Annotated in this window: 56 protein-coding genes and 1 pseudogene (1 of these 57 cut by a window edge); 50 read left to right on the top strand and 7 right to left on the bottom strand. The window is 43.8% G+C overall.

The features are described from left to right. The 6 genes and pseudogenes from DWV34_RS15020 to DWV34_RS18220 all read left to right on the top strand — a co-directional run. Positions 1–902, top strand: partial view of a response regulator gene (locus tag DWV34_RS15020; RefSeq protein WP_118476591.1) — the end only. It extends 1,498 nt beyond the left edge of the window; 902 of the gene's 2,400 nt are visible here — the last part of the coding sequence; its start codon lies beyond the left edge, outside the window; the stop codon is at positions 900–902. 90 nt (positions 903–992) lie between these two features. Then, positions 993–1,790 carry a Cof-type HAD-IIB family hydrolase gene (locus DWV34_RS15015; protein ID WP_022261352.1) on the top strand — a complete coding sequence of 266 codons (798 nt, stop codon included), beginning with the start codon at positions 993–995 and terminating at the stop codon, positions 1,788–1,790. Positions 1,791–1,795: 5 nt separating this feature from the next. Then, positions 1,796–2,536 (top strand): YczE/YyaS/YitT family protein, encoded by a 741-nt coding sequence (locus tag DWV34_RS15010; RefSeq protein ID WP_118476590.1) that lies wholly within the window; start codon positions 1,796–1,798, stop codon positions 2,534–2,536. 92 nt (positions 2,537–2,628) lie between these two features. After that, positions 2,629–3,534: a C1 family peptidase gene (locus DWV34_RS15005; RefSeq protein ID WP_118476589.1), complete on the top strand. Its 906-nt coding sequence runs from the start codon at positions 2,629–2,631 to the stop codon at positions 3,532–3,534. A gap of 60 nt (positions 3,535–3,594) precedes the next feature. Further along, positions 3,595–4,337, top strand: a pseudogene (locus tag DWV34_RS14995) (lectin like domain-containing protein). Between the two features lie 17 nt (positions 4,338–4,354). Then, positions 4,355–4,561, top strand: a complete 207-nt coding sequence (locus tag DWV34_RS18220) for a fibronectin type III domain-containing protein (RefSeq protein WP_009289755.1) — start codon at positions 4,355–4,357, stop codon at positions 4,559–4,561. A gap of 122 nt (positions 4,562–4,683) precedes the next feature. On the opposite strand, the gene trpB is transcribed toward DWV34_RS18220, so the two are convergent. Together trpB and DWV34_RS14980 are read right to left on the bottom strand one after the other, a co-directional pair. Beyond that, on the bottom strand, positions 4,684–5,898 hold the full coding sequence (gene trpB, locus DWV34_RS14985) for a tryptophan synthase subunit beta (RefSeq protein ID WP_118476587.1): 1,215 nt from the start codon (positions 5,896–5,898) through the stop codon (positions 4,684–4,686). 9 nt (positions 5,899–5,907) lie between these two features. Continuing rightward, positions 5,908–7,827 (bottom strand): PfkB family carbohydrate kinase, encoded by a 1,920-nt coding sequence (locus DWV34_RS14980; protein WP_009289754.1) that lies wholly within the window; start codon positions 7,825–7,827, stop codon positions 5,908–5,910. Between the two features lie 281 nt (positions 7,828–8,108). Between DWV34_RS14980 and DWV34_RS14975 the strand changes: the two genes are divergently transcribed. From DWV34_RS14975 to DWV34_RS14920, 12 genes are read left to right on the top strand one after another with little or no spacing between them, the layout of a single operon-like run. Next, positions 8,109–8,735, top strand: a complete 627-nt coding sequence (locus DWV34_RS14975) for an ECF transporter S component (RefSeq protein ID WP_009289753.1) — start codon at positions 8,109–8,111, stop codon at positions 8,733–8,735. Positions 8,736–8,764: 29 nt separating this feature from the next. Then, on the top strand, positions 8,765–9,556 hold the full coding sequence (locus DWV34_RS14970; RefSeq protein WP_009289752.1) for an energy-coupling factor transporter transmembrane component T: 792 nt from the start codon (positions 8,765–8,767) through the stop codon (positions 9,554–9,556). Positions 9,557–9,572: 16 nt separating this feature from the next. Next, on the top strand, positions 9,573–10,427 hold the full coding sequence (locus DWV34_RS14965) for an energy-coupling factor ABC transporter ATP-binding protein (protein WP_118476586.1): 855 nt from the start codon (positions 9,573–9,575) through the stop codon (positions 10,425–10,427). Then, a complete protein-coding gene (locus DWV34_RS14960; protein WP_118476585.1) occupies positions 10,424–11,230 on the top strand; it encodes an energy-coupling factor ABC transporter ATP-binding protein in 807 nt (268 codons plus the stop codon). The genes DWV34_RS14965 and DWV34_RS14960 overlap by 4 nt, the downstream gene beginning before the upstream one ends. Positions 11,231–11,233: 3 nt before the next feature. Further along, positions 11,234–11,935: a phosphoribosylanthranilate isomerase gene (locus DWV34_RS14955; RefSeq protein ID WP_006567114.1), complete on the top strand. Its 702-nt coding sequence runs from the start codon at positions 11,234–11,236 to the stop codon at positions 11,933–11,935. Continuing rightward, complete coding sequence (locus DWV34_RS14950) at positions 11,928–12,890, top strand: carbohydrate kinase family protein (protein ID WP_009289747.1); 963 nt, start codon at positions 11,928–11,930, stop codon at positions 12,888–12,890. Before DWV34_RS14955 ends, DWV34_RS14950 begins: the two co-directional genes overlap by 8 nt. Positions 12,891–12,903: 13 nt before the next feature. Further along, a complete protein-coding gene (locus tag DWV34_RS14945) occupies positions 12,904–13,875 on the top strand; it encodes a nucleoside hydrolase (protein ID WP_006567112.1) in 972 nt (323 codons plus the stop codon). A gap of 11 nt (positions 13,876–13,886) precedes the next feature. Beyond that, a complete protein-coding gene (locus tag DWV34_RS14940; protein ID WP_225103675.1) occupies positions 13,887–14,540 on the top strand; it encodes an HAD family hydrolase in 654 nt (217 codons plus the stop codon). Between the two features lie 3 nt (positions 14,541–14,543). Beyond that, complete coding sequence (locus tag DWV34_RS14935; RefSeq protein WP_009289745.1) at positions 14,544–15,746, top strand: iron-containing alcohol dehydrogenase; 1,203 nt, start codon at positions 14,544–14,546, stop codon at positions 15,744–15,746. An 11-nt stretch (positions 15,747–15,757) separates the two neighbouring features. Continuing rightward, positions 15,758–16,651: a ribokinase gene (locus DWV34_RS14930; protein ID WP_009289744.1), complete on the top strand. Its 894-nt coding sequence runs from the start codon at positions 15,758–15,760 to the stop codon at positions 16,649–16,651. Positions 16,652–16,698: 47 nt separating this feature from the next. Further along, positions 16,699–17,625 carry a ribonucleoside hydrolase RihC gene (gene rihC, locus DWV34_RS14925; RefSeq protein WP_009289743.1) on the top strand — a complete coding sequence of 309 codons (927 nt, stop codon included), beginning with the start codon at positions 16,699–16,701 and terminating at the stop codon, positions 17,623–17,625. 39 nt (positions 17,626–17,664) lie between these two features. Beyond that, a complete protein-coding gene (locus DWV34_RS14920) occupies positions 17,665–19,101 on the top strand; it encodes an MFS transporter (protein ID WP_006567107.1) in 1,437 nt (478 codons plus the stop codon). 104 nt (positions 19,102–19,205) lie between these two features. Here DWV34_RS14920 and DWV34_RS14915 read toward each other — a convergent pair whose 3' ends face one another. Both DWV34_RS14915 and DWV34_RS14910 read right to left on the bottom strand, forming a co-directional pair. After that, a complete protein-coding gene (locus DWV34_RS14915) occupies positions 19,206–19,949 on the bottom strand; it encodes a DeoR/GlpR family DNA-binding transcription regulator (protein ID WP_022261356.1) in 744 nt (247 codons plus the stop codon). Positions 19,950–20,062: 113 nt separating this feature from the next. Then, entirely contained in the window at positions 20,063–20,977 is a 915-nt protein-coding gene (locus tag DWV34_RS14910; RefSeq protein WP_009289741.1) for a glycyl-radical enzyme activating protein, read from the bottom strand. Between the two features lie 181 nt (positions 20,978–21,158). On the opposite strand from DWV34_RS14910, the gene DWV34_RS14905 reads away from it, so the two are divergent. The 10 genes from DWV34_RS14905 (at position 21,159) to DWV34_RS14865 (ending at position 31,940) form a co-directional block, all read left to right on the top strand. Continuing rightward, entirely contained in the window at positions 21,159–23,573 is a 2,415-nt protein-coding gene (locus DWV34_RS14905) for a glycyl radical protein (RefSeq protein WP_009289740.1), read from the top strand. Between the two features lie 18 nt (positions 23,574–23,591). Next, entirely contained in the window at positions 23,592–24,269 is a 678-nt protein-coding gene (locus DWV34_RS14900) for a transaldolase family protein (RefSeq protein ID WP_009289739.1), read from the top strand. 208 nt (positions 24,270–24,477) lie between these two features. Further along, positions 24,478–25,455, top strand: coding sequence for a Gfo/Idh/MocA family protein (locus tag DWV34_RS14895; protein ID WP_022261357.1), 978 nt, complete (start codon positions 24,478–24,480; stop codon positions 25,453–25,455). 10 nt (positions 25,456–25,465) lie between these two features. Continuing rightward, positions 25,466–25,930, top strand: coding sequence for a heme-degrading domain-containing protein (locus DWV34_RS14890; RefSeq protein WP_006567101.1), 465 nt, complete (start codon positions 25,466–25,468; stop codon positions 25,928–25,930). A gap of 209 nt (positions 25,931–26,139) precedes the next feature. Then, entirely contained in the window at positions 26,140–26,811 is a 672-nt protein-coding gene (locus DWV34_RS14885; protein ID WP_006567100.1) for a response regulator transcription factor, read from the top strand. Continuing rightward, positions 26,796–27,722 carry a sensor histidine kinase gene (locus tag DWV34_RS14880; RefSeq protein WP_118476584.1) on the top strand — a complete coding sequence of 309 codons (927 nt, stop codon included), beginning with the start codon at positions 26,796–26,798 and terminating at the stop codon, positions 27,720–27,722. The genes DWV34_RS14885 and DWV34_RS14880 overlap by 16 nt, the downstream gene beginning before the upstream one ends. Positions 27,723–27,820: 98 nt before the next feature. Continuing rightward, positions 27,821–28,516, top strand: a complete 696-nt coding sequence (locus DWV34_RS14875; RefSeq protein ID WP_009289734.1) for an ABC transporter ATP-binding protein — start codon at positions 27,821–27,823, stop codon at positions 28,514–28,516. Further along, complete coding sequence (locus DWV34_RS14870) at positions 28,503–30,989, top strand: ABC transporter permease (RefSeq protein ID WP_009289733.1); 2,487 nt, start codon at positions 28,503–28,505, stop codon at positions 30,987–30,989. The genes DWV34_RS14875 and DWV34_RS14870 overlap by 14 nt, the downstream gene beginning before the upstream one ends. After that, entirely contained in the window at positions 30,982–31,125 is a 144-nt protein-coding gene (locus DWV34_RS17235) for a hypothetical protein (protein ID WP_158565693.1), read from the top strand. The genes DWV34_RS14870 and DWV34_RS17235 overlap by 8 nt, the downstream gene beginning before the upstream one ends. A gap of 98 nt (positions 31,126–31,223) precedes the next feature. Beyond that, positions 31,224–31,940, top strand: a complete 717-nt coding sequence (locus tag DWV34_RS14865; protein WP_039930423.1) for an N-acetylmannosamine-6-phosphate 2-epimerase — start codon at positions 31,224–31,226, stop codon at positions 31,938–31,940. A gap of 79 nt (positions 31,941–32,019) precedes the next feature. Here DWV34_RS14865 and DWV34_RS14860 read toward each other — a convergent pair whose 3' ends face one another. Together DWV34_RS14860 and DWV34_RS14855 are read right to left on the bottom strand one after the other, a co-directional pair. After that, positions 32,020–32,991 (bottom strand): serine hydrolase domain-containing protein, encoded by a 972-nt coding sequence (locus DWV34_RS14860; protein WP_118476583.1) that lies wholly within the window; start codon positions 32,989–32,991, stop codon positions 32,020–32,022. A gap of 113 nt (positions 32,992–33,104) precedes the next feature. Then, positions 33,105–33,737, bottom strand: coding sequence for an HAD family hydrolase (locus tag DWV34_RS14855; protein ID WP_118476582.1), 633 nt, complete (start codon positions 33,735–33,737; stop codon positions 33,105–33,107). A 170-nt stretch (positions 33,738–33,907) separates the two neighbouring features. Between DWV34_RS14855 and DWV34_RS14850 the strand changes: the two genes are divergently transcribed. From DWV34_RS14850 to DWV34_RS14760, 19 genes are all read left to right on the top strand, one after another. Then, positions 33,908–34,669, top strand: a complete 762-nt coding sequence (locus DWV34_RS14850) for a DeoR/GlpR family DNA-binding transcription regulator (protein ID WP_006567092.1) — start codon at positions 33,908–33,910, stop codon at positions 34,667–34,669. Between the two features lie 31 nt (positions 34,670–34,700). Further along, on the top strand, positions 34,701–36,752 hold the full coding sequence (locus DWV34_RS14845) for a BglG family transcription antiterminator (protein WP_006567091.1): 2,052 nt from the start codon (positions 34,701–34,703) through the stop codon (positions 36,750–36,752). A gap of 190 nt (positions 36,753–36,942) precedes the next feature. Next, positions 36,943–38,106: a 3-hydroxyacyl-CoA dehydrogenase NAD-binding domain-containing protein gene (locus tag DWV34_RS14840; RefSeq protein WP_009289730.1), complete on the top strand. Its 1,164-nt coding sequence runs from the start codon at positions 36,943–36,945 to the stop codon at positions 38,104–38,106. A 19-nt stretch (positions 38,107–38,125) separates the two neighbouring features. Further along, positions 38,126–38,752 (top strand): 3-hexulose-6-phosphate synthase, encoded by a 627-nt coding sequence (gene hxlA, locus DWV34_RS14835; protein ID WP_006567089.1) that lies wholly within the window; start codon positions 38,126–38,128, stop codon positions 38,750–38,752. 19 nt (positions 38,753–38,771) lie between these two features. Continuing rightward, positions 38,772–39,329, top strand: coding sequence for a 6-phospho-3-hexuloisomerase (hxlB, locus tag DWV34_RS14830; protein ID WP_009289729.1), 558 nt, complete (start codon positions 38,772–38,774; stop codon positions 39,327–39,329). 27 nt (positions 39,330–39,356) lie between these two features. Then, the gene (locus DWV34_RS14825) at positions 39,357–40,565 is read left to right on the top strand and encodes an iron-containing alcohol dehydrogenase (protein WP_006567087.1); all 1,209 of its coding nucleotides are present in this window, start codon (positions 39,357–39,359) and stop codon (positions 40,563–40,565) included. Positions 40,566–40,744: 179 nt separating this feature from the next. After that, positions 40,745–41,218: a complex I 24 kDa subunit family protein gene (locus DWV34_RS14820; protein WP_009289728.1), complete on the top strand. Its 474-nt coding sequence runs from the start codon at positions 40,745–40,747 to the stop codon at positions 41,216–41,218. Beyond that, on the top strand, positions 41,219–43,108 hold the full coding sequence (gene nuoF / locus DWV34_RS14815) for an NADH-quinone oxidoreductase subunit NuoF (protein WP_009289727.1): 1,890 nt from the start codon (positions 41,219–41,221) through the stop codon (positions 43,106–43,108). A gap of 12 nt (positions 43,109–43,120) precedes the next feature. Next, a complete protein-coding gene (locus DWV34_RS14810) occupies positions 43,121–44,806 on the top strand; it encodes a [FeFe] hydrogenase, group A (RefSeq protein WP_118476581.1) in 1,686 nt (561 codons plus the stop codon). 227 nt (positions 44,807–45,033) lie between these two features. Next, on the top strand, positions 45,034–46,323 hold the full coding sequence (locus DWV34_RS14805) for a sn-glycerol-1-phosphate dehydrogenase (protein ID WP_118476580.1): 1,290 nt from the start codon (positions 45,034–45,036) through the stop codon (positions 46,321–46,323). Between the two features lie 483 nt (positions 46,324–46,806). Then, on the top strand, positions 46,807–47,466 hold the full coding sequence (locus DWV34_RS14795; RefSeq protein WP_009289724.1) for a class II aldolase/adducin family protein: 660 nt from the start codon (positions 46,807–46,809) through the stop codon (positions 47,464–47,466). A 21-nt stretch (positions 47,467–47,487) separates the two neighbouring features. Continuing rightward, on the top strand, positions 47,488–48,528 hold the full coding sequence (locus tag DWV34_RS14790) for a zinc-binding dehydrogenase (RefSeq protein ID WP_009289723.1): 1,041 nt from the start codon (positions 47,488–47,490) through the stop codon (positions 48,526–48,528). Between the two features lie 13 nt (positions 48,529–48,541). Continuing rightward, positions 48,542–48,844 (top strand): PTS sugar transporter subunit IIB, encoded by a 303-nt coding sequence (locus DWV34_RS14785; protein WP_006567078.1) that lies wholly within the window; start codon positions 48,542–48,544, stop codon positions 48,842–48,844. A gap of 33 nt (positions 48,845–48,877) precedes the next feature. Further along, a complete protein-coding gene (locus tag DWV34_RS14780) occupies positions 48,878–50,137 on the top strand; it encodes a PTS transporter subunit IIC (RefSeq protein WP_009289722.1) in 1,260 nt (419 codons plus the stop codon). 30 nt (positions 50,138–50,167) lie between these two features. After that, entirely contained in the window at positions 50,168–50,614 is a 447-nt protein-coding gene (locus DWV34_RS14775) for a PTS sugar transporter subunit IIA (RefSeq protein WP_009289721.1), read from the top strand. 83 nt (positions 50,615–50,697) lie between these two features. Continuing rightward, complete coding sequence (locus DWV34_RS17760; protein ID WP_243000893.1) at positions 50,698–50,922, top strand: HTH domain-containing protein; 225 nt, start codon at positions 50,698–50,700, stop codon at positions 50,920–50,922. A 29-nt stretch (positions 50,923–50,951) separates the two neighbouring features. Beyond that, on the top strand, positions 50,952–52,775 hold the full coding sequence (locus tag DWV34_RS14770) for a BglG family transcription antiterminator (RefSeq protein WP_243000890.1): 1,824 nt from the start codon (positions 50,952–50,954) through the stop codon (positions 52,773–52,775). Positions 52,776–52,824: 49 nt separating this feature from the next. Further along, on the top strand, positions 52,825–53,409 hold the full coding sequence (locus DWV34_RS14765; protein ID WP_006567074.1) for a helix-turn-helix domain-containing protein: 585 nt from the start codon (positions 52,825–52,827) through the stop codon (positions 53,407–53,409). 203 nt (positions 53,410–53,612) lie between these two features. Then, positions 53,613–53,990, top strand: a complete 378-nt coding sequence (locus tag DWV34_RS14760; RefSeq protein ID WP_006567073.1) for a BlaI/MecI/CopY family transcriptional regulator — start codon at positions 53,613–53,615, stop codon at positions 53,988–53,990. Positions 53,991–54,180: 190 nt separating this feature from the next. Here DWV34_RS14760 and DWV34_RS14755 read toward each other — a convergent pair whose 3' ends face one another. After that, a complete protein-coding gene (locus DWV34_RS14755; protein ID WP_006567072.1) occupies positions 54,181–54,399 on the bottom strand; it encodes a DUF6465 family protein in 219 nt (72 codons plus the stop codon). 156 nt (positions 54,400–54,555) lie between these two features. Between DWV34_RS14755 and DWV34_RS14750 the strand changes: the two genes are divergently transcribed. The 3 genes from DWV34_RS14750 (at position 54,556) to DWV34_RS14740 (ending at position 57,146) form a co-directional block, all read left to right on the top strand. Continuing rightward, complete coding sequence (locus DWV34_RS14750; RefSeq protein WP_039930420.1) at positions 54,556–54,951, top strand: ArsR/SmtB family transcription factor; 396 nt, start codon at positions 54,556–54,558, stop codon at positions 54,949–54,951. A gap of 24 nt (positions 54,952–54,975) precedes the next feature. Beyond that, on the top strand, positions 54,976–55,194 hold the full coding sequence (locus DWV34_RS14745; RefSeq protein ID WP_006567070.1) for a heavy-metal-associated domain-containing protein: 219 nt from the start codon (positions 54,976–54,978) through the stop codon (positions 55,192–55,194). 74 nt (positions 55,195–55,268) lie between these two features. Then, complete coding sequence (locus tag DWV34_RS14740) at positions 55,269–57,146, top strand: heavy metal translocating P-type ATPase (protein ID WP_009289718.1); 1,878 nt, start codon at positions 55,269–55,271, stop codon at positions 57,144–57,146. Positions 57,147–57,671: the final 525 nt, after the last annotated feature.

The raw sequence follows: 57,671 nt of genomic DNA, 5'->3' as shown, positions 1-57,671 counted from the left end.
GTGTGGAGAGCAAGATTGGTACAGGAAGTAAGTTTACGGTATCTGTCCCGCTTGAAATCTGCGGCGAAGAAGAGGTATGCACAGAAGAACTATCCGGCCGGCCGGTACTGGTAGTGGATGATGACCGGATGACATGCGAGAGCGCTGCTGCACTTTTAGTTGAATTAGGCATGCGGGGAGAATGGGTGCTGTCCGGGAAAGAGGCGGTCAGCAGAGTTGTAGAGGCACATAACGCGGCGGAGGACTTCTTTGCAGTGATACTGGACTGGAAAATGCCGGAGATGGACGGGCTGGAGGTCACAAAAGCGATACGGGAAAATTTAGGCGGGCATGTGCCGATTATTGTGATATCTGCTTATGATTATTCCGAAATTGAAGAACAGTTTTTAGAGGCGGGCGCCGACGCATTTATAACGAAACCTCTGTTTAAGTCGAAGATTCTTCAGGTACTTCAATTGTTTGTCTCTGTGGACAAAGAAGACGATACAGGAGACAATGAGGAGGAAAAACAGACAGGAATAGAAGGGAAGAGGGTGCTTCTGGTTGAGGACAATGATATTAACAGAGAAATTGTCATAGAACTCCTGGAAATGAATCATGTGCATGTAGACTCAGCCGGAAACGGACAGCTCGGTAAAGAAGCTTTTGAGGCATCTGCACCGGGTGATTACAGTGCTATTCTAATGGATATTCAAATGCCGGTTATGAACGGGTATGATGCAACAGCTGCCATACGAAGCATGGAGAGAGACGATGCCCGCAAAATCCCGATCATAGCGTTGACGGCAAATGCGTTCACTGCTGATGCGGCAATGGGCTATAGTGCAGGGATGAATGATTACCTTGCAAAACCTGTAGATATTGAGCGCTTATTAGACGTGCTGCAAAAGTGGATTGATTAGGATTCGGGTCAGAACTTCGTATTGAATTTATTTTTAAACATAGTACAATAAAAGAGTAATACATCATGTTTTGTTTAGAAAAGAGGATTTATGAAAAAGTACAAAGGGATCGTTTTCTTTGATTATGACGGAACGACCGTGGACGATACAGATAATATTAGAAAAGCAACCCAAAAGACAATAGAATCTCTTGGAAGACTAAAGGAAAACGGGTATCTGACGATGCTGTGTTCGGGGCGCAGCAAACGTTTTCTGGAAGCGGATATCGATAAATTTGAGGGAGCTATCACCTGCAACGGGTCCTATACGGAAGTCGGCGGACAGGTTGTCAGTGATATTCACATTTCTGAAGAGGCGATGCAGAAGGTCATTTTCGGATATTTTTCAGAAGATACGGCTCTGCATATGGAGACACAGGATGTTACATATTATATGCACTATGATCAGCCGTTTTACCATGATTTCCGGAACTTTCTTGGATTTCCGGAACGCTGGTTCGCACCGTGGGAGACAAGAAAGGGAGAGAATATTACGAAAATCGTGATAAATTACAACAGGGAAGAGCTGATGGATGAAATACAGACGGAATTTGAAGGGGAGCTGCAGTGTGTGAAACCTTTTGAAGATATGAATATTTTAGATATTATGTCAAGAGGGATCACCAAGGGAAATGCTATTATAAATCTCATGGACCGGTATGGAATCAGCAAAAAAGACTGTTATGCCTTTGGCGATTCCGATAACGACATCGAGATGCTTGAGGCTGTAGGAACCGGCATTGTGATGGGGCGGCACAGCAGGGCAGCAGGAAAAGCGGCTGACATGCTGACGGGCACCGTAAGAGAAGAAGGCATCACAATGGCGCTGGAATCAATAGGACTGATATAAGCCTTATGAAGAAATCATATTTGTTCAGGGGAATTTTTTATGCGGCGGGACTTTTTATATTGGCTCTGGGGATTACTTTAAATACAAAAACAGGCCTGGGTGTATCGCCGATCATATCAGTTTCATACAGTATTTCAGCTGTATGGAACCTCAATTTCGGAAATATGACGCTGGTTCTCTATGGAATCTTCGTGGCTGCTGAAATGCTTCTTCATACCATCAGAAATAAACGGAGCATGAAGAGGGAAAGCACCATACTTGTACACGCAAATAAGGTCGATTTAAAGCTGGTGCTTCTTATGGACTTGCTGCAGTTTCCGCTGAGTCTGGTTTTTACACGATTTTTAAATGTTTTTTCAGCATGGATACCTGATCTTTCCTCGCTTAGTCCGGACAGCTTTGCCGGAAGTTCTTTAGGGAGGTTTACATTCCTGGCCATTGCGGTGGTTTTGACCGGGATCGGTGCGGCCATGTCTTTAAACATGCGGGTAATTCCAAATCCTGGAGATGGAATTGTACAGGCAATTGCGGACTGTGTCGGGAAGGAAACCGGACTTGTGAAGAACTGCTTTGACATATTAAACATCTCCGTTACGGCCATGACAGGCATGATTTTTGCGGGGAAAATCGTCGGGATTGGCATTGGAACGGTGGCCGCAGTGATCGGAGTCGGACGAACGATTTCAATATTCAACCATTTTGTCAGGGAGAAAATGGACACGCTGGCGGGGATGCAGGCAAGATAACAAAAGTTTAAGGGGTAAATTATAAGTTGTATCCCTGCAGGGAGCAGGGGAGGCAGTAGAAAAAGCTGTTTATTTTTTTAGTGTCACTTTGTATGTTTCTTGGTCAAGTGACGTTGTCGGAAGCAAAGGAAAAAGAACCTTCTGAGGAGAGGGGAAATCATTATCACACGATTGATTATAAAGTATCGGAATCAAAGACAAAAAATGCTCAATTCCGTTCACGAGACGTCCTTCCAGAGTCCTATGATGCTAGGGCAGAAAACTATGTAACCGATGTGAAAGACCAGAATCCATTTGGATCTTGCTGGACGTTTTCTGCCATGTCGACAGCTGAAACGAGTGTTTTAAAAAATGATTTAACATCAGATAAAAAAGGGGTTGATCTGTCAGAACTGCAGTTGGCATATTTCTTTTATCATCGGGAGAATGATCCTTTGGAGAATACAGAGGGAGATCAAGATAGAGTAGTAGGACAGTATGAAGGAAAGTCAGATGATTATCTTGAAAACGGCGGAAATAACTGGATGACGGCAATGTCGCTGTCCCAATGGCCGGGACCCGTCGACGAAAACAAAGCCACCTATGTCAATGATCTTGTAAATTATCCAAAATCTTTAAATGCAGAACTTAATTATTTGCATACGGAATATGCAATGAAAGATGCAGTTTTTCTTCCGGAAAGAGATATAAAAGGGATAAAACAAGCGATTATCAAAAATGGATCTGTCAGTGCTTCTTATGAAGCGACGAGTGACAGTTATAATAAACAATACTTTTATACCGGAAGCGATAAAAGCAATCATTCGATTACGATTGTCGGATATGATGATCGTATATCAAGGGAGTTGTTTGGAGAAAAGAAGCCGGAAAGTGATGGTGCGTGGATTTTAAAAAATAGCTGGGGCACTGGATCTGGTAATGGGGGATATTTTTATCTTTCCTATGAACAGCCTTTAAACTCTGCTGTGGCTTATGACTATATGGCAGCAGACACATAAGATCATAATTATTTTTATGATGGGTCCGCTTGTGTAAGTGAAGTTGGAATAACAGGAGGAATGCTGACTGCAGCCAATGTTTTTGAGGCAAAGAGCGGAAGTGCAAAAAGATCTGAATATTTAGAAGCAGTTTCTGTGGGAATCGCTGATGCAGACACTAATTACAGTGTCCAGATTTATACGGGCTTGAAAGATGTTTCTAATCCATACAGTGGAACCAAAGCTTTGTCACAGCCGGTTACTGGTTTTAAGGCCTATAAGGGATTTATACAATTGAATTGTCAGATAGAATAAAATTAAATCAAGGAAAATATTTTTCTGTTGTTGTAACATTGGAAAAGAAATCCGAGAACTCTGGCAGTATCTTTATAGCCAAAGACAAGAGGAACAGTTGGATAGCTAATGAGGAAAAAACTGCGCCGCAGCAAAGCTTTTTACTGTTGAATGGCAAATGGCTTGATACGCATGATTCTGTATCTACATCTATTGATCTGTTTTGTAACCGGATTAAAGCGTTTACTACTCAGATTGATACCCTTACGAATGAAAATATTGGCGATATACCTTCCTTGACTTATAATGGAAAAGCACAAAATCCGGATATCACAGTGACAAATGCCGGAATTGTTTTAAAGAAAGGAACGGATTATACCTTATCCTACAACAATGATACCAACGCGGGTACGGCAGCTGTAACAATTACGGGAAAGGCAATTATACCGGAACCGTTACAAAATCATTTTATATTGTTCCGAAGAAGACAAAGATCACCTGTGCTAGATCCAAAAAGTCAAAGAAGCTGACTTTAAAATATAAGAAAATGACAGGAGCAAGCGGATATCAGATCGCATACCGGAAAAAAGGAACAAAATCTTATAAGTATAAAAGAACTTCCAAGCGTTCTTATACATTGTCTAAGCTTTCCGGGAAAAAATCTTATCAGGTTAAAGTGCGCGCTTATAAAACGGTCGGGAAAACAAAATATTACGGGAGTTACAGTCCGCAGAAGACAGTTCGTATCCGCTGAGAAATGCAGGCAGAAGAACTCGCAAAACCAGAGACGGGAAACCGCCCTGTGACCAAAGATGGTCACAGGGCGGTTTCCTGATTTATGATTGCAGCAAACAGATTGTAGCTGAGCGGAAAAACTTATAAATACTTTTCTCCGTACCCATAGTTTTCTACGACATAGTCAATATCCTTGTCTCCCCGGCCGCTCAGACAAACGAGGATAGAACCTTTCTTCATTTCCTGTGCTTTCTTCTTTGCATAGGCAACCGCATGGGAACTCTCAATGGCCGGAATGATCCCCTCATAGCGGGAAAGTTCAAAAAATGCTTTCATGGCGGCTTCATCGTCTGCCGTCTCATAGGAAACCCGTCCTAAATCATTTAGGAATGCGTGCTCCGGGCCGACAGAGGGATAGTCAAGTCCGCTGGCGATAGAGTAGACCGGAGCGGGCTCTCCATCTCTGTCTTTCAGCATGATGCTTTCAAATCCGTGCATGACTCCTTTTTCTCCATAAGTCATAGATGCGGCGTGATCACCTAAGGCTGAGCCCCGGCCCAGCGGTTCCACGCCCACGATGTCTACCGGCTCATCGACAAAGGGAATGAACATGCCGATGGAATTGCTGCCTCCTCCGACGCAGGCGCAGACTACATCGGGCAGCAGCCCTGTCATCTCTATAAACTGCTCTTTCGCCTCATATCCTACAACAGACTGAAAGTCACGGACCATCAGCGGGAATGGGTGAGGACCCAGGGCAGATCCGATACAGTAAATAGAATCCTTATAGTTTTTTGCGTAAGAATCAAATGCAGAATCAACGGCTTCTTTTAAAGTTTTTAATCCGTGTGTAACGGGAACGACGTTTGCACCGAGAATTTTCATGCGGGTCACATTTGGAGCCTGTTTTGCAATATCCACTTCTCCCATATGTATTTCACATTCCAGTCCGAAAAATGCCGCCGCCGTTGCGAGAGCCACGCCGTGCTGACCGGCTCCGGTCTCGGCGATCAGACGTTTCTTTCCCATGAATTTTGCCAGAAGGCCTTCTCCCATGCAGTGATTCAGCTTGTGGGCGCCGGTATGATTTAAATCTTCCCGTTTCAGATAGATTTGGCAGTTTCCGTACATATTCGAGAGCCGTTCACAGTGATAGACCGGTGTGGGTCTTCCCTGAAATTCTCTGCGGATTCTCCGGAGTTCATTGATAAACTGGGATGAGTGGCAGATCGTCTGGTAAGCCTCTGAAATTTCTTCAAAGGCGGGTTTTAACTCATCCGAAAGATAAGCGCCGCCGTAAGGGCCGAAACGTCCTTCCTGATCAGGGTAGTTTCTTAAATAAGTTCTGTAATCCATAATTTCCTCCTATCGGTATGATGATTTACGTTCTTTGATCAAAGATTTTTCTTTCTGAATAATATAAGTTTCCAGGCTGCGTTTATCAATAAGGGACGGAACAACACCTTCCCGGGAGATACAAAAACCTGCGGCATAGGTGGCAATCCGGACGGCTTCTTCCAGTGAATATCCATACAGGAGATAAGCGGCCAGAGCGCTGATAAAGGCATCGCTGGCACCGGTATTATCAACAGACGGAAATGGAACTGCCGGAAAATGTTTTTCCAGATCCGCAGTCCGGACATAACAGCCGTTTTCACCAAGGGTGACAATGATGGTTTCTATACCATATTCCAATAAGGCACCAGTCTTTTCCTGAAGGGTTGACTGGGCCGGGCATATTTCGTTCAGTTCCTCCTCATTTGGGACTAAAATATCGACTCCAGAAAGTACTTCTGACGGAATAAATCCGCAGACAGAGGGCTTCAGGATTGTTTTGGCTCCGCATTCATGTGCAATACGGCATGCTTCTGCCACGGTATCCAGCGGGATTTCTGACTGGATCAAACAGTAACCGGTATTTTTAAAGAAACGTTTTCGTTTCCGGATATCCTCCGGGGTCAGAATGTTGTTTGCGCCGGAGAGGATAGAGATCATGGAGTGTCCGCTGGACTCTACAAAAATAAATGCTTGTCCTGTCTTTTCCTGATTACACCGCTTCACTCCAAAAGATTCTACACCATATTCTTTAAGAGCGTTGTATACAGAGGCAGAATCAATATCAGAACCGACATTGCCGATCAGTGTCACGCGGTGTCCCAGCTTTGCCGCTCCGATGGATTGATTGATGCCTTTTCCGCCGGGATAAACAAAGGAAGTGGAGCTGCTGACAGTTTTTCCGCTGTGAGGCAGCTGCGGTACATTCAGGTAGGTATCAATGTTGATACTGCCGACCACTGTGATCTTGGGAACGTTTAAGTTAAATGGGACACTGACTGTGATCTCGTTATCCAGATGAAAATCCTGGACAAAAGAATGTGGCTTGTCCGTGCGTTTTTCAATCTCTGTGATGATTTTATTGCATAAATAAGAACCAAAATCAGCATTCAGCATGGTATAAGTGGAAATCTCGGATATATTGGGAAAAGCCAGGTTCTCCATCGTGTCATTTTTTAAGGAAATAAGGGAGATGTCTTCGGGGATCCTATAGCTTAATGTATTCATAAGCTGATAAAATTCCAGTGATTTCCGGTAATGAGAAGAGATGATCCCGCTGATACTGTGAGTATTTACTTTATGTATCAGAGATTCATCCAGATCATAAAAAATCAAATCTTTATCCAGTTTCATATGATTGTCGAACAAACATTTTTTATATCCGTTTAAAAAGGCAGAAGTACGGCGTCCTTCTTTTAAGATACAGGCAATACTGCGGTGCTTTCTGCTGATCAATTCCTGAGTGATCCGGTAAGCAGCTTCTTCATAAGGAATCATATGCGAATTATCACCGCCGTTGGGCCCAATGGTCATGAGCGGGATGTTCATGTCCTGAAAGTGAGAGGTACGGGAGAGGCTTTCTTTGCTTACAGGCTCCCAGATAATCCCGTCAACGTTGTTTTTGCACAATGAAGTAATGTTTTTAAGCTCCTGTTCCATGTCGGAGTAACTGTTATATACAAGGGCGCTGTACCCATTTTGCTGGGCGGTCTGTATGATCCCGTCCAGCGTAGAATCCAGAGAAACAGAAGACCGGAGCAGGATGCCGAGGATCCATGTCTTTGCAGGGGAAGCGGTGGCAGCTGCATAGGGAGTGTAATTATACTCCCTTACGATCTTCAGCACCCGTTCCCTTGTTTCGCTGCTGATGCTTTCATCTTTTTGATTGACTATTTTTGAAACGGTTGAGGCAGAGACACCTGCCAGCTGTGCGATTTCCTTTATGTTCATAAAATTCCTCCAACTTTATACTACATTCCATAATAGACAAAGAAATAATATATGTCAATATAGCCAAATGTGCAAAATAGACAATGAACGGATCGAAAAAACAAAAAAAGTAACATTATATGATAAAAATGTTGACAAATGAATAGAGCAGTGATAAATTTTAAATAAAGAAAATGATTTCGGAAAATAGTTTCTTAGAATTATTATTGAGTTTTCTCTTGCTATTTCCGTCACGCTTTAAAATGCGTTCCAACTTATTTATGAAAAAGGAGGATGAAGTTATGAGAAAGAAAAAAATGACATTTGCAGAAGGGATCAGAGCTCAGTTTTCCACAAAGTCGCTGGTATTGATCCCAATCGCAGTCGGAATCAACCTGATTGGCGGGACCCTGTGTTCTGCATTAAAGCTGCCGCTGTTTCTGGATATGATCGGGACGATCGTTGTTGCGTGTTTATCAGGAATATGGGTATCTGCCCTCTGCGGACTGCTGACCAATGTATTCCTGGCACTGGTGGCAAATCCTGTTTATCTGCCCTATTCCATCGTCAGTGTTTTGTGTGCGGCAGTCACCGGATATATGGTGAAAAAAGGTTTTTTCAAGAATGTTTGGGGAGCTGTTCTGACATGGCTTGCATGTACGCTGACCAACACCATTTCCGCCTCAGTGATCACAATTTTCGTTTACGGAGGGTCAGCCGGCGTGACAGGAACTTCAGTACTGACCGTAACGCTGATCGCAGCTACGAAAAACATTATAACTTCGGTATTATCCACCTCCATGCTTGAAAATCTGATCGATAAAGGGATTACATTCTTCATTGCGTTTATCCTTATACAGAAGATCCCGAAGAGATTCCTGAGTCAGTATGCGGCGGATACAGACGATGAGGAAGACGATGAAGATTAAAATGCAAGTCCGCTTAAGGGAGGTTTAGCATGGCAAAGACATCAAATACATTTATTTCAAAACATACGGTGATCGAAGAGCTGAATCCCATGACAAAGATCTTTGCAGTCTTTTCTCTGGGGCTTGGGTCGCTGATCTTTCCGGGATCATGGCTTGGTCTGGCCGTCATCATAGGATTATTTGTGACAGCCTGTCTTGCCGGGATACTGAAGGAATTTGCAAAGATCATGTTTGGGTTCGGAGTGCCGGTTACAGTTATGCTTTTGTTTATCCAGGGATGTTATCATCCAGGAAACGTGACAGTGATTGCGGATCTGGGGTTTGCGAAAGTTGGATTGGAGGGCGTTCTCTATGCATTGAAGATCATAAGCACACTTCTGGTCTTTCTGGGAGCATTTTATATTATGAACAAGACAACCTATCCCGGGAAACTGGTAGCAGCGCTTACAAAGAGCGGTCTGCCGCCGAAAGCCGGATATTTAGTATTGGCAAGTCTTAATGTGGTTCCCCAGATGCAGAGAAGAATGGCAGTGATCCAGGAGGCGCAGGAAGCAAGAGGGGTAGAAACCGGAGGAACTATATTTGCCAGGGTAAAAGCTTACATACCGCTGTTGGGACCAGTTGTCATGTCCTCTCTGACCGATGCTCAGGAAAGGGGTATGACGCTGGAGACCAGAGGGTTTGGAATGAAAGGCGTAAAGCAGACGAGTTACGTGGAAGTCAGAACAACGAAGAGAGATAAAGGTGTAAATATTTTCCTGGCCTTATTTTTTATTATCACAGTAGCAGTTACAGTTTTGATGAAGATGAACCTGATATAAAAGAAGAGGAGAACAAATGGGCAGGATAGTATTAGAGGTCAAAGATTTTTCTTTTAAGTACAGGCAGACAAAAAGGAAAGCGCTGAAAAAGATCAGCTTTCAGGTGGAAGAAGGAAGTTTTTTGTGCATCATAGGCTCCAACGGATCAGGGAAATCTACGCTCTGTAACGCGCTGGTCGGTTTGATTCCTCATTATTTTGCTGGGAAAATGTCTGGTCAGGTGATCGTGGACGGAGTGAGTACCGAGGAATGTACGATTGCAGAGCTTTCACCGAAGATCGGACTGGTATTCCAGAATCCATTTAACCAGCTTTCCTATACCGCCGGGACAGTGGCGGAGGAGCTGGCATACGGACTTGGCAACAGGGGAATACCGAGGGAACAGATGGCTGAGAAAGTTGATTATGTATCAAAACTCATGAGGATTGACCATATTCTCTCTAAAAATCCTCTGGAATTGTCCGGAGGGCAAGTACAGAGGGTGGCATTCGGTTCTGCATTTATCATGGAACCTGAAATTTTGGTTTTAGATGAATGTACCACCCAGCTGGACCCGTCAGGAAGTGAGGAGATCTTTGATATTGTAAAAGATCTGAATAAGAAAGGAATCACGGTCATTATGGTGGATCATGATATGGAGAGGGTTGCAAGATGTGCGGACAAGATTCTGGTTTTGGATCAGGGAGAAGCCGCCGCTATAGACGAACCTAAGAAAATTTTTGGAAATCCGGAGATTGTAAAAAGGGGGATCGGAGTCCCTGATTATGTGAAACTCTCCCAGGCGCTTAAGGAAAAATATTATACGGAACGGGAAATAGAAATTACCGAGGGACCGACCATAGAAATGGTGAAGGAGGTTCTGAAAATATGAAGATTGAGTTAAAAAAACTCCGCTATGTGTATCCTTCAGGAGATGAAGCTCTGAAGGGAATTAATTTGGAGATTGAAGGAACGGATCCGGTCGCGGTCATAGGACAGAACGGAGCCGGGAAGACCACAGTTGTAAAGCACTTTAACGGAATTTTGAGACCTTCATCAGGAGAAGTGCTGATCAATGACGAGAGTATTGAAAAACGGTCCACAGCACAGTGGTCAAAGGAGGTTGGATACGTATTCCAGAATCCGGATGACCAGTTGTTTCTGGAATCTGTAAGGAAAGAATTTGAATTCGGACCAAAGCAGATCGGGATGACGCAGAAAGAGATCGACAAGAGGGTGGAGTGGACCGCTGACCTTGTAGGATTATCTGAGAAATTGGATTTGCATCCATTGGATCTGACTTTGGCGGAGAAGAAGTTCTGTACCATTGGTGCGGTCATCATGATGGATCCCGGGGTACTGATCTTTGATGAACCTACCTGCGGGCAGGATGTGCAGGGTAATCTAAGGCTGCACAGGATTATTCAGACATTGAAAGAGAGAGGGAAATTATGTATTACCATTTCTCATGATATGAAATTTGTAGTTGAGAATTTTAAGCGCATCATTGTGATGTGCAGAGGGGAGGTGTTCCTGGACGGCAGGGCTGAAGATGTGTTTGCGCAAGTTGAAACCTTAAAGAAGAGTTTTGTTGCGCCTCCGCCGATTACAAAAGTGGCACAGGGGGCGGGATTTACAAAGACAGTTTTTACAACAGAAGCATTTATGGAAGCATTAGAAGAAAGGATGGTTTAGGAAATGGCAGATGTAATTATTCAAATTTATGGGATCAGAACAGTAGAGGATGCACGGATGGTCGTGGAGATGGGAGGACATCACCTTGGAGTGTCTTATGGAAAGATCAAGAGAACCCCGGGTCAGCTCTCATGTGAACGCGCCAGAGAAATTTTTGAAGGCGTGCAGCCGGAAGCAGTCAGGATTGGTCTGACAGTATCAGAAGACATTGATGAGATTACAGAAGACTTAAAAGAGGCTATGCCGGATGTGATGCATTTATCAGGCGATATTGAGGGCATTACCCCGGCCCAGGTACAGGAACTTAAAAACAGATTCCCGGGACTTAAGATTATGCAGGCGATTCCTGTTCTTGCGGGGGTGCCTCTTGAAGAGCAGAAAGTTATGCAGTACATCAAAGATTATGAACCGGTAGCGGATTTCTTCCTGATTGATACAAAAGCGCCGTCAGCAGGTGATATCGGAGCAACGGGACTTACCCATGACCAGCTGATCGACAAAGCTATCATCGAAAGCACGGATGTACCTTGTATTATCGCTGGAGGACTGGATGCAGACAATGTGGCAGAAGCTATCCATATCACACATCCGTACGGAGTAGACTCCTTTACGATGACAAACTATGACGATGAGCGTGCAGACACAGAACGCTGCAAAGATCCGGCCAGAGTAAAAGCATTTATCGAGGCAGCACAGAATGCCTGATGTAATCGTTGTCGGCGATGCAACCGTTGACATTATCGTACCTTATCCGAGATTTCTGAATGAAGAACGGACACTGGTCGATTATCCGGAGCCGTCCCTTCAGGGGGGCGGGACCTCTGCCAATACGGCAGTGGCTCTGGCAAGGCTTGGAGTCGGAACAAGTTTTATCGGTTCCATCGGAGAAGATCAGTATGGAAGGTACGTGAAAAGTGATCTTCAAAAAGAAGGCGTAAATATATCCGATATGATTATTGAGCCGGAGTTGAATACAGTCGGTGTGTTTGCGTTTATTGACGAAAACGGAGAACGCTATCTCTGGGGATGGCCCAGGGTGGATCAGGCATTTAAAGTGCTGGATGCAGATAAAGTATCGTTTGAAAAAGTACGGAAAGCGGACTGGGTGCATTCATCAGGAATGTCATTGGCGTATGATACCTCTGCCCGCCACACGGTGATCAAGATTTTTAAAGAAGCATATGAAGCGGGAGTTCCTACTTCATTCGATCTGAACCTGAGAGTGGATGACGGTGTTTTGGATCCGGAATATGAGAAGGCGGTGCGTGAGATTATCAAATATACGGCGTATCTGCTGGGATCCGGTACCGATGAATTTGCTTATCTTGGGGAAGAGAAAGATTGGAGAAAGAATGCCGGGGCCTTTGTATCTGAAGGCCGTGTGGTGATCGTGAGAAATGGAAAAGAAGGATCTTATGGATTTTCTGTACAAGAGGAAACAGCAGCGCCTGCATTTTCGGTCAAAGTAGAAGATACGGTTGGTGCGGGGGATGTCTATAATGCCGGATTTATCCGTGCAGTACTGGAGGGCAGACCGCTTAAAGAGTGCCTGATCGCAGGAAATGCGGTATCCGGGTATACCGTGACAAAAAAGGGTGCCAGAACTGCTCCTGATACAGAGCAGTTACAAAAGTTTTTAGAAGAACATCAAGCAGAGTAAAGGAGAATCAGTTATGAAAAAAGTGATTTTAGATTGCGATCCGGGGCATGATGACGCGTTTGCCATGATGCTGGCAGTACAGAATTTAGATGTGCTTGGAATTACCACGATCGGCGGTAACTGTACTTTAGAGAATGTGACAAAGAATGCCCTGAAGGTGCTGGAAGTGTTGGGAAGAACTGATATTCCTGTTTTTGCGGGACATTCCTGCCCTACAACCGTACCTCTTGTAACCGCACCGCAGTTTCATGGTGAAACTGGGCTGGACGGTCCGGTTCTTCCGGAGCCAACTGCCAAAGCACAGGATCAACATGCAGTTGATTTTATTGTGGAAACTGTGATGAACACAGATGATGTCACTCTGATCGCCACAGGCCCGCTGACTAACATTGCAGCAGCTATTAACCGTGAGCCTAAAATTGTGGAGCGTGTCAAAGAATTAAGTATCATGGGCGGTTCTGTGACTTACGGCAACTGGACCCCGGCAGCAGAATTTAATATTTATGTAGACCCGGAAGCAGCCTACCGTGTATTTAACTCAGGAATGCATATTAAAATGTCAGGAATTAATCTGACCAGGCAGTGTTGTCTGACAGCAGAGCATGTGGCCAAATTCCGTGAAATCGGAACGAAAGCAGCACATTTTGCGGCAGATCTGACAGAATTCTTCATCGATACAACCATTAAGAGTGCATCTCTTTCAGGGGCCAATATGCACGATGCCTGTGCGGTGGCATGGCTGATCGACCCGTCTCTGATCAAAGCGGCTGATATGCACATCGACATTGAATTAAAAGGTGAGCTTACCAGGGGAATGACAGTATGTGATTATCGTCATTTAAGAGGAGTAGAGCCTGCTGTGGATCTGTGCAGAGAGCCGCAGATGGACTTTAGAGGAGAAGCGCCAAACGCTGAGGCAGCCCTGGAATTAGACTTTCCGGGATTTATGGATCTGCTGTATAAGACGCTTAAAAACTATAACTGATGAAGTATCAGATGGTCTTATGGGACTTTGACGGCACTCTGGCTTATACTGGCAGGGATGTATGGATTACTTTGGAACATGCCGCAGCGAAATGCGGCGGCAGGCTGCCCAAAGAGTTTACCGGCAGGGACAGTAATCTTGGAAAAACGGTGAAAGAAGTTTTTCATCAGATCATTCCAAAGCCGGAAGAAGAGAAATATGAGATGTTTGAGGAAGTGGTAAGAGTACATTACCGTACGCTCAACGAATACCAGAATACATATCTCTATCCCGGAATCCGCCAACTGCTTTTGAAAACCAGGGCAGCAGGAATGATCCATTTTATCATTACCATGAAACCGCAGGAAGCATTGGAAAAGATCCTTAAGCAAAAAGACTGGAAAGTATTGTTCGACGGCTGGATTTCTCCGGATTCTTTCCCGGGGGCTGAACGAACAAAAAGTGAGATGATCACCGATGTAATGCGCAAGTCAGGATTGGAGGCAAGTCAGTATGTCTATATCGGGGACACATGGAGTGATGTGGATGCTGCATGTGAAAATGGAATTGACTGTATCGGGGTGACATACGGAGACGGAGATACAAAACAGCTTTGTGCCCGCAAACCTAAATACTGTGCACAGGATGTTTCAGAAATAGAAAAAATTATAAAAGAAGGTGTGTAAAAGATGCTCAAGGATTTTAACTTATGTATTGATACCAAATTTGTTTTTGGAAAAGATGCGCAAAATCAGATTGGAAGCGAATTAAAGCAGATGGGGATCCGAAAAGTTTTGATCCACCATGACGATGGAAAATTTTTGTATGATACCGGACTTTTGGATCAGGTGAAGGAACAGCTTAAAAAGGAAGGAATCGAAACGCTGGAACTTGGCGGGGTCCTGCCGAATCCAAGACTGTCTCTTGTAAAAGAAGGAATTTTTCTGGCAAAGGAAGAACATGCAGATATGGTACTGGCGATTGGCGGAGGAAGCGTGATTGATTCTGCCAAGGCGATCGGGCTGGGAGCAGTGACGGATATAGATGTATGGGACTTTTTTACGGGAACAGAAGTGCCCAAAAAGTCTCTGCCCACAGGCGTGATCCTTACCTGCCCGGCAACCGGAAGTGAATCCAGTGAAGTAAGTGTAATAAACAATACTGAGATTGGAATGAAACTTTTGGTCAGCAATCCGATCCTGCGTCCGGCAATCGCGTTTATGAATCCGGAATTGACCTGTTCGCTGCCAAAGTTTTTGACTGCATGCGGTGTTGTGGATATGTTTTCTCATGTATGTGAGAGGTATTTCTCACCGGATGGGGAGATTGGAGTGATCGACCGGATGTCAGAAGGAATCCTGAAAACCTTGGTTGAGGTTGGGCCTGAAGTTCTCGCAGATCCGGACAATTATTCTTACCGCGCAGAGATCATGTGGATCGGAACGATAGCACATAACGATACCGTCGGCATTGGTCGAATCCAGGACTGGGCAACCCATGAAATCGGAAATGAATTAAGTGCTCTGTATGATACGCCGCATGGCGCCACACTTTCTATTATTATGGGATCCTGGATGCGGTATGTATATAAGGAAGACCCTAAACGGTTTGCCCGCTATGCGAAAGAAGTATTTGGAGTGGATTGGAACGGAGACAATACATTGGAGGCAGCGTATAAAGGGATTCTGAAAACAGAAGAGTTTTTCCGGAGCATGGGAATGCCGGTATCATTTGAGGAATTCAGGATTCCTACAGATGAAGTGGAAAAGATGCTTGACCAGATCGCTTTCCGCGGTGAAGATGACAGCATTGGAGGCATAAAAAGACTGAATCGGGATGACTGCCGCAGCATTTATAAGATGGCATTTTCATTTCGAAAAACTGACGAGTGAGTGAGGGTAATATGAAAATACTTAATTTTGGTTCTTTAAATATTGATTATGTTTACAGCGTAAGCCATTTTGTAGAAAAGGGAGAGACGATCTCCTCTAATACGCTGGATGTGTTTCCGGGAGGGAAAGGACTTAACCAGTCCATTGCGCTCGGCAGAGCAGGGGGAGATGTTTATCATGCAGGAATCATCGGGGAAGACGGAAGGTTTTTAAGCGAACTTCTCTGTGATGCAGAGGTTGATACCCGCTATCTGAGGATCAGTGAGGATGTCAGGACTGGAAATGCAGTGATTCAGAAAGACCGGAAGGGAGATAACTGTATTATTTTGTACGGCGGTGCAAATCAAGCGGTCACAAAAGAGATGGCGGATCAGGTTCTCAGGGAATTTCACGAAGGGGACTGCCTGATCCTGCAAAATGAAATCAGTGAGATTCCGTATATTGTAGAAAAAGCACATGAAAGGGGAATGCAGATTGTTCTGAATCCATCTCCAATGGATGAAAAGATTTTTGATATTAATTTAAATCACATTGACTGTTTCATTCTAAATGAAGTGGAAGCGCGTACACTGGTTCAGTCAGATGCAGATCAGGATGTTTTACTAAAACAGCTTACACAACGGTTTCCTCATGCTGAAATCGTTCTTACTCTTGGAGAAAACGGTTCGATGTATGCGGGAACAGAAGGAGTGGCAGAGCAGAAAGCATATAAAGTGGAAACGGTAGATACCACCGCGGCAGGAGATACCTTCACTGGCTATTATATGGCTGCAAGACTGCAGGGGCAAACTGTGAAAAAAGCACTTCACATGGCTTCGAAAGCATCTGCGATCGCGGTCTCTATGGAAGGTGCGGCGCCGTCTATCCCGAAAAAGGATGAGGTAGAGCGGTTTGAGGAAGACTAAGAAAAAGCGGATTTACTGTTTATGCTAATTATACTAGGAGGAACACCATGGAAACAAGAAAAATAATCATTGATACGGATCCGGGGATCGATGATGCGGCGGCAATTTCAGTCATGCTGTCCGAGCCGTCCCTGGATGTGAAGCTGATCGCCAGTGTATCAGGAAATGTTGGTATTGAACACACCACAAACAATGCATTAAAGCTGCTGACATTTCTGAAAAAGGATGTCCCGGTGGCAAAAGGTGCAGCGGCTCCTCTTTTAAGGGACAACAGATTTGCAACAAATGCGCATGGAAAATCCGGTATGGGAGGGTTTGAATTTCCTGAACCTAACAAGGAGCTTTTGTTAAAAGAAAATGCAGTTCTGAGCGAATATCGGGTGCTGATGGAGTCAGAAGAGAAGGTAACGATCCTGACGCTTGGTCCGCTGACCAATATCGCTCTGCTGATCTCGACGTTTCCTGAGGTCAAAGAAAAAATCCAGGAAATCGTTACTATGGGCGGTTCTACAGAAAGAGGGAACATAGGCATTTATGGAGAGTTTAATGTAACCATTGATCCGGAAGCGGCGAAAATCGTATTTCGTTCCGGTATTCCAATTACCATGGTTGGATTAGATATTGGAAGAAAGGCCAGACTTACAGTGGAAGACCTTGAGAAACTGGAAGAGAGCGGAGAGACGGGAAGAATGATCAGTTCCCTGTTCCGTTCTTATGACGGCGGCCATGTGGAAGAGGGAGTTAAGATGTATGATCCTTCTGCGGCCATGTATCTGATTGAGCCGGAACTGTTTGAAACAAAAGACGCTTTTATCGATGTGGAAATCTCCAGCCCGCTTACCATGGGTGCCACAGCGGTAGATTTTGACGGTACATTAAGTGAAACAAAGAACGCTGCAGTGTGTGTGGATGTGGATGCAGAACGTTTCCGCAGACGATATGTGAAGAGAGTCGCAGACACGGAATGTAAATAAACAATATGAAAAACATTATTGAAAGGTATGGTATAAAAAATGTCTAATACAAATATAAAAACAACAGGTATCCCGGTACCTGCGGAAGGAACACCAGAATTTGAAAAAATGAACCGTATGGCAAAGCGTGCAATCCCATTGGTGCTGATCATCTTTATCTTTGGTATTCTTGAGCAGCAGGCATTCGGAATGATCTTTGTAAATATCGGTCAGCAGCTGGGAACACCGGAACTGGCATCTCTGATCACATCCCTTCCGGGTATTGCTCTCGGTATTGTCTGTGTTATCTACGGATCTCTGGGTGACTTTGTCTCTCTAAAGAAAATGACCCTTTTAGGAACTATTGTATTTGCTGTTGGCTCTGCGATTGGATTCCTTCTGGGGCCAGTGAGCATCTGGGCGGTTGTAGCGGCGCGTATGCTTCAGTCTATAGGCGGTCAGGTGGCAGGATCTGTATTCCTGGTCCTTGTGTCCAAATACATTTCTCAGAAAGAGCGTGTAGTTTATTACGGTATTTTTGTGGCAGTATTCAGATTTTCAGCGGCCCTCGGTGTAGTAGCAGCCGGATATGTAACAAAAATTGACTGGAGATGGATGTTTGCGATCCCGATGATCTCTGTTATATTTCTTCCGGCGCTTTCAAAGAACCTTCCGGATGAACACGCAAAAGGCGCTAAGATTGACGGCTGGGGCTTTACTTTAATCGGTGCTTTTGCAGGTGCCATCACAATGTTCTTTACTGACATGAATATGCTCTGGACCGTTGCAACCGTTGTAACTCTGGTAGCCTTTATCGTGTACATCAACAAAGCAGAAGACCCGATCATTACCCCGGCATTCTTAAAGAATCCAGCATTTGTGGCAACTATGGTAGTTATCTTCGTAGGTTACTTCTTCAGCTATACACTGAACGCCGGTGTAAATGCCATTGGACTTGAGGTGTTTGGTATTGATTCTGCTCAGGTTTCCAACCTGCTTGTATGGTCTATCCTCCTGGCGGCAGTACTTGGATTCGTGTGCGGACCGGTCATCAAAAAAATCGGGCGTTCTGCGGCGATCATTATGGCTCTTTCAGCCATGGGACTCGGACTGATTGCCATTGCGTTTGCGATTCCTTACGGTAAATATGCAGCACTGGCGGCAGCACCATGTATCTACTACTTCGGAACATCTTTCTTCTACTCACCGATCGTAGACACGGCAACACTTACGGTATCGCCGGAAGAGTCAGGGCGTGTCCTGGGAATCAATGACCTTGTACAGGCGATCACGGGATCTGTCGGTGTGGCAGTCTTTGGACAGCTCATGTCAAAGGGTGCAATGTCAGGAGGAAGTATTGCAGGCGTTGAAGCGGGAGCTGCATCTACCTATGCGAATGTATTCCTGGTAGGCGGTGTTATTGTTCTTGCAGCATTGGTGATCTTTATCGTAACAAAGAAAATGATCTATAGCCGCTCAAGAAAAGATGACGAATAAATTCAATAAGTAAGTAAAAAAAGAAAAACAGAATGGAAAATATCAAAAAAATTTTCCGTTCTGTTTTTTTGAATCTTATTGGAGACAGCAAGCAGGAGAACTGGTCAAAATGTTACTTTGATTCCCTTGCTCTCCAGCTCTGACTTGGAAGCCTCAGAAATTTGATCATCGGTAATCACTGTCTTGACCTGTTCTTTTAGGTTGAGAGGGACAATTCCGTGTTTAGAAAATTTGTCACTTTCTGTTAATACGACAACCTGACCGGCCTGCAGGGCCATATCCCGTACAGCCTGTGCCCGCATCTGGTCACGATTGGTAAAGCCGGCCTTGGGAGTATAACCGTCTGTTCCGATAAAAAATAAATCTACAAGAAAATTTTCTACACAGGGACGAATCATAGGGCCTACCATGACCTGGGAATCCTGCTGATAAATGCCGCCTAAGAGAATGATCTGAAAGTTTGATTTTCCCCGGATATGGTCTGCGATAAAAGCGCTGTTGGTAATAATCGTCAAATCTTTTTTGGAAGAGGCCAGCTCATCTGCCAAGAGAGCACAGCAGCTGCCGCTTTCGATCATAACTGTGTCGCCGTCACAGACCAATTCGGCAGCCTTCTTGGCGATTTTTCGTTTTGCTTCATAATGGTAGGCGATTCTCCCGTTAATATCGTCCGTGCTGCATAAGAGTGCAAATCCGTGTTCACGCTTTATGATTCCTTTGTTTTCCAGTTCATCTAAGTCCTTTCTGACAGTAACCTGGGAAACACCAAGTTTTTCGGAAAGCTGTGATACTTCAATTTTATTTTTTTGGGTGAGAAGCTCCAAAATCTTATTTGTCCTGTTTTTCATATGATGACTCCGTTCGTATGTTGTAGCATTGTGATATTTTACTTTGTTTCCTAGTATACCACAAATAAAGATTCAATCAATGAGGTAAAGTTACGAATGAAAGAACATGCTGCTTAAAAAAATGCAAGAATCCCGCAATCAATCATTGTTTGAAGATAATCCTGCAAATCCTCCCTGTGCATAGACGGTATATCATGGTAATCATACGCCTGACCCAATAAATCATATTTGTTTTCACCGAACTGATGAAAAGGAAGCAGCTGACACTTATCTGCTCCGGCTTTCAGCAGGGTGTCTGCCAGCCTGGCGGCATCTTCTAAGGAGTCGTTGAATCCCGGGATCACAGGAATTCTTGGGAGGACTTCTTTTTCTGCTTGGATGGCGTGCTTCATATTAAATAGAGGAAGATCATTGGATACACCGGTGCCCTCTTTGTGTTTTGCGGTATTCCAATGTTTCATATCAAATAGTATGTAATCAAGATGTTTTATTACGCCGTTAAAGATTTCCGGATCAGCAAATCCTGTTGTCTCACAGCAAGTATGCAGTCCATTTTCCTTAGAAGCAAGCAGCAGTTCAGCGGCAAATTCGGGCTGGGAAAGGAATTCACCGCCGGAAAGAGTAATGCCGCCGCCGCTTTCTTCATAAAAATCTTTATCCTGCAGCACTACATTAAGGACTTCCTGTACTGTCTTGGTTTCCCCTTCTGATTTTAATGCTTTACCGGGACATTCGAGTACACATTGTCTGCATCCGATGCATTTCTCTGCATGAACGCGGATGTGGTCCTGAATCAAAGAAATTGCTTTGGACGGACATACATCTATGCAGTGATGACACCCAATACATTTTTTTTGATCCCATAGAATCTGGATCTCTGAAAGCTGGCTTTCGGGATTTGAACACCAGCGGCAGTGCATAGGGCAGCCTTTAAAAAAAACAACTGTTCGGATGCCTGGACCGTCATTGACACTAAATTTTTGAATATTAAAAACAACACCTGTTTTTTTATAATCTGCTTTTTTCATAGTAATCTCCTTTGCTGACTAAATCATAACATATTTGTTTCGATTTGAAAATAAAAACTTTCAAATGAAAGAATAATTAATTTTAATACAAAAACATCTTGACAAATATTTGGAAATGATGTAGATTTAAATTACAAACAAAACAAATACATATTCCGAGTGAAATTTAAAGGAGGAGCTTATGGAAAATAAAGCGCATTTTGGATCACTGACAGACAGAATGAGTGCTTTTCGTGAAGAAGTATTGGATGAGAAACCCTATATCGATGCTGAGAGGGCATTGCTGGCGACTCAGGCCTATAAAGAGAATCAGAATCAGCCCCGTGTCATGGTGAGAGCGCTTATGCTGAAGAAGATTTTGGAAAACATGACGATTTACATTGAAGACAAATCTGTGATCGCCGGCAACCAGGCAACGAAGAATGCCAATGCTCCGATTTTTCCCGAATACACAATGGAATTTATTCTGAACGAATTGGATCTCTTTGAGAAGAGAGATGGAGATGTATTTTATATAACAGAAGAAACAAAACAGCAGCTTCGTGAGATTGCACCATTTTGGGAGAATAATAATCTGCGCGCAAGAGGTGAGGCGCTTCTTCCTGATGAAGTCAGTGTCTTTATGGAAACCGGTGTTTTCGGCATGGAAGGAAAACTAAATGCAGGAGATGCTCATTTAGCAGTGAATTATGAAAGACTTCTGGCTGAGGGATTGAAAGGATATGAAGAAAGAACAAAGGCTTTCAAAGATGCTCTTGACTTTACTGATCCGGAGAGTGTTGATAAAAATGAATTTTATAAGGCTGTCTTGATTGTGATTGAGGCGGTTCATCATTTTGCACTGCGTTACAGCAGACTGGCAGAAGAATTAGCAGGCAAAGAGAAGGACCCGAAGAGAAAAGCAGAACTGGAAGAGATGAGCAGGATTTGTTCTAAGGTTCCGTATGAACCTGCATCTTCTTTCAAAGAAGCTGTACAGTCTGTCTGGTTCATTCAGCTGATCCTGCAGATCGAGTCAAACGGACACTCTTTAAGTTACGGAAGGTTTGACCAGTATATGTATCCGTATTATAAAAAAGAGATTCAGGACGGAACGATGACAGAGGAAGAGGCGGGAGAAATCCTGACATGTCTCTGGATCAAGACACTGACCATCAATAAAATAAGATCCCAGGCACATACCTTAAGTTCAGCCGGCTCTCCTATGTATCAGAATGTTACGATCGGCGGACAGACACCGGATAAGAAAGATGCGGTGAATGAATTAAGTTTTGCAGTACTTAAATCTGTTGCACAGACAAGGCTTACCCAGCCCAACCTGACGGTGCGGTATCATCAAAATATCAACAAGCAGTTTTTTGACGAATGTATCGAAGTTATGAAGCTTGGATTTGGAATGCCGGCACTGAACAATGACGAAATTATCATACCTTCTTTTATCAACTGGGGTGTCAAAGAAGAGGACGCTTATAATTACAGCGCCATTGGATGTGTAGAGACCGCAGTTCCCGGCAAGTGGGGATACCGCTGTACGGGAATGTCTTATATCAATTTTCCGAGAGTTCTGCTCTGTGCCATGAATAATGGCGTGGATCTGACGAGTGGAAAGAGATTTACAAAAGGCTATGGCTATTTTAAGGATATGGATTCCTATGAGGATCTGCTGGCAGCGTGGGATAAGACTGTAAGAGAAATGACCCGTTACAGTGTCATTGTTGAGAATGTCATAGATAAAGCATCTGAAAGAGATGTGCCGGATATTCTCTGCTCTGCGCTTACGGATGACTGCATCGGAAGAGGAAAGACCATCAAAGAAGGCGGAGCTGTTTATGATTTTATTTCCGGACTTCAGGTTGGAATTGCAAATATGGCAGATTCTCTGGCTGCGATTAAGCAGCTTGTTTACGAAGAAAAGAAAATTACAAAGGAGCAGCTCTGGAATGCGATTCTTGATGATTTCCAGTCTCCGGAGAATCAGAAGATTCAGGAGATGCTGGTCAATGACGTACCAAAGTACGGCAATGACAATGACGATGTAGACCTGCTGGTTCTTGAAGCATATGATTCTTACTTAGATGAAATCAAGAAATATCCAAACACTCGTTATCAGAGAGGACCGATCGGAGGGATACGCTACGGCGGCACATCTTCCATCAGTGCCAATGTGGGGCAGGGTATGGGAACTAAGGCAACGCCGGATGGAAGAAATGCATTTGAACCTTTAGCGGAAGGCTGCAGTCCTGCACATAATGCGGATAAAAACGGACCGACCGCGGTATTTAAAACTGTTTCTAAACTTCCCACAGAGAAAATAACCGGAGGTGTCTTATTAAATCAGAAGATGACGCCGCAGATGCTTTCTACGGAAGAGAACAAACAAAAGCTGGAAATGCTGATCCGTACATTTTTCAACCGACTGCACGGATATCATGTACAGTATAATATTGTGTCAAAAGAAACGCTGCTGGATGCGCAGGTACATCCGGAGGACCATAAAGATCTGATTGTCCGTGTGGCCGGATACAGTGCATTCTTCAATGTACTTTCTAAAAAAACACAGGATGATATTATTGAAAGAACAGAGCAGACACTGTAATTGAAAGGAAGACTTACCATGAAATTAATGATTGATGATGCGAACATCGAACGGATTAAGGAAATTTACGAATATTATCCGGTGGATGGTGTGACCACGAATCCATCTATTTTGGCTAAAAGTAAAAGAAGTCCTTATGATGTACTCAAAGAAATCCGTGAGTTTATCGGGGATGAAGCGGAACTTCATGTGCAGGCTGTGTCAGGGGATGCGCATGGAATTGCTGAAGAGGCACATAAAATAGTCAAAGAGCTCGGAAAGAATACTTATGTAAAAATTCCGGCTGTTCCTGAAGGATTTAAGGCAATGCAGGAATTAAAGAAAGAGGGTATTAAACTGACGGCAACTGCGGTTTATACACCGATGCAGGCATTCCTTGCAGCAAAGAGCGGGGCATCCTACGCAGCCCCTTATATTAACCGGATTGATAATATGGGATATAACGGTATTCAGGCTGCAAAAAAAATCCATGATATTTTCAGGAATAATGGAATGAACACAGAAGTGCTGGCAGCCAGCTTTAAGAATTCTCAGCAGGTGCTGGAACTATGTGAATACGGAATCGGCGCTTCTACAGCCGCACCGGATGTGATTGAAGGATTCGTAAAAAACCAGGCAATCACATCAGCGATTGATGACTTTGTGAAAGATTTTGAGGGATTAACAGGCATAGGAAAGAACATGACCAGCTGCTGAGATCAGTGAATGTACGCAGAGAAGACAGGATTTACTATTTACAGTAACTCCTGTCTTTTTCCGTGAGATGCCTCTAAGTAAGCCTTCTGCTGATTGCTGTTCTGTGCAGAGTGAAAACAAAAGTTGGGAAGGTTGACAAAAAAGATCCAACACAATAAAATAATAGTAACCAATATAAAACAATAGCCACACGGAAGGATGAGATCATATGGTCAGATTTGCAGTAATCGGAACAAATTTTATAACAGACAATTTCATGAATGCGGGGAGCCAATGTGAAGGCTTTAAGGTTCAGGCAGTGTATTCAAGGAGTATGGAAAAGGCAAAAGAGTATGCAGAGAAATATGGGATCGAAGACTGCTATGATTCCCTTGATGCTCTGGCGGCTGCAAAAGACATCGATGCAGTTTACGTGGCATCTCCCAACGCGCTCCATGCAGGACAGAGTATAAAGATGCTGAAAGCCGGCAAGCATGTCCTGTGTGAAAAAACCATTGCATCTAATTCCGGCGAATTAGAGCAGATGTTCAAGGCCGCAGAAGAAAATCAAGTCATGGTCATTGAAGCGATGCGTTCCGTGTTCGACCCTGGTTTTGCGGCAATTCAGAAAAATCTTCCGAAGCTCGGAAAGATCCGCAGGGCAACGTTCCAGTACTGCCAGTATTCCAGCCGGTATGACAATTTTAAAAAAGGAATCATAGAAAACGCATTTAAACCGGAGCTGTCCAACGGATCTCTGATGGATATCGGCGTCTACTGTGTGCATCCGATGGTAAAACTGTTCGGACTGCCCAATGAAATCTCAGCTCACTGCCTGAAACTTTCCAACGGAGTGGATGCGTCCGGAACCATTGTGGCCATGTATGATGAAATGCAGGCGGAGCTTATGTACTCTAAGATTACAAATTCCGCACTTCCAAGCCAGATCCAGGGAGAAGAGGCTTCTATGATCATAACGGAAATTCCGGATACAACAAAGATCGAGATTGTCTATCGGAACGGTGATAGAGAAGAAATCAAAATAGACAAAAAGGCCAACAACATGTATTATGAGATAGAGGAATTCATTCGGCTGGCAGAGGCAAAAGAAAGTGCGCAGATACATAATCAGTACTCTGTATTGGAGCTGAAGGTCATGGATGAAGCGAGAAAACAGATGGGAATCGTATTCCCGGCAGATCAATAGGGAGGAAGTCATGGAAGATATCAAAACATTAATTGATCAGATGAACGAGGAGCAGAAAGAACTTGTTCTCAAATCATTCACAAACGAAGAAGCCTGTGCTTTGGGTATCCAAATGTACCAGAAAGCTTTGAAAGAAAACAAACCGATTGTCATTTCCATTACAAAGAACAGAAAGCAGATTTTTTATGCGGCAATGGAGGGCACGTCTAAGAACAACGAAGACTGGGTCCGCAGGAAAGAAAACACGGTTTATGATTTTGAAAAAAGTTCTTACGAAATGAAATTGTCAATGGATCTCAAACAGGATGACATGTGGAATCGGTATGGGCTGGAAAAAGGCGATTATGCGCAGGCAGGAGGAAGCATTCCGGTCTTTGTTTCCGGGACAGGAATGATCGGAACCGTGACCGTATCCGGAATGGCTCAAAGTGAAGACCACGCCTTTGTAACAGAGGCATTAAAAACGCTGAAATAAAAGTTGTTATTTCTATACTAAAATAAATTCGGTAAAATCAAATCAGGGACTGCTGTGCCATGACGGAGAAATCGGTTATGTACAGCAGTTCCTTTGTTATTTTTTAAGATCACAATATCGTGATAATCACCGGAGTGAAGGTCTTTTGGCTTAATTGTATGATAAAATAGAAGCTGAAGACAGATGAAAATGCGGAAAGAAGGTACAAAATGCAGAAAATACTGATCGTGGAAGACGACCGGGAGCTGAACCGGACGATCTGCTATGCGCTGAAAAAAGAGGGGTATGACATATATTCAGCGTATTCGGTTTGTGAGGCGAAAGCCATATATCGACAAGAAAAAATGGAACTGATTTTATTGGATGTTAATCTGCCGGACGGAGAAGGATTTTCTCTCTGCAGATGGATGAAAGGACAGAGGGAAGTCCCGGTTTTGTTTCTGACAGCGAGAGATCTGGAGGAGGATGCCCTGGAGGGCTATGGTTCCGGGGCGGAAGACTACATTACAAAGCCGTTTTCTATCAGAATATTAAAAGAAAAAATCCGCGTGGTTTTAAAGAGGGAAAAGACCGGCAGAGAAAATTTCTTTGACGATGGATTTTTAAAGATAGATTTTGAGAGGGCAAAGGTAGAGGCGGGCGGAAAAGAATGTATGGTTACTCCTACGGAATTTCGGCTGCTCCGTCAGTTTGTCCTGAACAGAGGACAGCTTCTGACCTACGCTGTGCTGCTTGAACGTATCTGGGACAGCGGGGGATGCTTCGTGGATAAACACGCTCTGGCAGTCAACGTAAACCGTCTGAGAAAAAAGATCGAGGACGGAGAGCATCATTATATTTCTAATATTTATGGGATGGGATATCAATGGCTGGAATCATGACAGCAGCGGCATGCTGCCTTTTTTTCATATCGGTTTTTATGGGCATAAAAATATGGAAGCTAAAACGGGATGTTTTCTTCTTCAGCGACCGTCTGATCCGGTGTCTGAACGATATGACCTGCGGCAGGGAGCCGGAAAATATAGAAGAAGAGGGAGATACTCTGTGGAATAAAGTTTACGAAAAGCTTCAGAAGCTGGAGCGTATCTGGAAGAGGGAAAGCGCAGAAAATCTGGAAGAGAAGAAAAAAATGAAAAGCCTGATCTCGGATATTTCCCATCAGACGAAAACCCCCATTGCGAATATCAAGCTTTATGAGGAGGTTTTGCTGGATGAAGGACTGGATTCGGCAGAAGCAGGGGAATTTCTCCAAAAAATAAGGATTCAGACTGAAAAGCTGGATTTTCTTCTGCAGAGCATGGTAAAAATGTCCCGTCTGGAGACAGGAATCATAGAAGTCCGCTGTATGAAATTACCTTTGTGCGGGACGCTTCAAAGAGCAGTTGAGGCAATCGTTTTGAAAGCTGAGAAAAAGCAGATACGCCTGTCTGTGGACTGCGATGAGGACATCGTGGTACATCATGATACAAAGTGGACGGAGGAGGCCGTCTTTAACCTGCTCGACAATGCGGTAAAGTATACCGGCAGAGAAGGAAATATTGAAATCTCGGTGTCAGTCCAGGAGATATTTACGAAGATCAGTATCAGGGATTCCGGGAAGGGGATTGCCCTGGAGCGTCAGGCAGAGATTTTTACAAGGTTTTACCGGGAACCGGAGGTGTATGACCAGGAGGGGATCGGTGTGGGGCTTTATCTGGCGAGGAAGATCATAACAATGCAGGGAGGCTATATCCAAGTCTGTTCTGAGGTTGGAAAAGGTTCCGATTTTCAGATTTACCTGCCCAATGGGTGATAGAAGGAAAGTTACAGTACTGTGAAATTTTATGCCTGTGAAAGGTTTGTGATTTTTATAAGTTATGATTGCAGTATCAAAGGAAAGGAGATCAATCTATGGAATCATATATAGTAGAGACACGGGCATTGAAAAAATATTATCAGCTGGGGACGAACGTTGTGAAAGCACTGGACGGGGTAGACTTCAGGGTGAAAGATCAGGAGTTTGTATCCATTATCGGTAAATCGGGAAGCGGGAAGAGTACGCTCCTTCATATGATCGGAGGGCTGGATGTGCCGACCGAAGGTGAGGTGTATATAGACGGAAAGAATCTTGCTAAAATGAACAGGGAACAGCTCGCGGTCTTCCGCAGGAGAAAAATCGGATTCATATTTCAGAATTACAATCTTGTCCCGGATTTAAATCTGTATGAAAATGTAACCCTGCCCATTGAACTGGATGGAGATTGTGTGGACAGAGAATTCATTGATGAGATCCTGGATCTTTTGAAACTGCAGGAGAAAAAAGAGGCGCTGCCTAATACCCTGTCCGGAGGACAGCAGCAGAGGGCGGCCATTGCCAGAGCCATTGCATCGAAACCTTCGATGATCCTGGCGGATGAACCTACGGGGAATCTGGATACTGCTTCCAGCCATGATGTGCTGGGGCTTTTAAAAGCGGTAGCGGGTCGGTTTAAACAAACCGTTGTTCTGATTACCCATGATCAGGATATTGCACAGCTTTCAGACCGCATCGTTCACATCGAGGACGGACGGATCGTGAGAGGAAGTGATGCGTATGCTGGAAAATAATAACCGGAAGATCATTACAAAGATGGCCGTGTCTTCGATGAAAAGAAACAAGCCTAAATTTGCCGTGATGATCGTCGCAGTTTTACTGTCTTCCTTCATGCTGTTCAGTGTGTTTACGGTCGGAAGCACCTATTTTAAAATGCAGCAGGTGCAGAATATTCATTTACACGGCGCAGATTTTGATGCAGTCCTGCACGGCGGTTATTCAGAGCAGCAGCTGAAACAGTGCAAAAATAATCAGGATGTCAGAGTGGCAGGAGCAGGAGCATATGCAGGCGCCGCAGTGAAAACAGACGCAGACGATACACTTCATACCGGACTGATCTGGTGTGATGAGACGAATTGGAGTGTCATGATGAAGCCTGCCAGAAAGCGGGTAAGAGGCTACTATCCGAAAAAGGAAAATGAACTGATGGTCACGAAAGCAGCCCTGAAAGACTGCGGGAAAGAAAATCTGGATGTTGGAGATACCTTTGATCTGACTTATACAGACCAGAACGGTACTCACACGAAAAACTTTCTTATTTCCGGAATATGGGAAGGATACGGTGAGCAGGAGCTGTTTTATGTATCAGAATCATTTTATAACAAGACCGGATATCAGCTGAATCAAATGGGTGTGCTGTATGTAAAATTTAAAAATAAAATACTGACAGAAGATCAGAGGACGAAGTTTCAGGAGAGTATACATCTGAATAAGCGGCAGAATTTTCAATTTACAGGAGAAACGGAGAAATCGGCAGGTATCTTTGCGGGAATGGCCGGTCTGGTCCTGGTCACCTGCCTGAGTGCCTATCTGCTGATCTATAATATTTTGTACCTGTCCGTTTCAGGAAATATCCGTTACTATGGGCTGATGCAGACCGTGGGAATGTCCTCAAGGCAGATTCGTCTATTGATGAAAACTCAGATAACGATGATAGGAACAGCCGGGGTGGGCGGAGGAATCCTGCTCGGTTTTTTAACATCCTTTCTGCTGATCCCGAAGATTGTGCGGACGCTCGGCATCAGGGAAAGCGCAATCCCTGTCACATTTCATCCGGCAGTCTTTTTCATTACAATTTTTATTACGGGGCTGACCGTTTATTTCGGAGGCAGAAAGCCAATGAAGAAGGCGGTTTCTGTTACACCTGTGGAGGCGCTCAATTACCGTCTTACATCGGCAGGAAAGAAAACGCATAAAACAAGAAATGGAAGTCTCCTGTGGAGAATGGCCGCAGATCAGTTTTGTAAGGACAAGAAAAAAACAGGAATTGCAGTCCTCTCCCTTGCTGCCAGTCTGTCGATGTTTTTATGTTTGATCACGATCATCCAAAGTCACGGAGCCAGAACGATCATGTCAAACTATATGGACACGGATTTAGTAGTCAGCAATGATACTCTGATGAAAGAGGAAGATGAAAAATGGAAACAGATACTTAAACCATCTTTGATAAAAGAATTGAAAAAGAGCAAAGATATCCGGGAAGTGCACCCGCTGCGCTGTTCAAAGATCATTGTCCCATGGGAACCGGAATTCTCAGATGTGTGGATGAGAGAGTTTTATGAGAAGTGGATGTATACGCCTTATAAAGACGATGTCAGCGATTATAAAAAGCATCCGGAGAAATATTATTCTGTCATGCAGGGAATTGATAAAGAGGAATTTGAGCACTTAAATGAGAGTCTCATACAACCGGTAGATCAGGAACTTTTTGAAAGCGGTAAGATTTGTATTATCTATGGGCCGGGCATGGATCTTTCCGGTCAGATCGATAAAAAAGCAAGGGTAAAATTTTATCTGTCAGAAAATAAAAACAAAAAGTTCCAGCTAAGAATTGCAGGCATGACCGACGACAGTTATTATGGCAGAACTTCAGGAAAGGCACCAGTTGTTATTGTCAGTGAATCATTTATGAAGAAGCACGTCATGAATCCGTATATTTCAAAACTGAATATCCGGTATACAAAAGAATATGATGATGAAACAGAAGGCAGAATCAGAAAAAAACTGAGTCAAAGCCCTTATGCTAAAGATGTGTCCTATGAATCCAGGATCGACAGCATGAAGGATATCAAAAAGGCCCAGGGAAATATGACCGGAGTCGGTGTGGGAATTGCCCTTATTCTTGCATTGATCGGACTGATGAATTATATCAATACGGTGTTTGGAAATATCCAGAACCGGAAGGTGTCTCTGGCTGTCATGGAAAGTGTGGGAATGACCGAAAAACAGGTGAAAAAGCTTCTGGTCAGGGAGGGGCTGCTGTTTGCGGGAACTTCTCTGGCACTGACGGCAACGGCTGGCCTTTTTATCACTTATCAGTACTATCAGACGATGAATTACATGAACATTCCATTTCAAATTCCGGCCGTTCCGGTTTTGGCAGCTGTCTTGTTATCTGCGGCTGTATGCATTGGAATTCCTCTGGCCGCATACCGGATTATTCGGGGAAAGGCACCGGTGGCAGAAAGGATATGTGGGTTTGAATGATGAAAAAGGAAAAACCGGAAGAAAAAATGAAGGCCATGAAAGAATTCTGCCGTATCATTCTGCTGATATCATTGTTGATTACCTTGATTTTGATCTTTCATATACTGATGATGTAGATGGCGGCGTAATTTTATGATGTACAGGACAGATCAGGTGTCAAATGGTGTATTTTATGTTATGATAAAAGACAGAAAAGACGTACAGGGCAACATAGACATAAAAGGAGATGGAATCATGAACACAACAGATGCAGAAAAGAGAAAAATACTGGATTCTATGAAAGGTTTAATCGTATCCTGCCAGGTAGTGCCTGAAGATCCGATCTACACAGATGATATGGTAGTCAAGATGGCAGAGGCCGCACAGTGGGCAGGGGCAGTCGGAATCCGGGCCAATTCTCCGGAGCAGATCAGAGCCATTAAAAAAGCAGTGGATCTGCCGGTGATCGGTTTATATAAGATCAGGAGAGGTGATGAAGAGGTTTTTATCACTCCGACTCTGGAGGCCGCAAAGCAGGTCTGGGAAGCGGGAGCAGAGATCATTGCCATGGACTGTACGGACCGAATGACAAAAGAAGGCCGCCGTGCATGGGAACTTGTAGCGGATGTGAAAAGGGAAATCCCTGAGGCCATGATCTTTGCCGATGTCTCCAACTATGACGAGGCCAAAAGAGCGGCCGACTTGGGTGTCGATATTGTGGCGCCTACTCTGTTTGGATATACGGAGGCAACAAAGCATTTTGAAACCCAGGATATGAGGGCATTTGCAAAGATGTGCCGGGATCTTGGCAGCGATGTGTATATGATGATGGAAGGGCATATCAATACTCCGGAAGAAGCAGTGAAATGCCTGTATCTGGGGGCACATGCAGTGGTTGTCGGAAGTGCTATCACAAGGCCGCATCTGACGGCCAAGAGATTTGCGGATCTGATCTCAGGGTATCGGGAATAATTTATAACGGGAAGCCTGCTCATGGAAATTCAACAAAAATTCCATGGGCAGGCTGTTTTTGAATGTTTAGAAATAAATTTTACTGAAATTTCGGTTCTATATAGTTCTGAATAAAGTCTATTCGATCCTTCGCTCTGGGTTTAAACAGGGAAGCGATGGCTACGGTCAGGTTTTTCTTCATGTTGACGTAGATTACATTTCCACCGTCTCCCATTGCTGCAAAGCCTTCTTCGTGGAGCCACCATAAATACCCGTAAGCAAGGTTCTCCTTAATCCAGCGGCTGTGCTCTTTCGTGCTCTCGCTGATCCATTCTGCTGAAACAATAGGTTTTCCGTTCCACAGTCCGCCATTTAGATATAACTGACCCAGTTTTGCCATATCCGCAGCCGAGAGGGTAAGGCCCCAGCCTCCTGTGTTTGTACCGGACGGGTCAGAGACCCAGCCGCTGATATCCGTGGCTTTGTTAAATGCCAGCTGTTCTTCCTTGGAATGAAATACGATGCTGCGCTCCGCGGTAATTTTAAGCGGTATGAATAAATTTTCCCGGGCAAATTCAAATACAGACTGGCCGGCAGCTTGTTTTAAAATACCTGTCAAAAGATCCGGTCCGATCAGAGGAGCATATCTGAATTGGCCTGGTTTTCCCCTGCCTCCCAGTAAATCAAGCGTAAACGTTACCATGTCATCGCTGGTGAAGTATTTGACGTAGGGGGCAATTTTGTATTTGTACGGGGCTGTCATCGTCAGCAAATGTTTCAGTGTGATATTCTGTATGGTTTTTTCTCTCTGTTTTGGGACGTAGTCAGGGAAAAAATCTAAAACCTTCTGGTCAATGTCTGTGATGAAGCCTTTGTCTATGGCGATTCCGATCAAAATAGAGACAATGCTCTTTGTAACAGAATATATATGAACGCGGCTTTCGGCGGTACAGCCGTTAAAGTACTGCTCATACTGCATTTCACCGTCCTTTAATACGACGATGCCTGCTGTATTGCCATAGTCTTTGTTGATGAGCGCTTCAAGTTCTTTCATGTCTTGCTGAGTTGTCATAATTTCTCCTTTCATCCATTGGTTTATGTGATAAAGGATATCCTTAATGTAAGCATAAGTTCATTAAAAATTGTTTACAACCCCTAATTTTAAAAAAATGAGAAAAGAACTTTTTATTGTTCCAGTAATCTGTGTAATTCTCTGAAATCGTCAATGGAGTATTCTGGGTTATCCACATGGCCAAAGCCATAAGATGCCCATACAAAAGAGATCCCGGCTTTTTTCGCACTTTCGGCATCTCCCTTTGTATCCCCGATATATATGGGAGACTTCAGCCGGCTGCGCTCCATGACAAGTTTTATGTTTTTTTCTTTTGATAATCCGGTACGACCCTGTTCTTCATAGTCCATGATCCAGGGAGAGAGTTTGTTTCTTCTCATAAACGCACGGACATAACCGCTGGGGCAGTTGCTTACGATAAACAGGGGATACTGCTGTGCAAGTTTTTTAATTGTATCTTTTACTCCCGGATAAGTCCGGTCGGTGTTCAGGGATTCGACAAGTTTTATCTGGTGATTTCCACAGTCCTCCATGAGTTTGTACCGTTCTTTTGGAGGAAGGTGAGACATAAACAGATCAGCCACTTCCTTTGGAGGAATCCCGAATACAGAGGTGAGATTTTTAGATGTAAAGTTTATTTCAGGATGACCCTGATTGTGGGCTTCCCTGGTAAGCGCCAGAGCAATCTCATCTCTTACGTCCCACAGTGTTCCATCAATATCAAAAATAATTCCGTCAATTTTCATCTATTTGATTCCTTTCTATTTATTTTTCAAAGATATGATGTTATTCTATAATGTTTTCGGAAATTATCAAGGTTTGATTGAAAAAATGAAGTTCGAAACTAAAAGTGCTCGTTTTATGATTGAAAACGATCAAATTTTCGCATATAATTGATAACAAAGGGAGGAATCTTATGAGTTTTGAAGACCGTGAAAGGAAAATTATCCAGTTAGTAAAAGAGAAAAATTACATTTCGGTCAAAGAACTGACAAAACTTTTGTATGTCAGTGAGCCGACAATTCGCAGGGACTTGACGCTGTTAGAAAAGAAGGGTCTGCTGAAGAGAAACCGGGGCGGCGCTTCTTATGTAAGCAGGCAGCAGACCCAATACCCACAGGCATTCCGGCACGATGAAAATATACAGGAGAAAAAATATATCGCGAGGCTTGCGTCACAGTTTGTCCAAAATGGTGACTCTGTTTTTATGGATGCCAGCAGTTCCTGTTTTTATCTGGCTCAATATATCAACCGGGATAAAAAGTTAAATGTCATGACGCATGGCTTTGCCGCGGCCAAGGAACTGGCAAAATCATCAAACATAAATGTAGAAGTCGTATGCGGAAAATACGATATTTTCAATGATGCAGTCTACGGTGCAGATGCCTGCAATTATGTGAGGTCCCGCTATGCAGACATCTGTTTTATGTCGATGGGCGGTCTGGATGTTTCACAGGGACTGACAAACTTATATTTAGAAGATGCGGAGATCACCAGGGTATATCATCAGCAGGCTAAAAAAACCATTTTGCTGGCAGACCACACAAAAATAAACTGTAAATATTATATAAAAGTATTTGATCTGGCGGAGATCGACGTATTGATCACCGACCGGCCGCTGCCGGAAGAATTTGATGCTTTTTGTTTTGATCATGATATAGATGTGATCTTTGAATAGGATGTGTTAAAATGTTTTTGAGGTGAGAACGATGCAGATGTCGAATCGGATTAAAGAAATAATAGAAGTGATTCTGAACAGTAAAGGTTATGTGACGATCGGTGAAATCGCGAAGCAGATCAATGTGTCTGACCGCACGGTATACCGTGAGATTCCGGAAGTCACAGAGATTATGAGGGAATACGGAGTACAGCTTAATACAGTCAGCAAGAAAGGCATGGCCGCAGTGGGAAGCTTAGAGGACATGAAATCTCTGCGCATTTCTCTGGGGATGGAAAAACAGATTTATATTGTAGATCCCAGAGAACGAATTGATTTTATTTTATTATATCTTCTTCAGCAGGATGATTACATAAAAACAGAAGCACTGGCCATTGACCATCATACATCCGTGCCCACAGTGCGAAATGACCTGAAAAAGGTAAAGGAGCAGTTAGGTGTGTACGATCTTCACCTGATCCAGAAAAAGGGGGAGGGAATCCTGCTCACAGGCAGTGAGATCGAGAAGAATGCGCTGATGATCAATATTCTTCTGAATCATGCAGATGAAGCCACTCTCTATCAATGGCTGAGGAGAGAAGGGGATGTGTCGAATCCGTTTACAAAGAGGATGGAAGAGTACGGATATCTCGATGTGATGTCGGCATGTTACCTTAGAATGAAAAATATCATACGGGATCAGTGTGAACTGCCGGCTATGATCAAAGACCGGGAGTACTTGGAATATATACTGCTGATCGCCATGATGATCGGCTGTCATCAAAAGGGACAGCCCTATGAGAAAGTGTTTGAGACTGAGAATTTTAAAGGAGAAGAACAGAGGGTTACCCGGCAGGTGAAAAGAGAGCTGGAAGAGGAATTTCATATTCTGCTGAGCCAGGAGGAAGAACAGTATATAAAATGGGTGCTTCATATGGGAATGATCCAGGATACATCAAGCGTCTATACGGTCAAAAACCGTATTCTGGATTCTAAAATCCATACATTCATTGAATATGTGGAAGACCGTATGGGGCTTCAGCTGATCCGGGACAAAGAATTAAAAGAAAGCCTGTATGTTCATATAGAGAGGGCTTTGACAAGAATCCGAAGCGGTATGTGTATTTCTAATCCGCTGATCGAGGATGTGAAAAAAGACTATGAAGAACTGTTCGGGATTATCCGGGAAGGTGCAGACAGGATTTTTCAGGATGATTTCTTCCCCGATGATGAGATCGGCTATCTGGTACTTTATTTTGCAGTGTCTCTGGATAAAGTCATGAAGCGTTCATTCCGGATTCTCGTCGTCTGTTCCGGCGGCATGGGCTCTTCCAAAATGCTCGCCCACCGGGTAGAACAGGAAATTCCGGAAATATGCGTGAGCAAAGAGGTATCGCTGGTCGGGTTCGGTCAGGAAAATCTGGACGAGTATGATCTGATCTTATCCACAATTCCTCTCTATATTGATAAACGGAATTATCTGAAAGTATCGCCGCTTTTAAGCAGTAATGAATTGGAACAGATCCATGAAGCGATCAAACGCCACAAATATAAAACGATGCGCAAGATAACGGTCCGGGAACAGGAACGCCGCCAGCTGGAATCCAGGGATAATATAGAATCGCTTGAAACACTGCGCCTGCTCATGGATACAGGCTTGAGAGTTATCAGACAATTCAGGATCGTTGAGACAAGGGAAAAAGATTTAAAAAACAACCTTCTGCGGATATTATCGGAAGAAAGCCTGTGTTCCCTGCCGGAAACAGAAGAAAAAATGAAGAAACAGCAGTCCTACTATATTCCGGTAACGGACATGGTCTATTACGAAGCAGTCCTTGCCCGAATGCCGGAACCGAAGCTTTTTGCTGCTCACTATCATGACGATCAATATTTGTCCAACGGAGAAAAGTACACGGATGTCATTTATGCCGTTTATCCGGATCAGGCGTCGGAATATGAAAAAAATATTTTAAATCGTATGCTGGAAAGTGTGATCGAGGACAGGGATATCCAGGAAATGATCCACAGAGCAGATGAGAAAGGAGTCAGACAGTGGTTCGGATATCAGTTTAAACAGTATCTGGCGGAACTGCTGGCTGTATAATACAAAAAACGGACATTCCGAACAGAATGCCCGTTTTTTTTGTGTCTGTGCCACAGTGATAATTTTGTCAAAATAAAATTGAAAAAAACAGAACTGGAACAGATGGATTTTCCAAAACAAGCTTTCTATAATAAGATCATAGGCAAACAACACACCTTTAACATTATGATTTGTAGAAAAGGAGATTTTTATGAAAGCGGTACATTTTGGAGCAGGAAAAATCGGCAGAGGATTTATAGCAGACTTATTACATAATACAGGATATGAGATTACGTTTGTCGATGTAAATGAAAAATTAAATGCTGAGATGAATCAGTATCACAATTATTACCTGTATGTAATCCAGGAAGATTACAGAAGAAAAGAGATCGATAAAGTCTCTGCATTATCTCCGATTACGCAGCCGGAAGAAGTGACACAGGCGATTACAGACGCCGATCTGGTGACAACAGCAGTCATCGCAGACAATTTTCCAAAGATCGCAAACAACCTGGCAGCTGGATTAAAAGCCAGATTAGACGCAGGAAAAGAAAGGGTCAATGTAATCCCATGTGAGAATGCTTTTTACTGCGGGGTTATGTTAAAGAAAGAACTGTTAAAGACAGGGATTCTCACAGAGGAGGAACTGGATAAGATCGCCGGAATCCCGAGCACAGCAGTGGACCGTATGGTGTTTGCAGCTGACCGTGACGGAAGGGACGGAATTGATGTGGGCAATACATTTGAACTTGTCATTGAAAAAGAGCAGCTGGTGGACCCGGATGCCGAGCCGATCAAAGATGCAGAATATGCTGACAACCTCGATAAGTATTTAGAAAGAAAACTTTGTGTTGTCAATGGCGGACATACGATGTCAGCTTACATCGCCCGCCAGATGGGTTATGATATTATTCAGGACTACTTTATGGTGCCGGAAAACAAACAACTGACGAGAGACATTATGCTTCAGGCCAGCGCATTTATCGAGAAAAAACATGGTTTTGCACATGAAGATATGGTTGATTATATTGACGCTACCATCGGACGCTGGTCTACACCAGGTGTCAAAGATACTGTTGAGCGGATCGCTAAAGCTCCGATCCGGAAGCTGGATCCGGAAGACCGTATGGTGAAACCGGCTGTTCAATGTGAAGAGTACGGACTTGCAAATGACCTGATCCTGAAGGGAATCGCGGCAGCATTCTTATATGACATGGACGGGGATGAGCAGGCTGCCCAGATTCAGGCATATATCAGTGAAAACGGAATTGAAAAAGCAGTTTCACACTATACCGGAATCGAAGCCGGAAGCAGAATTTATAATAAAATTTTAAAATATTATAACGAGTATGCAGCCCAAAAAACAAATAAATAAATTTTAGGAGGAAAAAAGAATGAAATTACAGCTGGCATTGGATGAAATGAATCTTGTGGACGCCCTGCGTTTTGCCGACAAGGTTGCGGAACATGTTGACATTATTGAAGTGGGAACACCTTTTGTTATGGACGAAGGAATGAGGGGAGTGCGTGAATTTCACCGTTTCTTCCCGGATAAGGAGATCCTGGCGGATTTAAAGATCATGGACGGAGGATATTTAGAAGCAAGCTATGCCTATGAGGCAGGGGCTGCCTATGCTACCATTTTGGGAGTTTCTGATAATTTGACAATAGAAGGAGCCTTAAAAGCTGCCAGAGATTATGAAAGAAAACTGGTCGTAGATATGATTTGTGTGGAAGACCTTCCGGCAAGGATCGCAAAAATGGAAGAGATCGGAGTGGATATCCTGGCTGTGCACACCGGAGCCGACCAGCAGGCAGCGGGAAGAGAACCTATTCAGGATCTGGAAGTTATGACAGCAAATGCAAAGAAATCTCAGATTGCCGTAGCAGGAGGAATCAACAGTAAGACTATCGGCAAATATGTAGAATTAAAACCAGATATCGTGATCGTTGGATCTGCTATCGGTCATGCGGATGATCCGGTTGCAGAAGCAAAAGCAATTCAAGATGCATTATTATAATCAAGGAGGAAGAAAGAATATGAGCGAGTGCAAAAATGTTTTTTCCATTTTAAACGAATTAATGGAAAACGCAAAAGAAATCCAGAATGAAGACGTGTTAAAGGTAGAAGATCTGATTATGAACGCAAAAAGGATCTTCGTAGGCGGAGCAGGGCGGTCCGGCTTTGCTGCCAGAGGGTTCTCTAACCGGCTGATGCATTTGGGATTTCAGGTTTATTTTGTCGGGGAGCCTACGACTCCTAGTATCCAGGAAGGTGACCTGCTGATTGTCGGTTCAGGCTCAGGGAATACAGCCAGCTTAGTTTCCAATGCCAAGACTGCAAAGGCTCAGGGAGCAAAGGTTGCGACTGTCACAATGTTCCCAGAAAATAAGATAGGTTCTATGGCAGATGCGGCCATCCGCATTCCGGGAGTGACAGAAAAATGTGCAGGCCAGGGAAAAGGCAGCGTCCAGTCTTCCGGGTCTTCTTTTGAAGAATTGACATGGATCACATATGACGCTATCGTCATGGATTTGATGAGGATCACAAAACAGGGTGACAAGGAATTGTTTGCACGTCACGCAAATATGGAATAATTAAGACGGAAACGGAAGGAGATTCAAATGAATGATTTTACATTTTTAAGCCCTACCAGACTGGTTGTGGGAAGAGATGCAGAAAAAGAAACGGGAAAATGGATCAAAGAATACGGCGGAACAACCGTGCTGGTACATCACGACAGCGGATTTGTAAAACAAAACGGATTTGTCGACAAAGTGATCGATATGTTAAAAGCAGACGGATTGAAGGTAGTGGAACTCGGAGGAGTTGTCCCGAACCCTCATTTGTCAAAGGTTTATGAGGGGATCGAACTCTGTAAGAAAGAGGGCGTCGATTTTCTTCTGGCCATCGGCGGAGGAAGCGTTATCGATTCTACAAAGGCGATTGCCATGGGTCTTCCTTATGAAGGAGACGTCTGGGATTTCTTTATCGAAGAAGACGGGGTACCTCATGATGTGCCGACAAAGAGTACTCCTCTAGGTGTCATTCTTACCATTGCCGCCACAGGAAGTGAGGCGTCTAACAGCTGTGTTATTACAAAAGCAGACGAAAACTTAAAACGGTTCTGTGACAATGACATCAACCGTGCCAGATTTGCCATTGAAAATCCGGAACTTACAATGACTCTGCCTCCATTCCAGACGGCATGCGGTATCATTGACATCATGTCTCACTCCTTTGAGAGATATTTTACTCCTGAAAAGGAGAATGACATACTGACGGACTATTTATGTGAGGCTATTTTCCACACATGTATGGACTGCGGACGGATTCTCATGAAAGATCCGGAAAATTACGAGGCAAGAGCCAGCATCATGGTGGCATCGACCCTTTCGCACAATGGTCTGACCGGCATGGGAAGAACCGGCGACTGGGCATCCCATTTCATCGAGCATGAGTTATCCGGTGAATACCAGAGCGTAACTCATGGAGCAGGGCTTGCGGTGATTACTCCTGCATGGATGAAATATGTGTACAAAGACAATATGGACAAATTTATAAAATGGGCAACTCGTGTTATGGGAGTGTCTATGGACTATGGCGATCCGGAGAGAACTGTACTGGAAGCCATCGACCGTTTAGAATTGTTTTTCTTAAGCCTTGGAGTTCCGACAAAATTAAGGGATGTTCCCGGAGTTGAGGATTTAGATGAAGAAGTGATGGAGCGCATGGCGAAACGAGTACGCGTTGTCCATGAGGACGGAAGCATCGGCTGGGTGCGCCGCTTAAATACAGAAGATATTGTAGAAATATTTAAACTGGCGATGTAAAAAATAATGAAAGAAAGTCCCACAGTGAAAAAGACTGCTGTCTTTTATCACTGTGGGACTTTCTGCGGTTTGGTGAAAAGTTTTATACTTATTTTATTGATAATCAGTCAAAATTGACATATAATTAACGGTGATTGATAAAAATTTAACCAAAATGCACAACGTAAAGGAGGTATCTCATGTTAAACCAGGCCTACTATGACAAAACAGATGAGATCATAGCATCTCACGGGCTTACGCAGGCTGCTTTGATCCCGATCATCCAGGATATTCAGGCAGAATACCGCTATCTTCCGCCGGAGCTTTTAAGTTATGTGGCATCAAAGCTGTCCATTGACGAAGCCAAGGCGTACAGTGTTGCGACCTTTTATGAAAATTTTTCTTTTGAGCCAAAAGGAAAATATATCATTAAAGTCTGCAACGGAACAGCCTGTCATGTCCGCAAATCGGTCTCCATTCTGGAACGTCTTTACAGTGAACTGGGGCTTTCAGAGGAGAAAGCGACTACGGATGATATGATGTTCACGCTGGAGACCGTTTCCTGTCTCGGCGCCTGCGGTCTTGCACCGGTCCTCACCGTCAATGACAAAGTCTATCCGGCGATGACCCCGGATGCTGCCGCTGAACTGATTCGAGAACTGAGAGGAGCTTAGATGATGAAAAAGATTGAAAACAGAGAAGCTCTCGGACAGATCCGTCAGACTTCCAGGGAGCAGATGAACAAAAGTAAGTGCCGGGTCCTGATCTGTGCAGGTACAGGCTGTCTTTCCGGAGGGTCCGGTGCCATCTATGACAGGATGTGTGAGTTAGTGGGGGAACATCCAGACGTAGAAGTCCATTTCGGACCGGAGATTGCACACGGAGACGGTGAGATTGGAATTAAAAAAAGCGGATGCCATGGCTTCTGCGAGATGGGTCCTTTGATGAGGATCGAGCCTCAGGGAATCCTATATACGAAGGTGAAGCTGGAAGACTGTGAGGAAATTTTTCACAGGACGATCGAAAAGGGGGAACCGATCAGGCATCTGTTATTCAAGAGGGATGGAATTGAATATCAGAGACAGGAAGAGATTCCCTTCTATAAAAAACAGACGAGAATCGTGCTGAAAAACTGCGGGCATATTGACGCAGAACACATAGAGGAATATTTGTCCATCGGCGGATACGAGGCTCTGGAAAAAGCACTGTTTGACATGAAGCCGGAAGAGGTGATCAGCGAAATATCTGAGTCGAACTTAAGAGGGCGGGGAGGCGGAGGTTTCCCGACAGGGTATAAGTGGTCCCAAGTAGCCGGACAGGAAGAGAAAATCCGCTATGTCGTATGCAACGGAGACGAGGGAGACCCGGGTGCATTTATGGACCGGAGCATCATGGAGGGAGATCCCCACAAGATGATCGAAGGCATCATGATTGCAGCCTATGCGGTGGGTGCTCAGGAAGGATACATTTACGTGCGGGCCGAATACCCACTGGCAATCAGCCGTCTGAAACGGGCTATAGAACAGGCGGAAGAATACGGACTTCTGGGAGATCATATCCTGGGAACCGATTTTTCTTTCCACTTACATATCAATAAAGGAGCAGGTGCTTTCGTTTGCGGAGAGGGAAGCGCACTGACGGCATCCATCGAGGGCAACCGGGGAATGCCCCGTGTAAAACCGCCGAGAACCGTGGAACAGGGACTGTTCGGAAAGCCGACGGTGCTGAATAATGTAGAGACGTTCGCCAATGTACCGATGATCATCACAGAAGGGGCACAGTGGTTTAAAGGGATCGGACCGGAAAAGAGTCCCGGAACCAAGGCGTTTGCCCTGACAGGCAGTGTCAACCACACGGGCCTGATCGAGGTGCCTATGGGAACGACGCTCCGGGAAGTGATCTATGACATCGGCGGAGGAATCAAGGGAGACGGAGAATTCAAGGCGGTACAGATCGGAGGACCGTCCGGAGGATGTCTGATCACACCGCACCTGGATGTAAATCTGGACTTTGATTCCCTGAAAAAAATGGGTGCCATGATCGGTTCCGGAGGCCTTGTTGTCATGGATGACAGCACCTGTATGGTAGAAGTGGCACGGTTTTTCATGAACTTTACCCAGAATGAAAGCTGCGGAAAATGTGTTCCCTGCCGGGAAGGAACCAAGCGAATGCTGGAGATACTTGAGCGGATCGTAGAAGGAAAAGGGAAGCCTGAAGATCTGGATCTTTTAGAGGAACTTGCCACGACGATCACAGAGACGGCGCTCTGCGGGCTGGGAAAAAGTGCTGCCCTGCCTGTCATGAGTACCTTAAAACTGTTCCGCGATGAGTATGTGGAGCATGTGGTTGACAAGAAGTGCGCTTCTCATAACTGCAATGCCCTGAGAAGATTTATCATCAGCCCGGAACGCTGCAAAGGATGTTCCAAATGTGCAAGGAACTGTCCGGCAGATGCCATCAGCGGACGGATCAAAGAGCCGTATGTAATTGACAATGATAAATGCATTAAGTGCGGGGCTTGTGAGAGTGCCTGTGCGTTTGGTGCGATCCATATTGAAGGGTAGGAGGGGAAGAAGATGAGTTATATGACAATCAATAACAGAAGGGTAGAGTTCACAGATGAAAAAAATGTTTTGTCTGTCATCCGAAAATCCGGGATCGATCTTCCTACATTCTGCTATCATTCCGAACTTTCCACATACGGTGCATGCCGGATGTGTGTGGTGGAAGATAACCGGGGAAGGATCTTTGCATCCTGCTCTGAGACCCCAAGGGATAAGATGGTAATCTATACGAATACCCCAAGGCTTAAGCATCACAGAAAAATGATCATCGAGCTTTTGCTGGCCTCCCACTGCAGAGACTGTACGACCTGTACGAAAAACGGTGTCTGTGTCCTGCAGAAATTGTCCAGACAGCTGGGCATCAAGGAGGTGCGCTTTGAGAAAAATAAAAAGCAGCTTCCGAAGGATTTGTCTTCCGAATGTATTATCCGAGACCCTAACAAATGTATTTTATGCGGAGACTGCGTGAGGACTTGCGATGAAATTCAGGGCATGGGAATCCTGGACTTTGCATTCCGCGGGTCAAAAATGCAGGTGACAACGGCTTTTAACAAAGACCTGGCACAGACGGACTGCGTGGGATGCGGACAGTGCCGTGCGGTCTGTCCTACCGGAGCCATTACGATCAAGCAGGACATTGAAAGAGTCTGGGAAGCGCTGTCTGATCCGGAAAAACGGGTTGTTGTCCAGATTGCTCCCGCCGTGCGCGTAGCCGTGGGAGACAAGTTCGGAATTCCGAAAGGAGAGAATGTCCTGGGGCGTCTTGTAGCCGCACTCAGAAGGATCGGATTTGATGAAGTCTATGATACAAACTTCGGCGCAGACTTAACGGTCATGGAAGAATCCAAAGAACTGGTAGAACGGCTTGAATCCGGTGATAATCTTCCGTTATTCACTTCCTGCTGTCCTGCATGGGTGAAATTTTGTGAGAACCGGTATCCGCAGTTCAGAAAAAATATTTCAACCTGCCGTTCTCCTCAGGAGATGTTCGGAGCGCTGATCAAGGAAGAGGCACGGATGGGTGAGGCAGACGACTCAAGGAAAACTGTGGTCGTATCGATCATGCCGTGTACCGCAAAGAAAGCAGAAATCACGAGGCCGGAACATTTCAATGAAGGGGAACAAAATGTAGACTATGTTCTGACAACGACCGAGGCATCCCGCATGATTCAGGAGTCAGGGATAGACCTTACTCAGGTAGAGCCGGAGGCTCTGGATATGCCGTTTGGAATCTCTTCCGGGGCAGGAGCAATCTTTGGTGTGACCGGAGGAGTGACAGAGGCTGTCCTGCGCCGTCTGATGAACAGCGACCGGGCAGAAGATCTGGAGGCCATCAGTTTTACCGGTGTCCGGGGCGTGGACGGGATCAAAGAAGCTTCCGTTAAGCTGGGAGACAGGGACGTAAAGATCGCGGTAGTCAATGGTCTCAAATGTGCCTCAGAGGTACTGGATAAATTGGATGCGGGAGAGATCTATTATGACTTTGTTGAAGTCATGGCATGCAAGAGAGGATGCATTACCGGAGGAGGCCAGCCTGTGCCGATCGGGCCGAGGACAAAGAAAGCGAGAGTTGAGGGTCTGTATAAGATCGATAAGATGGCCCAGATCAAGCTTTCCAGCCAGAATCCGATTGTGGCGACCGTTTATGACGGAATTCTGAAAGGGAAGGAACATAAACTGCTCCACAATGAAAAATAGTATAATAGAAAATGGAACGCTTCTTCAAACGGCGTTCCATTTTTCTGTTTAACGGGAGAAAAAACGAGTGCAGCTATGAGGCAGATCAAAGGAGTTGGGATACTGCTCCTTTTCCGGCTGGTAAAGTTTTGGTATGGGAGAAAGGAAACAAACTGATCTTGAAGATCCTTTAAACAAAATATATCATAAAGAAAAGCGGATTTTATTTTCTTAGAAGGGAGAAACATATGAGAATAGATATGAAAGAATTTACCGGAAAATGTACCTGTGGGAAGGAGCACCGGCTGAAGGTGAAGGATATGATCCTGGAGCAGGGGGCACTGCAAAGGATACCGGAGTTTTTACAAAAAGATCCTTATACCCAGTACCGCAATTTCGCAATGGTCTGTGACGATCATACATATGAGGCAGCGGGAAAAGAAGTTGAGAGACTCATCCGCGGGATCAAGGTTATAAAACTGAATCCTGAAAATCTCCATGCCAATGAGATCGGTGTACAAAAAGTCCGGAAAGCATTGGAGCAGATGGAAGGCATCGACTGCCTGATCGCAGTTGGCTCCGGAACCATCCATGATCTCACAAGGTATCATGCATATGAAGATCAGATTCCATTCATTTCCGTGCCTACGGCAGCCAGTGTAGACGGATATGTTTCCACAGTAGCCGCCATGTCATGGTACGGGTTTAAAAAAAGTATGATTGCGGTCTCACCGATCCTTGTAGTCGCTGACAGCCGCGTAATCGCTCATGCACCAATGCGTCTGACGGCCTCAGGTGTGGGGGACCTTCTGGGAAAATATACGGCGCTTGCAGACTGGAAGATCACACATCTCTTAAACGGTGAATCTATCTGCAGCAGAATCTGCAGCATGGAGTATGAAGCTTTGGATAACTTGAAAAAATCATTGGAAGGGCTGATACGAGGAGAAATTGCCGCATATGAAGAATTAATGTACGGGCTGCTTCTATCGGGCCTAGCCATGCAGATGACAGGGAATTCCCGTCCGGCATCCGGTTCGGAGCATCATATGGCACATTTTTGGGAAATGGCAGTTATCAATGAGGAAATCAGTGCGTATCACGGAGAAAAAGTCGGAGTTGGGCTTGTTTTGGCCAGCGATATATACCATAAGGCGGCTGATTATTTAAGACAGGGTAAGTTTGAGATCAAAGAATCTGTGGATGTGGAGACAGATCTGATTGAACGTATATTTACGAACAAAGAACTCTGTGAAAATATTAAAAAAACCAATGATCCGAATCTTCTGGATACGATAGATCCAGCAGTATTAAAGCAGAAGACAAAAGAAATCACTGCGATAATCGAAGAAATTCCGAAGCCGGAAGAAATAGAAGAAATGCTTCGGAAAGTGAACGGAACTGCTGGTCTTCAGGATCTTGGCTTTGATTTATCAATGAGAGAAAAGACGGCCAAAATCGCGCCGTATATCAGAGACCGCATTACATTTTTGAGGATATTAAAGTTTTATGACTTTTATGATAAAGTTATAAGGTAAAAATATGATTGCATATTGAAATGGGAGCCGCAGTGAATGCGGCTCTTTTTGTATGTCATTTTGACCAGTTTTCCGGCTTGCTGTCTCAGAAATGTAAGATTTTCTAACTTTCAGCAAAGCCTCCAAACTGGTCAAAATGGACATAGTTTCTTCTGGAGAAGGCTGATGAATAAAGAAACCTTATATTGAATAACCCATTTTATACAAAGAATACCTTTCCAGCAGATAATATGTCCATTTTCCACACGATTGGAGTGAGGCATTCTAAGAGCCGAACGGAAATCGTGTGGAAAATGTCTTTAGTCAAATTTTGTCCGGATGCATGGATATATTTTTAACCAGATAGTAAAAAACACTGTCAGAACAGGGGTAAGGCTTTTGTCTTGAGAATGAAAAGTGTGAACGATATACTGAATTCATACCACACAACATCCTAATTCATGAATTAGCAGAAGCAAAAAAACTATTCAAAAGGAGATTAAAATGGCAAACAAGGTAAATGACATTAAGAAGGAAATCGTTCTTTATGCAAAATTATTGGATGCAAAAGGCTTGGTGAATACACTAGAGGGAAATATATCAATTTTAGACCGTGAAACCGGAGAATTATATATCACACCTTCAGGGACTAGAAAAGCATTTGTAGACGAAGACATGGTAGCAGTTGTAAAAGACGGGAAACAGATTGCGGGAAGTGTGAACCGGTCCAGCGAATATCTGCTCCATGAGGCTGCACTGAAAGCAAGGCCTGACTGCAATGCAGTGGCACATATCCATGCTCCGTATTTAACAGCCTATGCGTACTGTAATCAGACAATTAAACTGAAATGTTCTACCACATTTTCCTTAGTTTTCGGAGAGATTCCGTGTCTGCCTTATGGAGAGGCGGGAACGATCCACATTGCAGATGGAATTGAAGAGGCAATGAAAGAACATGATCTGGTTTTGCTTGGTAATCACGGATGTGTAGCCGTTGGGCAGACATTAGAAGATGCAGTGAAAATTATCGAGGCGGCAGAGGAAGTATTGAAAATTGCGAAGATTGCAGGAGAAGTCGGCACGATCACAGATATTCCGGATGATAAATTGGAATCATTATTCGAACACCACCCGGGAAGCAAAAGAAACAGAAATAAGAAATAAGGAAGAGGAGGGAATTTTAAAATGAAAGCAGCAATTATGTACGGACCAAATGATATCAGGGTGGAAGAAACCGAGAAACCAGCATGCCCCAAAGGAGGGCTGTTGCTAAAGGTTAAAGCCATCGGACTCTGCGGGTCAGATATCAGAAACCTAACGACAGATTCGAGAAAGGGAGATTATCCCCACATTTATGGTCACGAGGTGGTTGGGGAAGTTGCGGAAGTTTCACCGGAGATTACTACATATGCCGTAGGGGACCGGCTTTATGTTTATCCGGTAGAACATTGTTTAAAGTGTGAAGCATGCAGGAGCGGCCACAGTGAAAACTGTGAAAATGCAGGAGACTATGCGAACCGTCAGGGAGGCTTTGCAGATTATCTCCCGGTGCCTCCGGAGCAGCTTAATGCAGATGCTGTATATCCAATCCCGGACGGGGTCGATTACAACAGTGCATCACTGGGAGAACCATTATCTTCTGTCTATGCATGTCAGGAAAACGTAAATGTCACTCTGGGAGATACGGTTGTGATCATAGGAGCCGGTCCTATCGGCTGTTTCCATGCACAGCTGGCAAAGATCCGCGGAGCTAAAAAGATCATCATGATCGAGATCAACGACAAGCGCTTAGAGACAGCAAAGCAGTTTGGAGTCGATCATATTGTGAACAGCACAAAAGAAGATCCGATCGAAGCCGTAAAAAGGCTGACCGGGGGAAAAGGAGCGGAAAAAGTGATCTCCGCAAATCCATCAACAGCTGCACAGTCACAGGCCGTTTTTATGGCAAAAAAAGGCGGAATCATCGTATTCTTCGGCGGAGTGCCTAAGGGAGCTTTGACAGAAATAGATTCAAACTATATTCATTATAACAGCCTGTGGATTTACGGACACTACGGTGCCAACAGCATGCAGGTGCAGAAATCTTATGAATTGGCAATTTCCGATGCTTTTCCGACGGAAAAATTCATCACTCATGTACTGCCGTTAAGTGAGATAAACAAGGGGATAGAGCTGACTAGAACAGGGGAGGCAATCAAAGTCGTATTGCTTCCGAATGAAGAATAGGAGATGAAAGATTATGGCAAAAGAATTGAAAATATTAGTGGCCTGCGGAAGCGGAGTGGCCACCTCTACCGTTGCACAGGAAGCGGTAAAGAAAATATGTAAGGATGCTGGGATTCCGGCAAAGATCATAAAAAGCACAATGACAGAAATCCCGGCAAAACAGGCAGATGTAGACATAGTTATGGTGACAACAAATTACCGGCAGAAATTAGAGAAACCTCTGATCAAAGTATTTGGGCTGATCTCGGGGATCAATGAGGATAAGATCAGGGATGAGATCATAGAAACATGCCACAGGCTTCAAAATGAAAATTAGTGATCAGCTTTAGAAAAGATAGGAGAGAGACATATGGATATTTTATTAAAAGCGGTTCAGGCTTTATTGAATATGGGTGCTGTTGCCCTGCTTCCAATCATGATCTGTATTCTGGGACTCGTGTTCCGGATGAAGTTTGGGGCATCGCTGAAGGCCGGATTAATGGTAGGAATCGGTTTCCAGGGATTGAGTTTAACGGTTGGTCTGCTCACAGCCACGATTGAACCGATTACACAATACTATCAAAAAATGGGAAGCGGTTTTACGGCCGCAGATATCGGATTTGCAGCCGTGGGCGGAGCCTCATGGACCGTACCGTTTGCGCCGATCGCGGTGCCGCTGATCGTAATCGCAAACTTTATCCTGCTGAGAGCGGGGCTGACGAAGGTACTGAATGTGGATATTTGGAATTACATTCATTTTCTGATCCCCGGAGCCCTGGCCTATGCACTTTGGGGAAACGCGGTGCTCGGCCTGGCAATCACAGTTGGACTTTCCATTGCAGCACTGTACGCCGGGCAGGCGATCGCACATAAATGGCAGGATTTTTTCGGCCTCGATGGAACAACCTGTTCAACCTTGTCTTTTACTACTTTTATGTATCCCTTATCTTGGGTCATTAACAAGCTGATCGACCATATTCCGGGAGTAAAAGACATCGATATTGACATGAAAAAGCTGGAAGAAAAGTTAGGCTTCTTTGGAGATCCGGCATTTGTAGGTCTGATCGTAGGAATTTTTCTGGGATTACTTACGAGACAGGCGCCTACAACGATCTTTGGAATTGGTATGGGAATTGCCAGTGTATTGATCCTGATCCCAAGAATGGTCTCTATCATGATGGAAGGACTTACACCGATCGGAAATGCAGCAAGTGCTTATATGAAAAAACATATGGGGGAAGATGCGGAATTATTCATCGGCATGGATGTGGCTCTGGGGCTGGGAGATCCCGCATGTATTACCTGTACTGCGATTTGTATCCCAATCACAATCTTATTTGCATTTATCATTCCGAATATGGTGTATTTCCCGATTGGACTATTGGGAATTGTGTGCTACACCACGGTTATGTGCGTGCTGGCCAGCAAAGGGAACCTGTTGAGGAGCCTGATCTGTTCCATCGCATCCATGTTTCTGATCACATTCTTTGTCAATATGTTTGTGCCGGAGTGTACAAAGATGCTTTCAGTGACGGGCCTGAAAATACAGGGAATGGTAGCGGACGGATCTTTTGGATATAATCTGGGAACCGTAATCATCTGCTTTATAAGTAAGCTTTTCGGAATGTAGATACAGCCATAAAACAAAGGAGTGACCGCAGTGAGTTCAAAAAATGTATACATAGCGACAGAGGGAAGTGCAAAAGACTGGGAAGAAGCGATCAGGATTTGCGGAACATGCATGATGGAACGTGGAAGTGTCAGCAGATCATTCACAGATTCCTGCATTGAAAGAGAGCGGGAATATCCCACAGGGCTGCCGGCCGGCATACCGGTGGCCATACCGCACAGTAAGGCAGAGGGGATAAAAGAAAATTGTATCTGCTTCTTAAGATTAGACCGACCGGTCCGGTTTTACAGGATGGATGACAGCGAAGAGTATATTGATACGAGGCTGGTGTTCAATCTGGCAATCAAAGGGGCAGATGATCATTTAGAGTTTCTTCAGAAGTTAATGCAGTTTGTACTAGATGAAGGCAGTCTGGAAAAATGCAGCAGCATGCCGCTGGAAGATATTACAAAACTGCTGGAAACAAAATTAGGATAAACTTGAAAGAGAATATGACATTATAGAGAGACAAAAATCTATAATGTCTGTTTCTTTTATTATAAAGAGGAAAGTGATATGCCATGAAACGACGAAGCACCGAGATAATGCAGGCAATACTGAGATCAAAGGAAAACGATATATCTGCAAAGCAGTTTATGTCCAGGTATGATATCTCCAGGAGAACGTTAAAAAATGATATTAATGAGATCAATGATTTCCTCAAGACGATCTCGATGGAGGAGATTTTAATAACTGAGGACGGAAGTTTCAAATTTGGGGGGGGGTGCTTGACAGAGAAACAGTAGAAAAGAACTTATATCAAATGGACATGTATATGTATAAACTGTCACCGGAAGAACGGCAGATTTATATTATGCTTGAATTGATTGCGAATCCCCATTACACGACGATGCACCGGTTTGCAGAGGAGCTCTATGTAAGCCGTATTACGATCATGAGTGACATCGACGCAGTCAAACAGATTTTGATACCCAGCGATGCAGAGCTTCTCTTGGACAGCGGAAAGGGAATCAAATTATCGTGCAGCTATGAGGCGTCATTGGAACTGCTGGTTTCACTCTATAAAAAAATCGCAGTTAATATTAAGAATGACGGATATTTCCAGAGATTGATGCTTGATAAAATGAAGATTCAGTATACATTTTCAGAGCTGTTTTCTTATATGCAGGATTATATGAAGATAAATAATCTGGTCTTCATTGAAGATATATTTTATGACATTGTTTTATATTTATTTGCAGCTTTTAACTTCCGTGAACGCGATCATGCCGGTACAGATAAACTGGTAACGGAAAAGTCGAAATTAACAAACATCGATCATATGATGCTGTATGCAGGCTACATGTTAGAAGTTCCGGTGACAGAAAAAATGATTGCCTGCTTCAGGACCTATATTGAAAAAAATAATTTATATTCGTTTGTAAAGACGGTAGACGAAGTTGAGCTGTATAAGATTATTATGTTTTTTGTTTCACAAATTGATCAGGAGCTCCGGTTAGAATTGACCAATGACGATAAATTAATTGATTCACTTTTGATGCATATTAAAAGCATGAAGGACTGGGGGAACTATGAAGTTGAATTCCCTAAAAATTATGATCTGCCCATGAATTATGAATTGCTGGAGACATTAGTAGAGAAATATTCTTATATTTTAGAATCTTTTTTATCTTATAAATTAAGTACCAATATGAAAAAATCAATCGTTATCCATATTTGTGTGGCGGTGATCAGAAACCGGAGATACTATATCCCGAAGCTTTCCATCGTGATTGTTTGTCCCGGCAGCATGGCTACGGGAAAATATTTGGAAGCACAGATTAAAAACTATTTTGATTTTGAAATTGCAGGCGTTCTTGCCGCGGGTGAAGTGGTCAGTGAACTGGAGCAAATGGAACAAAAGATTGATTTTATTCTATCGACAGTACATATTGAGGCAGACCAGTATAAAGTGATCACAGTCAATCCTTTTTTGACTATGAAGGATTTAAATTTAATCCAAAAAGAAGTCTTTCAAAGCCAGAAACAGATAAATTTGCCGGCAGAAAAGAAAAAGAAGAAAATATTGGAGGATCTTGAGGAATTAATGGATGATGACCGGCTGCCGGCAGAAATATATGACAAGATTGAATCTATGCTTATGGGCTTAAAAAAAGATCCGGAGGAAGAAAGTGCGATGGCAGAGCTGTTAAATAAAGAATTTATCACGATCCATGCAGCTCCCTGCAGCTGGAAAGAGGCCATAAGGCGTTCGGCAAAACCGCTTGAACAATTCGGCTATATTGAGCCGAGATATACACAAGAGGCAATAGAAAAAGTAGAAGAGTACGGAGACTATATCGTGGTCAGTCAGGGTGTGGCACTGGCTCATGCCGGGAAGGATTCCGGAGTGATACAGGATGGGTTAAGCGTATTGGTTTCAAAGGAAGGAATCTGTTTCAGGAAAGAACAGCATCAGGTGAACTTAGTCTTCTGTTTTGCTTCAACGGGAGAAAAGGAATATTTAGATCTGATCAAAGAGATCGTTGCTGTCGGCAAGGAACAAAAACGCCTTAAGAGAATATTAAAATGCAATACGAAAGAAGAGATATATCATGCTCTGATATTTGACCGGGTTCCGGACTCTACGCAGCGTTGATTGTATTCCCGGGAGTCTTTTTTTATAATAGCAGATGAGGTGAATTGATATGGACAGTCAAAAGATAGGAAAACTTATTAAAACATTGAGAAAAGAGAAACAGCTGACGCAGATGCAGCTGGCAGAGCACATGAATATCAGCGATAAAACGATATCAAAATGGGAACGCGGTTTGGGATGCCCTGATATTTCGTTTTTTCCGAAACTGTCCGGGGTTTTTGACGTAGACCTGGAAAAACTGCTCTCAGGCAGGCTCGATGTCAACGAAGTATTAGGAGGAAATATGAAACATATGCAATTTTATATCTGTCCAAACTGCGGTAATCTGGTGACTGCTCTGGCAGATACGGCGGTTTCCTGCTGCGGAAAGAAGTTAAGGGCAGTACAGGCCCGGAAAGCACCGGAAGATGAACGTTTGAAGGTGGAGTCTATTGAAAATGATTACTTTATTTCGTCTCCACATGAAATGACAAGAGATCATTATATCTCTTTTGCTGCGCTGCTGACGGGTGACAGTATGATGGTACGCAGACTCTATCCCGAATGGGATATGCAGACGAGGATTCCCGCTTTCGGTCACGGCAGGCTGTTCTGGTACTGTACAAAGCATGGACTGTATTATCAGCCGGTCTGATTACTTTTGGGGAATGAGCAAAAAGCAAATAACTGCTTAAACGCCATGTCTTTCGGGAGAAAACACAGAAATAACCTGTGTTTTCTCTTTTTTTTGGCATTTTTTTGAAGTATCTGCATTTAAAACTTGAAACTGAGCAAATAATATGATATAATTTACAAAATGATGTTAATTGATTAAATAAATAATAAGGAGAGACGCCGATGATAGACAGAGATTTGACAAACCGGGAAAAACTGATCATGAAGTGTGTATGGGCAGAGAATCGGGAGATTTCCATTCAGGATCTTCAGGATAAACTGAAAGAAATGTTTGACTGGGATGCGAAAAGATCTACGGTCCGTACATTTTTAACAAGCATCGAAGGAAAAGGATTTGTTAAAATTGAGAGAAGAGGAAGATTTTCTTATCTCAAGCCTTTGGTAGACGAAAAAAAATACAAAAGAGAACAGGTACTGAAATTTGTTGATTTTTGGTATGGCGGTTCTAAAGTTGCACTGATCAAAGCTATAAAGGGCAAGAAACTGACAAAGGAGAAAGAAGAGTACCTTCGAAAGGTATTTAATGAGCCGGAAGAATGAAAACTGCAGGAAGATTGTTTCTGTACATCAATCAGCATTGTCAGATGATGACTGAAACTATGAGCCAGATACTTCAAGGACTGGCTCTTTTTTTCGTCCTGCCCGCTTTGTTCTGACAAGAAGAACTGCTGTACGTTTTTCGCACAGCAGCCCCTGCTTAAAAAATAATTATGTAGCGATAGTATCTGAGTTATTCAAGGCTCAGCGGTTCCTCATTAGAAATAGAAGTGCCGTCTTTTGCTTTTGCCACATAAAATACAGACAAATTTTCCGGCTGATAATAGATTTCCAATGATGACAGGGAATTTAATTTTACACCTTTTGATTTGATGTCCTCCTTCACTGCCTTTTCCACATCTGCGACGAGCACATTGTGACTCTGAAACTGTACTTCTGTATAGATTTTCATATTTTATCCTCCTTTCCTGCTTTAATTTTCTTATTATAAACCTTGTTTCATAAATATTCAAAGGATCAGGTGAAATATGAATATATTTTATTTTTTATGATTGACATTTTGATAAAAGAGAGCTATTATAAATATAACATATGAATGATTGTTCATATGAATGAATATAATAATAAAAAGGAGGGTGAGAAGTTGACAGTACATGATATAGACTGCTGTGATACCTATCAGGTCCATGATGACCTTCTGAAAACAGTAAATGAAAAAATGCCCGAGGAAAGTGAACTGCAGGATCTGGCAGACCTTTTTAAGGTCTTTGGAGATTTTACAAGGATCAGGATTCTGTTTGTTTTGTTTGAAGCAGAAGTATGTGTGTGTGACCTGGCGGAGGCTCTTGATATGACTCAGTCTGCCATTTCACATCAGCTGAAGATACTGAAGCAGGCAAGGCTTGTAAAATCCAGAAGAGAAGGGAAATCGGTTTTTTATTCACTGGCAGACGGTCACGTAAGAACGATCATCGCTCAGGGAAGAGATCATATTGAGGAATAATCATAATTAAAATGGGAGGATATTATGAAGAAAAAATTTAAGTTACAGGATTTAGACTGTGCACATTGTGCGGCAAAAATGGAAGAGGCAATTAAAAAAATACCGGGAGTAAATGATGCCAGTGTAAGTTTTATGACTCAGAAAATGACGATCAGCGCAGAAGATGAAAAGTTTGATGAGATCATGCAGAAGGTTGTCAGTACCTGTGCCAAGGTTGAGCCTGACTGCAGGATACTCATCTAGCTGATAAAACCCGGATGGAACGGAGCCGATCCCTCACTCCGGGTTTTATTTTTTAATATAAGGAGACTATAATTATGACAAAAAAACATAAAAAGATGCTGATCCGGATCATCGCGGCATTTTTCCTGCTTGCAGGGCTGATGATTGCGGAACATACGGGAAAGCTGGAAAGTTTGGAAGGTTCATGGGCTTTGTTTGTGATTTATCTGATTCCGTATCTGGTGATCGGCTATGACATTATTTTCAAAGCAGCCAGAAATATCAAAAACGGACAGATATTTGATGAAAATTTTCTCATGATGATTGCCACGTTCGGGGCCTTTGGAGTGAAAGAGTATTCTGAAGCAGTGGCCGTTATGCTGTTTTATCAGGTGGGAGAGCTGTTCCAGAGTTATGCGGTGGGAAAATCCCGCCAGTCTATCTCAGAAATGATGGATATCTGCCCCGAATATGCGAATATTGAGGTTGACGGAGTGCTTACACAGGTTGATCCTGATGAAGTGGAAATAGGAAATTTTATTGTTGTAAAGCCGGGGGAAAGAATTCCTTTGGACGGTGTGGTCATTGAGGGGGAATCCCTGGTCGATACAGCCGCACTGACCGGCGAGTCCGTTCCAAGAAAGGCAGCCGCAGGCGATGAAGTGATCAGCGGGTGCGTCAACGGAAGCGGTACACTGAAAGTAGAAGTGACGAAAGAATTCGAAGACTCCACTGTTGCAAAGATTCTGGAACTGGTGGAAAATGCCAGCAGCAAGAAGGCAAATGTAGAAAATTTCATTACCAAATTTGCAAAATATTATACCCCTGTGGTAACGATCGGTGCTGTGATTCTTGCAGTACTTCCTCCGCTGATCTTAGGAGGAGGCTGGGGTGAATGGGTTCAGAGAGCCTGTATTTTTCTTGTCATCTCCTGTCCATGTGCGCTGGTGATTTCAGTGCCTATGGGATTTTTCGGAGGGATTGGTGCTGCCTCAAGGCTCGGTGTGCTGGTCAAAGGAAGTAATTATCTGGAAGCCGTATCTGAGATGACGACCATCGTATTTGACAAGACAGGAACTTTGACAAAGGGCGAATTTAAAGTGACGGAGATCCTGCCGCAGGGATGCAGCGAGGAGGAACTTCTTGAACTGGCGGCATTGGGTGAAGGATATTCGAATCACCCGATTGCAGGTTCTATCAAAGAGGCATATGGAAAAACAGCGGATATGAACCGTGTGTCCGACGCTGAGGAAATCGCGGGACACGGAATCCGTGTTTTGATCGATGGAAAAGAAATTCTAATCGGAAACGGCAAGCTGATGAGACAGCAGCACATCGACTATGTCTCCTGCAAAAGCAGCGGAACTGTCGTCTACGTGGCCTCTGAGGGAGTGTTTGCAGGTGCCATTGTCATTTCTGATACGGTAAAAGACGGGGCAGAAGAGGCAATCAAACGCATGAAGCAGGCAGGTGTTAAAAAATGTGTCATGCTCACCGGAGACAGGAAAGAGGCAGCTGAATCTGTTGCCGCACAATTAGGGATTGATGAAGTATACGCAGAACTCCTGCCGGGCGATAAAGTAGTTAAGGTGGAAAAGCTCCTGGAAAATCAGAGGGACAAAGAAAAGCTTGCTTTTGCCGGAGACGGTATTAATGATGCTCCGGTGCTTACAAGAGCAGATATTGGGATTGCCATGGGGAGCATGGGATCTGATGCGGCCATAGAAGCCGCGGATGTAGTATTGATGGACGACGATGTCAGAAAGATTGCCTCCACCGTTCATATTTCAAGAAAAACACTGCGGATCGTGAAACAAAATATTGTGTTCGCTTTAGGGGTGAAGGCTCTTGTATTGGCTCTTGGCGCAGCCGGAATGGCAAATATGTGGGAAGCGGTCTTCGCAGATGTCGGAGTATCTGTAATCGCAATTCTTAATTCCATGCGAGCGCTGAAAACCGATGACAAAGAATAAAAGAAAATTAAGGGAAAAATCCTGATTATATGATATGATGCAGCAAAACAGAAACATGATCCTGTTTTGCTGCATTTTTCTTTTTTACCTCTCAGGAAAGAGACTCCGTGACTTCTTTGAACTGAAAAACACTACGGGAACAAAGAAAAGCCTTATAAATACTGCATTTAAATGAATGAGCAAGAGGAAATATTGAAGGATTTACGACAATAGCACAACAAATGAAAGAACATTGTATAACGACTTATACTAAGAAATGCAGAGATATGGAGAACGATACTTGAAATAGAATGTCTTTTTCTATACTGTGAAGTAAAGAAACGACAGTAAGCGAACATACCGAATTTATTCTATTGCTATGTTTGATGAATGCTGAAATATTATAGACAGGTGCTTAAAAATAGTGTAAAATTAACTTGTATTAGGAAAAGAAAAATACTTTTTAATTTTGTATAAAAAGGGGTTGACAGACATGCTTAGAAACTGGTATACTATGACAGACAGACAGACAGACAGACAGACAGA

Origin of the sequence: Anaerostipes sp. AF04-45 (genome assembly GCF_003461725.1) — a bacterium.
GTDB lineage: Bacteria > Bacillota > Clostridia > Lachnospirales > Lachnospiraceae > Anaerostipes > Anaerostipes caccae.
The sequence above is the reverse complement of the archived record's forward strand: the minus strand, read 5'-3'. Positions and strand labels throughout refer to the sequence as shown.

Bases quoted from the DNA above. Each gene is read 5' to 3' on its own strand.
- DWV34_RS15015 (WP_022261352.1), top strand. From the start codon at position 993: ATGAAAAAGTACAAAGGGATCGTTTTCTTTGATTATGACGGAACGACC.
- DWV34_RS15010 (WP_118476590.1), top strand. From the start codon at position 1,796: ATGAAGAAATCATATTTGTTCAGGGGAATTTTTTATGCGGCGGGACTT.
- DWV34_RS15005 (WP_118476589.1), top strand. From the start codon at position 2,629: ATGTTTCTTGGTCAAGTGACGTTGTCGGAAGCAAAGGAAAAAGAACCT.
- DWV34_RS18220 (WP_009289755.1), top strand. From the start codon at position 4,355: ATGACAGGAGCAAGCGGATATCAGATCGCATACCGGAAAAAAGGAACA.
- trpB (WP_118476587.1), bottom strand. From the start codon at position 5,898: ATGGATTACAGAACTTATTTAAGAAACTACCCTGATCAGGAAGGACGT.
- DWV34_RS14980 (WP_009289754.1), bottom strand. From the start codon at position 7,827: ATGAACATAAAGGAAATCGCACAGCTGGCAGGTGTCTCTGCCTCAACC.
- DWV34_RS14975 (WP_009289753.1), top strand. From the start codon at position 8,109: ATGAGAAAGAAAAAAATGACATTTGCAGAAGGGATCAGAGCTCAGTTT.
- DWV34_RS14970 (WP_009289752.1), top strand. From the start codon at position 8,765: ATGGCAAAGACATCAAATACATTTATTTCAAAACATACGGTGATCGAA.
- DWV34_RS14965 (WP_118476586.1), top strand. From the start codon at position 9,573: ATGGGCAGGATAGTATTAGAGGTCAAAGATTTTTCTTTTAAGTACAGG.
- DWV34_RS14960 (WP_118476585.1), top strand. From the start codon at position 10,424: ATGAAGATTGAGTTAAAAAAACTCCGCTATGTGTATCCTTCAGGAGAT.
- DWV34_RS14955 (WP_006567114.1), top strand. From the start codon at position 11,234: ATGGCAGATGTAATTATTCAAATTTATGGGATCAGAACAGTAGAGGAT.
- DWV34_RS14950 (WP_009289747.1), top strand. From the start codon at position 11,928: ATGCCTGATGTAATCGTTGTCGGCGATGCAACCGTTGACATTATCGTA.
- DWV34_RS14945 (WP_006567112.1), top strand. From the start codon at position 12,904: ATGAAAAAAGTGATTTTAGATTGCGATCCGGGGCATGATGACGCGTTT.
- DWV34_RS14940 (WP_225103675.1), top strand. From the start codon at position 13,887: ATGGTCTTATGGGACTTTGACGGCACTCTGGCTTATACTGGCAGGGAT.
- DWV34_RS14935 (WP_009289745.1), top strand. From the start codon at position 14,544: ATGCTCAAGGATTTTAACTTATGTATTGATACCAAATTTGTTTTTGGA.
- DWV34_RS14930 (WP_009289744.1), top strand. From the start codon at position 15,758: ATGAAAATACTTAATTTTGGTTCTTTAAATATTGATTATGTTTACAGC.
- rihC (WP_009289743.1), top strand. From the start codon at position 16,699: ATGGAAACAAGAAAAATAATCATTGATACGGATCCGGGGATCGATGAT.
- DWV34_RS14920 (WP_006567107.1), top strand. From the start codon at position 17,665: ATGTCTAATACAAATATAAAAACAACAGGTATCCCGGTACCTGCGGAA.
- DWV34_RS14915 (WP_022261356.1), bottom strand. From the start codon at position 19,949: ATGAAAAACAGGACAAATAAGATTTTGGAGCTTCTCACCCAAAAAAAT.
- DWV34_RS14910 (WP_009289741.1), bottom strand. From the start codon at position 20,977: ATGAAAAAAGCAGATTATAAAAAAACAGGTGTTGTTTTTAATATTCAA.
- DWV34_RS14905 (WP_009289740.1), top strand. From the start codon at position 21,159: ATGGAAAATAAAGCGCATTTTGGATCACTGACAGACAGAATGAGTGCT.
- DWV34_RS14900 (WP_009289739.1), top strand. From the start codon at position 23,592: ATGAAATTAATGATTGATGATGCGAACATCGAACGGATTAAGGAAATT.
- DWV34_RS14895 (WP_022261357.1), top strand. From the start codon at position 24,478: ATGGTCAGATTTGCAGTAATCGGAACAAATTTTATAACAGACAATTTC.
- DWV34_RS14890 (WP_006567101.1), top strand. From the start codon at position 25,466: ATGGAAGATATCAAAACATTAATTGATCAGATGAACGAGGAGCAGAAA.
- DWV34_RS14885 (WP_006567100.1), top strand. From the start codon at position 26,140: ATGCAGAAAATACTGATCGTGGAAGACGACCGGGAGCTGAACCGGACG.
- DWV34_RS14880 (WP_118476584.1), top strand. From the start codon at position 26,796: ATGGCTGGAATCATGACAGCAGCGGCATGCTGCCTTTTTTTCATATCG.
- DWV34_RS14875 (WP_009289734.1), top strand. From the start codon at position 27,821: ATGGAATCATATATAGTAGAGACACGGGCATTGAAAAAATATTATCAG.
- DWV34_RS14870 (WP_009289733.1), top strand. From the start codon at position 28,503: ATGCTGGAAAATAATAACCGGAAGATCATTACAAAGATGGCCGTGTCT.
- DWV34_RS14865 (WP_039930423.1), top strand. From the start codon at position 31,224: ATGAACACAACAGATGCAGAAAAGAGAAAAATACTGGATTCTATGAAA.
- DWV34_RS14860 (WP_118476583.1), bottom strand. From the start codon at position 32,991: ATGACAACTCAGCAAGACATGAAAGAACTTGAAGCGCTCATCAACAAA.
- DWV34_RS14855 (WP_118476582.1), bottom strand. From the start codon at position 33,737: ATGAAAATTGACGGAATTATTTTTGATATTGATGGAACACTGTGGGAC.
- DWV34_RS14850 (WP_006567092.1), top strand. From the start codon at position 33,908: ATGAGTTTTGAAGACCGTGAAAGGAAAATTATCCAGTTAGTAAAAGAG.
- DWV34_RS14845 (WP_006567091.1), top strand. From the start codon at position 34,701: ATGCAGATGTCGAATCGGATTAAAGAAATAATAGAAGTGATTCTGAAC.
- DWV34_RS14840 (WP_009289730.1), top strand. From the start codon at position 36,943: ATGAAAGCGGTACATTTTGGAGCAGGAAAAATCGGCAGAGGATTTATA.
- hxlA (WP_006567089.1), top strand. From the start codon at position 38,126: ATGAAATTACAGCTGGCATTGGATGAAATGAATCTTGTGGACGCCCTG.
- hxlB (WP_009289729.1), top strand. From the start codon at position 38,772: ATGAGCGAGTGCAAAAATGTTTTTTCCATTTTAAACGAATTAATGGAA.
- DWV34_RS14825 (WP_006567087.1), top strand. From the start codon at position 39,357: ATGAATGATTTTACATTTTTAAGCCCTACCAGACTGGTTGTGGGAAGA.
- DWV34_RS14820 (WP_009289728.1), top strand. From the start codon at position 40,745: ATGTTAAACCAGGCCTACTATGACAAAACAGATGAGATCATAGCATCT.
- nuoF (WP_009289727.1), top strand. From the start codon at position 41,219: ATGATGAAAAAGATTGAAAACAGAGAAGCTCTCGGACAGATCCGTCAG.
- DWV34_RS14810 (WP_118476581.1), top strand. From the start codon at position 43,121: ATGAGTTATATGACAATCAATAACAGAAGGGTAGAGTTCACAGATGAA.
- DWV34_RS14805 (WP_118476580.1), top strand. From the start codon at position 45,034: ATGAGAATAGATATGAAAGAATTTACCGGAAAATGTACCTGTGGGAAG.
- DWV34_RS14795 (WP_009289724.1), top strand. From the start codon at position 46,807: ATGGCAAACAAGGTAAATGACATTAAGAAGGAAATCGTTCTTTATGCA.
- DWV34_RS14790 (WP_009289723.1), top strand. From the start codon at position 47,488: ATGAAAGCAGCAATTATGTACGGACCAAATGATATCAGGGTGGAAGAA.
- DWV34_RS14785 (WP_006567078.1), top strand. From the start codon at position 48,542: ATGGCAAAAGAATTGAAAATATTAGTGGCCTGCGGAAGCGGAGTGGCC.
- DWV34_RS14780 (WP_009289722.1), top strand. From the start codon at position 48,878: ATGGATATTTTATTAAAAGCGGTTCAGGCTTTATTGAATATGGGTGCT.
- DWV34_RS17760 (WP_243000893.1), top strand. From the start codon at position 50,698: ATGAAACGACGAAGCACCGAGATAATGCAGGCAATACTGAGATCAAAG.
- DWV34_RS14770 (WP_243000890.1), top strand. From the start codon at position 50,952: ATGTATAAACTGTCACCGGAAGAACGGCAGATTTATATTATGCTTGAA.
- DWV34_RS14765 (WP_006567074.1), top strand. From the start codon at position 52,825: ATGGACAGTCAAAAGATAGGAAAACTTATTAAAACATTGAGAAAAGAG.
- DWV34_RS14760 (WP_006567073.1), top strand. From the start codon at position 53,613: ATGATAGACAGAGATTTGACAAACCGGGAAAAACTGATCATGAAGTGT.
- DWV34_RS14755 (WP_006567072.1), bottom strand. From the start codon at position 54,399: ATGAAAATCTATACAGAAGTACAGTTTCAGAGTCACAATGTGCTCGTC.
- DWV34_RS14750 (WP_039930420.1), top strand. From the start codon at position 54,556: ATGAATGAATATAATAATAAAAAGGAGGGTGAGAAGTTGACAGTACAT.
- DWV34_RS14745 (WP_006567070.1), top strand. From the start codon at position 54,976: ATGAAGAAAAAATTTAAGTTACAGGATTTAGACTGTGCACATTGTGCG.
- DWV34_RS14740 (WP_009289718.1), top strand. From the start codon at position 55,269: ATGACAAAAAAACATAAAAAGATGCTGATCCGGATCATCGCGGCATTT.